The organism is Devosia sp., assembly GCF_036563435.1.
In the GTDB taxonomy this organism is placed as follows: Bacteria; Pseudomonadota; Alphaproteobacteria; order Rhizobiales; family Devosiaceae; genus Devosia.
Genome location: NZ_DATCMJ010000020.1, coordinates 55,830 through 109,575, shown reverse-complemented (window position 1 = coordinate 109,575; position 53,746 = coordinate 55,830). Strand labels below are relative to the sequence as shown.

The window sequence follows — 53,746 nt, the reverse complement described above, 5'->3', positions numbered from 1 at the left end:
TGGAAGAATAGTCTGTATTGACCCTTTGCCGTAGGATCGCGTGCCCACTACCGTCGCTCGACCATGGTCCTGCAATGCGCCGGCGACTATTTCAGAGGCAGAGGCAGAGGCACCGTTAATAAGCACCACAAGCGGAATGCCCGCGAGCTTTGCATCCCTGGGATCAGGCCACGCGTCCAAGCGGGCATTTGCGTCAGGCACACGTCCACGCATCAGCACCACAGCCCCGCGCGACATAAAGGTGTCAGCCACCATCACCGCCTGCTCGACTAGGCCTCCAGGATTGTTGCGCAAGTCTAGAATGATGCCCTTTGGCGCTGCGCCAGCACGCTGAGAATACACGGCGTCAATGGCTTCCCCGACGTCGCTCCCTGCCTGAGCACTGAAACTCGTGACACGCAAAACCGCGACGTCTCCTTCCATCAACCACTGCACAGCTGAAGTTGCTATTGTCCGTCGCTCCAAAGTGAGTTCAAGCGTGTCAAGTGTACCCTTGCGCAGGATGGATACGGTAACGCTGCTTCCAATTGGGCCCCTTATTCGCTTCACGGCGTCTTCGTGACTCACTCCTTCAACGGTGATGCCATCAATGGCGATAATCTCGTCCCCGGCACGTATTCCCGACTCTACAGCTGGCGATCCCGCAAAAACCGCAGTGACGGAAAGTCTGCTACCAGTCATTTCCGTCTGGAGACCCACTCCGCCGTATTCGCCCGAGAGCCCTTGGCTCATAGTAATGTAGGCTTCTTGCGTTAGGTAAGTGGAATGGGGATCCAGCGAATTCATCATGCCTTGGATTGCCGCACGCACGAGGTCCCTCTCGTCCGGGGCATCCACATAGGATTGGCGTATCTGATCGAACACCTCGCCGAACAGCGTCAATCCGGCCTCAACCTGAAACTTCTCATCAACACGATCGTCGTTGCCCACGGTAAACGAGCTTGAAAGGGCGAACATACTTGCCAATGCAACTATTCTGAAGTCAAACATAGTAGAGGGCGCTCCAGCGAAGTAAACTCGATCTAGTTGAATACCTGCACTGGCCATGTTTCGCCAAAAAAAGCCATCATGTGCCGAGACACCGCATTGCCGCTAGGGCAGGCCCTCTTACTGCGAACTGCGGTTGAGAAGCTGTCTCTTCAACGCCGCCACCATTGAGGCTCAAGTGCTTACGGGGGGAGTTCAACCGGCAGTTCCCGCAGTCGTGCGATGTGCAACTCGGAAGGCAAGTGCGCAGGAACGCCCGGCGAAAGCCGAAGATCATCATCGTTCCCGATTTGCAGTGATGTGGCGGTCTAATCCGACCGCCACGGAGGTTAGAACTTGAGGGTAAGACTGGCCTTGACCGCCTGCTGCTGCACGTCGGCACCGAATTGTCCGTCATATCGAACGCCCAGGTCGAGGGCGTCGGTCAGTTGCAGATCGAGACCCGCCTCCAAGACGGCGGCGCCAGCGCGTGCGGATCCTCCAGTGACGGTGAAGGATGGGCCGCCGTCGAAGGCATGGCTTGCCGTAGTCGGAATAGACCCGATGGGCTGGCGCCAGCCGAGGCCACCGCTTGCCTTGGCCTCGACATTGCCTAGGGTGAAGCTGTGTTCGCCCCTCAATCCCAAAGTGAGGGTCGTAAGCGCCGCATAGGCACTTTCGCCGTTCAGGGCCGCCGCTCCACCTGCTTCGTCATAGCTGCCGGAGAATAGGCTGGTATGGGCCAGATTGACATAGGGCTCGACAATGAGGCCGCTGTCGAAAGTGAAGCGATGGCCGACCTCGCCGAAGGCCCTCAACGCCGCGCCTGAGCGACTGCCGCTCAGATGGTCCGCGAGGCCAGGGATGATGACATCACGCTCAACGGTCGTTTGATTGACCCCGACGCTGCTGCCGAACTTCATGCTTGTATTGCCAACTAGGCCACCGCCATAGAGGCCTGCTTCGAAGTTGTCGACACGGGCAGTGCTAGCACGATCGGGTGCCGAGACGTGACTCTGCCCTATTCCGCCCATGGCACCAAAGATCCAGTTGCCGTTAAAGACCCTGTCTGCCCCGACGAAGAAGTTGCCGGCGCTGAACCCTGCGTCCGCAGCGTTGCCATCACCCCGCACGATGCCGCTCCTGGCTTGGCCCGAGGTCCAGATGCTGGTTTCAGGTTCGTTGAGAGACGGGGCGTCGAGCCGTGAAAAACCGGACTGCAGTTGATCGGCGATTATCTCAGTCGTTGCCTGTTGCGCCTCCAGCACCGCATTCTGGCTGGTGGCATAGATTTCTCCGGATAACTGGTCGAATGCGTGCTGCGCATCGGCAAGATTATAGGTGAGTACCCGGTCATAAAGATCCGTACCCGCACCACCCGCCTCAATAGCCGCGGCAGTGGCTCGCTGATTGGGCGTGGCGCCGGCGCTGGCAAAACCATCTGCGTTGCGGGTCAGGACGAGCCGGGCATTGTTATCGTCGTAGTCAAGAGCGGCAGTGAGGAACGCCAGGTCTTCGACGACACCGTCAAACGAGCCCTCAATGCCTCCTTCTGCCCTCAAGAAGGTATAGACGGTACCATCGGCGTAGTCCCCACCGCTGGCGAGCACCTGCACATCGCCGTCGAGGAAAGCAGTCCCATCAACTTCGACGAGGCCGTTGTTGCCTTCCGCGTCCACAGCGAGTTTGAAGATGGCGCCATCGGCCATGGCCAAGTCGTTCCAGATGCGCAGGGTGTCAAATCCCCTCGCCCCGATTGTGCCGGCGACCTCCGCAGAAGCCACGGATCCCGAACCCGTCAATTCGCCTCCTGCGGCAACATCAACATCACGGACGATGCCGTTGACCTCCAGAACACCGTCACGCACCTCCGTGCCCCCGGTATAGTCATTCTCACCACTGTTCAGGACGAGACGACCGGCGTCAGTCTTGATCAAACGACCTTCGCCCGACAGCGCGTTGTTTATCGTGGCGACGTATCCTGCGCCCGCACTGGTGCCATCGCCGACGCGGAACAGCCTTTCTCCCTGACCGAGCTGGATGTAGCTTCCACCCAACACATAGCCATCGGTTGCAAACTGGATTCCGGTGACCCCGGTACCTTCCGCTTCGACTGTCACTTCCCCTGCCTCGCCGTCGAAGACAACAAAGCCTGGAGCAGGGTTCAAAGGGCCATTGCTGCTGCCGTCCGCAGTCGTAAAGGTTTCGGCGTCGCCCCAGGAGCCATCGCCGCCATCAATTCGGCCATTGTTCCACTTGGAAGAGTCCCCACCATCCCAGAAGGTCACGCCGCCTTGAGCATCGGCGCTGGAAATAATATTGACTTGGCCGTCTAGCAGTTGCAACTCGAGGTCATCGGCGCTTACGCCTTCGGGCAGGTCACCGAACTCTGCTTCCTGGTTGAACAGGGTGCCACCGTAAGTCATCAAGCGGTAGACGCCGGGGCCGAACCCGCCGGCATCAGTAATCTCGATAGTCCCATCGAGCTCGACGCTGCCCAGGACATGAAACAGCGGCGCGTTGTCGGCCAAGCCGAAACTGGCAGAAAGAACGCCACCGCTATTCATCACTAGACGGTCAAGGGTCAGCGTCTGGCCGGAAATGCCAATTAACTTGCCACCTCGGTTTAGGCTGACATAGCCGATATGACCGCTACCGCCCAACTCTCCGCCGGAGATGATAGCGGTGGCATTGGAGAAATCCCCGTCAATCTCGAAACGACCAGTGCTCGTGACAAGCGAGCCGTCGAAATCAGAATTGGCACCAGTCAGGTACAAGGTGCCTGCTCCGCCCAGGAGCAACCGAGAATTCTCACCGCCTAAGAATTTGCCGCCAAATGTAGTGCTGCTGTCCTGTAAGGAGGTCAACCGGCGCCCACTTAAGTCAAGCGTACCGGCGTTGTAGGACGATCCACCGTCTGTAAGGCCACCAATTTCCTGGTCAGCCAAGATTTTCAAGGTGCCGCCCTCCTCGACTGCATACAGAGAGGCGTTGGAAAATGCATTGAGGGCACCACCGGTGAGCGTTCCACCATGAACATAGGTCCGGGCAGAGTAGTCCGACTTTCCGGTAAGAATCAGCTCTCCAGCTTGATGAGAAAAGCGTCCGCCAGCTCCGGCCCCGGTTATGTCACCAGAGAGTGTTGCCACTCCCGTCGCATCGATCCCGTTTCCACCGCTACCAGCGGCCAAAACGATGTCGTTTGAGATTGTGACTCCATCGCCAAGTTCTAGGCTACCAGCACCGCCAAAATGGATTACGCCGCTACCGAAGGCGCCGCTGTTCAGCGCATAGATCTTAGCGGAGTACGAAGACCCACCAACAAGGTTGGCGCCGATGTAGGTGTCGCCCAGGTATGAATTGACAGCCAAAAGCCTCAAAGTGCCGGAGTCTAGTCGCAATGCGCCAGCTCCGCTGATCTCACCGGTGTAGTCAGTCGAACTAACTGAGGTCACACTGCCCGTTCCTTCGAGCACAAGATCATTGGTGACCGTGGTCGAGCGGCCATAGGACATCACAAGCCGGCTTGCGTTGCGCAGGGTGATAGAACCCGTTCCCAAGGCGGAGCCATGATGCATCGAGACAGTGCCCTCCTCGATGATCGTTCCCCCCGTGAAGGTGTTGTTGCCGCTGATACTGAGGACACCGGCGCCTTGTTTTACGATGCCACCGGAACCCGATATCAATCCCGATTGGAAGGCATTGCCGGCAGAGACCAGGGCATATTCCTCATCGAGAAAGATCGGCGTAGACCGGATCTCCCCATTGGCATAGGTGATCGTCCCCGCCTTCGCAGGCACCAGAATCAGAATGGTGGCGAGGGATGCTCCCAGCAACAGGGCAGCGCGATGGCGGTTGCGCTTTACGCGCGATGCCTGGCCAAAAAGGCGGGTCGTGGGCATATAGGAACTCCAGTCTCAGCCAGCAGGCAAAGCCGTGCCGACAACGGACGCACAGGCATCCGCAGTGGGGAATGTTGAAAACGGATTAGGGCTGCGCAGGTCCGTCGGACCCCAGCAGCAGTGTCGGCGCGCTCGTTGGAGCGGCCGTGAGGCTGATGCGCTTCAGCCTCGCCTCAGCGTATAGCCGCTGCCGTGCAGCAGCAGGAGGGACGATTAGTTACAGTTTTTCGCCTATTGGGGCGTCGCGCTACCGACACGAACCGTAGGGCGCGTTCTGGATCGTAAGCAAGACCTCTTGCTAATCAGAAGCACCGCAGTTCAGCAGCTTGCGGCCCAGGCCTAGACGTATACTTCGCCGCAGCCGGGATTCCCCATGGAGTCGCAGCACGTGCTCTTCGGAGCATGGACATCGATCTGCAAACTTTCTCTTGTCGAGTACCAGCTCGCGAATAGTTTGGCTTTGAAGTCCGAACGGCAGAAATGGGGTCGATCTCGCCGACCTCTTTGGGGAGCCTCCCTGCATAGCAGGCAAGTAGTGTTAGACTACCTTGGCAGATGCTTGCGCAACTTGCTCAACCAGCCATGAGCAGAAAGTTGCCTCGGCCTTGCTGAGCTTCTCGAACTTTCGGGCCAGTAGCCAGTATGCCCCGTCCGTTACTTCATGTTGGAACGGCGCGATCAAGGCTCCACTTTCGAGCAGCTCCCCGGCGACTATGCGGCTGCCAAGAGCCATGCCCTGACCACTGGTAGCTCCTTGTAGGGCAACAGCGCTATTCGAGAATGTCGGTCCTCTCCAGGTCGCAACCGATATACCGGCTGACACTATCCACTCCGACCAGCTGTCAGTGTTCTCATCGTGGAGCATTGGAACATTACCTGACCAGGCGCGAGGGTCGGTTGATTGCACCGCAGAATCGTCCTTGACCATTGGAGTTAATCGGACGTCCAGAAGATGACGTGCCTCTGATCGCGGCCAAACGCTTTGTGAGCGGCTATGCCGGATGGCAAGGTGGACGGTTTCTCCATCGAGCTCCGCTAGCGCAGAGCTGACATCCAGATTGACCACTATGCCAGGGTAAGCGGCAGAGACGCTGCGAGCCGCGGTACCAGGAACAATGTGGCGAATGTCGGCTCCACGCTGACCGTGAACTCCTGCGCCCGCTGCCCCAGCCGCGTCTCGTTCAACGCTGTATCAATGATGTCGAAGCTCTTGGTGACTTGCGCCAGGAGACGCGCGCCCGTTTTTGTTAGATGGACGGCGCGGTGTTGACGAAGGAACAGCGGCTCACCTAGCGTTGCCTCTAGGTCCCGCACCTGCCGGCTTATAGCCGCCTCTGACACCCCTAGCTCTCCCGCTGCCACGCGGAAACTCTCATGCCGTCCAGCAGCTTCGAAGGCTCTCAGAGCAGTTAAAGGAAGTCGGCTGCGGCGCAAAGGACAACCTCAAGTTGTACAAGCCAACTTTATAGTCGTTTGAAGCTGCTCCACAACGGCTCCTATTGTTGCTCATCGACAAAAAGGAGAGTGCTATGTCTAGGCTTCTTGACCTAGGGTGGGCCATTGTTTCCGAGTTGGAGCAGCGCTACGAAATGGCTTGCTTGCTCGACCGCCTCCGGAAAGATGAGCGTATCCTCGACGACATTGGCTTCACCTACGACTGGCTCGCCAAAGAAGTCAGGCAGGGACAGCACGATCGGAGCCCAATTCGCAAGGCTCTGCATAGGCGTCGCAAGGCTGAGCCAGCGCCGGTAGGGAGAGCAGCACATGACTTGCGGTGACATCTCGGCATCATTGACTGGCGGCTGCCAATGCGGCGGGGTTCAATTTTCATGTGGGCTGCCGCCCGACAATGTTCACGTCCGCCAGTGCCGTATGTGTCAAAAAGGCACGCGGAGGCCCTTTTGCTGTGATCTGCTCAGTCCTCAAGACTGCGTTTACGATCACACGTGGTGAGATCTCCTGGTTCCATAGCTCGGATCTGGCGCGACGGGGCTTTTGCCGGGATTGTGGCACGCCGATGATCTTCGACGATTCGGAGCATCTGGATTGCTTGTGGGCTGCTTTGATGACCCAGGTGCCGTTCCTCCGGTTGTTCAGTACGGCAGCGAAAGCAAAGTCAGGTGGATCGCAAGCCTCACGTCATTGTCCAGCGATGCTCCAACATACGCCGTTGATCCAAATGGATACCTTCCACGGATCGGGCCTCCAACCGTCAGCATCCTGATTATGACACCCATGTCTGGCCACCAAAGGAATGGCAGCGTTCAAGCGGTGGCTGACCACCTTCGAACGGCAGAAAAGGGGTCGAGTGCAGACCTTCTGCTTCTGGAGCAATGAGTTCAGAACCCGCCAATGACACCGCACAAGGACGGTTCGCGGGCGGGAACAGTGCTGGATTGGAGCGCCCACCATTGTAGTGGTCGAGCCGAAACCAGTGCCACAACCAAAACTTTGGCCCTGTCCAACCTTCCCTTCACCGCTTGACGTCAGGCAGTCTGCCTGCGGCCCTCAACGAACACGTGAAGATGGGACGGGTCGAAGCCCATCCGAACGAGATCGCCAGGAGCATGCACGCTCTCGCCTTCGACCTTGGCCGTGACCGGGCCAACGCCATCTAGTTCGGCATGGATCAAGGTTTCGGATCCCAGATGCTCCACGTGCCTGATGGTCCCGCCCCACCGACCATCGTGCTTGATGCGCAGGTGCTCCGGACGAATGCCGACCATTTCGCCCCCTAGGGAGGCAGCGGCGTCGCCGCTGATCAGGTTCATCTTCGGCGAGCCAAGGAAGGCTGCGACGAATGGCGTCGCTGGCTCACGATAGAGTTCCATGGGAGAGCCCGCCTGTTCGATGCGACCGGCGTTCAGAACGACGATCCTATCCGCCATTGTCATGGCCTCGACTTGATCGTGCGTCACGTAGATCATGGTGGCTCCAAGCCTCCGGTGCAGCTCGGCCAGTTCCACGCGCATCTGCGCTCGCAATGCCGCATCCAAGTTCGAGAGCGGTTCGTCGAAGAGGAACACCCGCGGCTTGCGGACGATAGCTCGGCCGATGGCGACGCGCTGGCGCTGACCGCCCGACAGCTGACGAGGTCTGCGCTCGATAAGTGGCGTGAGCTGCAAAGTAGCGGCGGCTTCGCCTACCCTTTCAACGATCTCCTCACGCGGCATGCCCGAGAGTCGCAGACCGAAGCCTATGTTCTCTTCCACGGTCATATGAGGATAGAGGGCATAGGACTGGAAGACCATCGCCACCCCGCGCTGGGAGGGATCCACATGAGTCACATCGTCTCCGCCGATGGCAACCACGCCGTGGGATACGTCCTCAAGGCCAGCGATCATCCGCAGCAGGGTAGACTTGCCGCAGCCGGAAGGTCCAACGAGAACCGTGAACGATCCATCTTGGATGGTCAGGTCCAAAGGAGGGATGACCTCTACCCCACCATAGCGCTTCCCAACCGATGCAAGGACGACATCAGCCATTTTGCCCCTCCCGAGCTAGATCGGAGCGGCGCTTGCTGACCACTCCCGAGACTTCTTTGAAACCGCTCTCGGCGAAGAGAGACATTTGGGTGCGTCCGACGCGGTAGTAGCGGAAGCTCAAAGCTCTGAAGTCGTTGATGTAGAGGATGCCCAATCCGGCTTCTGGGTCCACGACGATATCGATCGTAAAGCGGCCATCGGGATCGATGGGAAAGGAAACGCTCGGGCCGTCCGTTCCATCCTCGTTGTATCGAAAGGCAGCCCTTCCGGTCGAAGGGTCGATGATGATCGAGCTGGACCGCGCGGCACCCTCGTGCTGAAAGCGGATACCGAATGCACCACCCTCCGCCGGCGCCACTTCTGCCCATGCTCGAACGGCATGGCGGGCATCGCCAAGCGACAGGTCGCTCGGTGAGGGCGACGCAACGGCGGTATCGAACTGCGAAGCGATCTGAGCAGGCAGAGCTACGGCGAGTTCGCCATCGGCCGTCCGGCGCAAGGCATGGACGATCAGGTCTCCGCCCCACACGAAGTCCATTGCATCCTTTCGGTGGCTCTTGTGAGCGATCCGTCCGAAGAGAAGCCGGTCGTCGCCCTGCCCTGCCGACTTGCCTGCGTAATAGGCGGAGCCATCCAGCGCATCGTGGAGGCCATATTCGTACGGCCCTTGGCTGTCGGCCGCATGCAGATATCGCACCTGCCGAACCGACGCACGCTGGTCCGAATAGAGGAGGAACCAGTCGCCTCCTTCGGGAAATAGATCGGGGACTTCCAAGTTGAGGGGCGACTGCTCGGTGTACAGAGGTTGCGCTGGAGACCAGTGGGCGAGGTCCCGGGATGTGTACAATCCGATGGCAGCGGCTCCGAAATGCCGCGTGGTGAGCAGCATCCACCAGCGCTCCGCGTCGGCGTTCCAGAACACGAACGGATCCCGAAAATCCATCGTGTCGTAAATGGGAGCGCCTGAGAACGCTGCGCCTGGCGCCTTTGTCCACGGGCCAGTGAGCTCGGGAGCGATTGCTGTCATCGTCACTTCTTTGGGCTGTGCTTCGGGGCGATGGCCCGTATGGAACAGCCTATAACCACCTTCTGGATCCGAAACGACGCTTCCGCTGCCCGTCCAGTGATCGGCATCTTCGGGTTCACCGACCGGAATGGCTTCGACAGGAGGGGACCACGTCAGAAGATCGTTCGTCCGAGTGACGTACCAGGGGTGACGACCTTTGTTCTGCAGATAGAAGACGGAATAGGTGCCATACTCGAAGTACGGGTTCGGATCGCCTACTCCTAAGCGTTCGTGCGGGAAATAGATCGGGGCCGCTGCCACGGGCAGAGCTGCCGCTGCCGCCGCGATGATGCTGAACGCCCTAAGCATGCTGAAGCGCCCTCTGGCGCTTGTGGACCGGCGGGGCCTGCACATCTACGGGGAAGTGCAGGTTGGTCACCCAGATCAGACCATCGTTCAGGCACAGCTCCGCCAAGCCACGATCCAAGAACAGGCTCCCTCTGAGCGCTCCGCCTTGCGGCCATTCGAATTCCACCGAGTAGTCGTGCGCGAAGTGGTCCATGCCAGCGACGGATCCACGCCGGGTCCTTATTGTACCCTTCTCAGAGGAGTCTCGGCATACGACGAAGTGGGGTTCCTCCTCCCCGAAGAGGGTGATCGTCAGTTCCTCCCCTTCGTCCAAGCTCTCCACGAAGTCATGGATGCTGAGCCCTGGTCGCTCGTCCTTCGTCAGAGCCTCTCGCACGAAACGAGGCACCCGTGCCGCCACCCGCAACCCTTTTCGGGTCTCCACGAGAGACAGCTCCCTTGGAAGCGACATGGACCCGCGGAACTCATGCGTGGGCGTCTGCCTGGCATAGGCCCAGTTGCTGGCCCAAGCCAGGGCTACAGGGCTCTCGGTCCCGCCCCTCTCGAAGAAGGTCTGAGCCGCGTAGTAGTCCCGACCATAGTCGAGCCAGAGCTCCAGGGCTGCGTCGTTCCGGTTCGAGAACCTCGTGCCGTCGAAGTCGCCAACGAAGTACTGCGTGCCTGATCCGTGTGCGTATCCTCCGGGATTGAGCCCAGCGATCAAGATCCACATGGTTCGGCCGTCGGGTGCCTTCAGAGGGACGATGTCTGGGCACTCCCAGGGGCCATCGCTGTGCCGTCCATGTCCTTCCCCGAAACTGGAAACGTGCTTCCACGAGCGCAGATCCCTGGATACGTGGAAGGCTATCGACTGACCCTCCGTCACGAGCATCACCCACTGTGCACTATCGGAGTGCCAGATCACCTTGGGATCTCGGAAAGCGATGCGCCCAGGATTGGGCACCACCGGATTGCTCGGTTCGGAGGTGAACCATGCCAGGTTCCGATCAGCGTGCACGAGGCATTGCACCTGATGATCCTGACCCTCCGGGGTATGGTTGTGAGCGGTGTAGAACAGCTTGATCTCGCCATCTCCCGTCTCGACCGCGCTTCCCGAGAAGCAGGTGCCGAGCTCTGTGGGAGAGAGTGCGACGCGCTTCTCGCTCCAATGCACCAGATCTAGGCTGGTGGCGTGGCCCCAGTGCATGGGTCCGTTTGTGACGCTCTTGGGATCGTGCTGGAAGAACAGGTGCCAGACGCCGTCCACGCGGATCAGGCCGTTCGGATCGTTCATCCAGCCGGCCCTCGGGGCGAAGTGGGCATAGGGTCGGTAAATGTCGGTCATTTGGAACTCGAGTTAGCCTTTGATGCCCGAACTCATCACCGAGGCGATGAACTGGCGCTGCAGGATGAGGAAGAAGGCGATCACAGGCACTGCCATGCACACGGCAAAGGCCATGATGTTCCCCCAAGATGTTTGGTTGGTGCCGAAATAGGCCGACATGGCCACGGACAGCGGCCGGTATTCGGGGCCGCGGGTGACCATCACCGGCCACAGGTATGAGTTCCATATCTCGAGGAACTGCAGCACCGCGATCGCGGAAATGATCGGCTTGGACAACGGCATGGCTACGTGCCGGTATATCTGGAAGAACGAGAAGCCATCGATGCGGGCGGCCTCCATGAGTTCCTTCGGCAGTCGCGAGAAGAACTGGAAGAACAGGAAGATGGACATGGCGTTCGCTACGCCCGGCACGATCTGCACCTGATAGCTGTCGACCTGCCCCGCCCAGCTGGCCATCATCAGCTGCGGGAGCACGAGGCTCTCCGCTGGCACGGCCAGCGTGGCGAGAATGAGCACCATCACCGGGCGTCGGATCGGAAGCGATCCTTGTGCAAGCACGAAGGCAGCCATCGAGTTCACGACGATGGAAAGCACCAAGGTCGAGAAGGTGATCAAGGCCGTATTGGTCAGATAGCGGGGGAATGGATGAACAGGGTCGGTCCAGACCTGAACGTAGTTCTCGAATGAGATGACCTGAGGAATGAAGGAGCTGATCGACCCCATGGACACCATGATGCCCTGCTCATTGGGATTGAGACTGATCGTGACCATCATGAGGAGAGGCAGAAGCACGCTTGCGGCGATCACCAGCGCGAAGAGGGTCGGCAGGGCGGCGATTTTTGGACGCGGGTTCATTCTTCGCCCTCGTTCTTGAGTACTTTCCTCTGGAGAAGGGCGATGGCCGACACGCCCAAGAAGAACACCACGGCGATCGCCGACGCATAGCCGACCTTCTGCGTCGCATAGCCTTGGCTGAAAAGGTAATGGATGATCGTGTTCGTCGCGCCGTTGGGACCGCCATTGGTCAGGATGTCGACCTGCGTGAACAGTTTCAGGGCTCCGACGGTGGTGATGATCAACAAGAAGATGTTCACGTTGCGAAGCCCGGGCCAGGTGATGTGGCGAAACCGCTGCCAAGCGTTCGCCCCGTCCAATTTTGCTGCCTCGTAGAGGTCATGAGGGATCTCCTGAAGGCCAGCGAGGTAGATCAACATCTGGTAGGGGAAGGTGGCCCAGGCCGAGAGCGCGACAATGGAGAGCAGCGCGGTTGAAGGATTGCCGAGGAAGTTGATGTAGCTGTCCGCCCCTGCGAACCACTGGTAGACCGCATTGAACGGCCCGGCCGGGATGCGGAACAGCACCGCCCAAATCGCAACGATGACGGTCATCGGCAACAGGAGCGGCAGGATGGCCACGGCTCGGAAGAAGCTGCGCAACGGAATTGCCGAGTTGAGGACCAGAGCACCGCCCAAAGACATTCCTAATTGCACGGGTGTGACGATGACGGCGAAGAGGAATGTGTTCCACACCGCCTGCCAGAACAGGGGATCCGAGAACATCCGTTGATAGTTCAGCGCGCCGACGATCTTGGTTGGAACCGGTCTCGGCACCAGGCGCTGATCGGTGACCGAGAAATACATCGACAGGACGAACGGCGACACAACGAGGACGAGTATGAGGATCAGTGCGGGCAGAAGCATCGCCCATTGCTGAGCCAATCCTCTCGTTCGAATGTCCATTGTTTTTCCTCCCGCTGGTTCGTGGACTGCTTGTTCTTCGCCTCTCGCCCGTCCGTCGGCCATCGAGGTTAGCGTTCCTCCCGCCGTAGCGGGAGGAACTTCGGCTGGGAGGCCTTCAGTTGCCGCCGAACGGCGGATATCCATCGTTGTCGGCGATGTCCTGATCGATCAGCTGAGCGGCACGGTCGAGCTCCGCCTTGACGTCGACGTCGCCGGAGAGAACGTTGGTGACGGCGTTGCCCCAAGCGCTGCTGATCACCGGGTAAGCGGGGTGAACGGGCCGAACGATGGAGCAGCACTGCGCTACTTCCGCGAAGATCGCTCCGGCGCCGCCATCCTTGTACGTCTCGGAGAGGGAGAACGCCGACGTTCGAGACGGAACGTAGCCGGTGGTGTCCGCATACTTGGCCACCTGCTCGCTCGACATCGCGTAGTCGAGGAAGAGCTTGATGTCGGCCAGGTTCGTGGAGGATGCCGGCACGCCCCATCCCCAGCCGCCGTTGGCGGAGACGGAGCCCACCTCACCGAACTTCGGCGGGGGAATGAGCACGAGATCATCGCCCAGCCCCTCGCGATGTGCGGGCCACATCCAATTGCCCACCCAGGCCAAGGCCGCTGATTTCTCGCCGTAGAACTTGTTGTCGCCGCCGCTTGCGGGAACGATCCAGCCGTTCTTGTTCCAATTCTGCAGCTCTGTCAGAGTCGCGACGTTCGCCTCGGAGTTGGTCGTTCCTTCGGCCGTCCAGGTCGAACGGTCGATGATGTCGCCGCCGTTCGACTGCGCGAAGGGAGCGAAGCCGTAGGTCAGCCATTCTCCCGTATAATTCATCTTGAGGTCGAGGGGCCATTCGACCTCGTCCAGCTCGGCGAGCTTGCCCAGAGCTTCGGACATCTCCTCGCGCGTCCATGCATCGGCTGTGGAGGTGGGAATGCGAACCCCCGCCTTGTCGAGGAGAGCCTTGTTGCCCCATAGGATGGTGCCGGAATCGTATGGGCTCACCATGTAGAGCTCGCCGCTCGGACCGTAGGTTCCTTGTCCCAGAACCGCTGGAAGCAGGTCGGCCGTCAAGGAAGGATCTATCAAGCCGCTGATCGGCTGGATCGTGCCGGCCCACGCCGCTGAGGCCATGTTGGGACCATCGATCATGATGATGTCCGGAAGATCGCCGGACATCGCAGCAGCTTGTATGGCCTCGTTGTAGCCTGGAATGGGAACGACATCCAGCGTAACGCCTTCGCTACCGTACTTGGCGTTGAACGTTTCCTCGAGCTGGTTGAAGTACGGCTTCTCGCTCTCGCCATCTATGACCCAGGCCGTGAGTTCCCCGGCTAGGGCATTGGCGGTCAGCGAGCAGGCGAGCAGAGCTACGCCGAGGTACAAGGTTGGCTTCATCTTAGTCTCCTCCGAAATCTAAGCGTTGTTATGACAACGTGAGACAATGCCTAGGTGCATTGTCTCACGTTGTCAATCGGCAGTTCGCTTAATGAATTTAGAAGGATTGTCTATCCACGAAGGAACCCTGGAGGCGGTGGATATCTGTCTTGGCCGAACCCTCGATCGCCAGTTCCATCGCCCTGCGGCCCATCTCGTAGTAGGGCAGTGCCATAGTCGAGAGCCCTGGCCGAAGAAGCTCTGCGATCGGATCGAGGTTGTCGAAGCTTGCCACGGCAACATCCTCCTTGACCTTGAGTCCCATCTGACCAAGCACGAAGTAGACGTCCATGGCTAGGATGTCCTGCCCGCACAGGATGAGATCCGGTTGAGCTTCTTTGCCCATGAGGACGGTGAGTATCTGATCCGCCATAAAGACGGGAGGAGCCCCTGCTGGTGACGCCACCGCGGTATGCACGTCCTCGGCGAGGTCCAGGCCGTGAGCCGCGGCGCAGTCGAGGAAGCCCCGCGCCCGGAGGCCGCTGGCGAACACATCGCTCCCCAAGTTGAGGAATGCCGGTCGCCTGTAGCCGCGTTGGAAGATGATCTCAGTCAGGTCGTATGCCATTCGGTAGTCGTCCGGCACGATGGCCGGGTGCCGGGACTCGCTGTCGAAGCAGTTCAGCAGCACATGCGGCGTGGTCGAGGAGGCAAAATCGATCGCCTGGTGGAACACTGCAGCATAGATGACGGCCTCGGCGCGAAACGCCGCCAGCTGACTCTCCGCCAGCTCTGCGCTCGAAGCGCCTCTCTCTATGTTGAACAACATCATCTGCTTGCCGCGTTCCCAGGCTACGTCCTGAGCTCCCCGCACGAGGTCGATCGAAGATGTGGTCGTGGTCACGCCATCCGCCAGGAAGCCGATGATGTTGCTCTTCTGGGATCTCATCATTCGTGCCGCCTGCGAGGGTTCGTAGCCAAGCTCGGCGATGATGCTCTCGATCCGGGCCCTGGTGGCCTGGTTGACGAGGGGATCCCTGTTGATGACTCGCGATACCGTCTTGAGAGATGTCTTCGCGCGGCGCGCGATTTCGCGTTGGGTACTCATGCTTGGCTCGCGTAGGACAATCCAAGAGAGGTCGCACGCGAAGTCGCGCGTCGCAAGCCCTGCGGTGCATCCTAGCTGCCGAAGCAAACTCCATGGCCGTGACAGGTTGCGGTCAAATGGAGCGATCCATGCCTGATCAGGCGCTCGCCAATATCGCTTCGACCTGAGACAAAGTAGGAGGGCGACATCCATGGTGGGCGCAGTTGAGACCCGCCACGACCGCAGCGAACTCGAGCATGCTCTCGAGTTCCGTCGTCTCCAGTTCTGACATCGCGCGCGGGGTCAGGGCGTCGAACCTCCTCAAAGATGCGACTACCCCGGCCATCAAGCTGTCGCCGGCACCGACCGTATCGCCGAACACCTCTGGAGCATGAACTCCAGCAGCGGCCGAAGTTGTTCGGGTGAACGCCAACGACCCCCTATGCCCAAGGGTGACCACCACGAGTTTGCAGTTCTCGTTGCGAAGGAGTTTTCGTGCATACTCCTCCGGTGGCTGCTCAGGCTCCAACCAAGCCAGATCTTCCTCCGAGAGCTTGACGAGGTTTGCCAGGCCAATCATCCGCGACAGGCGACTTCTATACCCTGTTTCGTCCTCGATGAGGCTATCGCGCACATTGATGTCGATGGAGATGGGTGCGCCGAGCGCTGCAGCGTGCTCGATCACGGGCATCCAGCTATCCGCGTCCTGCTCCGTAAGGGGAGCAAAGCCCCCGACGTGGAGAAGATCCACCTGCGGCGGCAACGCCGGGATCAATATTTTTGCGGCAGGAGGCCGATCGGCACCCCGTCGGAAAGAGTAATGCGGTTGCAGGTTCGCGTCGAACGCCACCGTAGCGGTCGTCGTCGCATCGGACGAACGTTCGCTCAGCAAAGGCTGAAGCCCTGCTTCGCCCATTGTCCGGAGCAGGACGTCGCCATACGGGTCGTCGCTGATCCGACAAAGGAAGCCGACGGGGTTGCCCAACTTGGCCAGCGCGATCCCGCAGTTGAATGGCGACCCCCCCGGCATGGCCTTGATACCCCCCGTTGCGGCCGGAACCAGATCAACGAGGCTCTCGCCTGCCACTACGATCATCTACTGCTCCTTGCTTGGGCGCCCCGGTGAAACCGCACCGGAAATGGTCAGCTCGCCTTCTTCATCGTTAGCTTGGCCTGCTCGTCTTCATGCCAGCGAGCATGCGACACGGAGAAGATACCTACGATGCCGTCGAGCTGCCCGGCCTGGGCCTCGGTCTGTGCAATGGAGGCGTTCATCTGCTCCACCAGCGCGGCATTGTGCTGCGTCGCTTCGTCCATCTCGGCCACCGCCGAGTTCACTTCATCGATGGCTTTTGCCTGTTTGCCGTTGGCCTTGGCGATCTCGTCCATGAGTTCGCTCGAGGAGCGGGCGAGCGCGACTATCGCTTGAAGCTTCTGGGAGGCCTCGGCCACGAGCTTGGCACCACCTTGGACTTCGTTGGCGCTCTGCTGAACCAGGGCCTTGATCTCGGCGGAGGCACCGGCTGCATTCTGCGCAAGGCGGCGAACCTCCACGGCGACTACCGCGAAACCTTTTCCGGCCTCACCCGCCCGCGCAGCCTCCACAGAAGCGTTCAAGGCGAGCAGGCTTGTCTGGAAGGCGATGTCGTCGATCATGCCCACGATCGCCGAGATCTTGCCGGAGGACGTTGCGATGTGCCCCATCGCTTCCGTTGCGTTGACCATGACGGCGCCACCCTGCTCCGCGGTGCGAGTGACCGTCCCTGCCACATCGCTGGCCTCGGCGGCGCGTCGGGCATTCTGGTTGACGGTCGACGAGAGCAGGCTCATCGTTGCCGAAGTCTCCTCGATCGTCGCTGCCTGCCGGGCCGTTCGGCTGGACAGATCCTCCGCTCCCGAAAGGATCTCGCCGGTTGCTGTCTTGAGGGAGTAGGAAGACTGCTTCAGGCGGAAGACGATCTCCGCGAGCTTGTCAGCTACGGCATTGGTGTCCGACTTCAAACGGGCGAAATCGCCCTTGTAGCTTCCGGTCATCCGCTTGGTGAGGTCCGCTTCGGCGAGCGAGGAAAGCACCGAAGCAGTCTCGGACAGGCCTTGCTGGACGGTGCTCACGAGCTCGTTGACCGAATCTGCAAGGGAATTCAGTTCCTGATCGGGGAAGTCGGAGTGTATGCGGCGGCTAAAATCCCCCGCTGCAGCAGCCGAGACCACGTCTCCGAACGATCGCTGGAGAGTGCGCATCATGTGTGCACGCGCTTGCTCGTCCTGAAGGATGCGAGCCGCTTCAGCCTCGGTCATGTGCTCGATGCGCCTACCGTTCTCTCTGAACACTTCGAGCGCTCTCGCCAATTCCCCAAGCTCATCGGCTCGGCCTGCGCCCGAGACATGGACCTCGAAATCGCCTTTGGCCAGTGCTGCGGTCGCCTCGGCGATTTGCACCAACGGGCGAGTGATCGTCCTGGAGAACCCAAGAACCAACAGGCCTGCCAGAGCAAGGAGCACGCCGCCAACTGCGAGCATGGCCGTCCGCATGCCAACCATCGGGGCGGAGGCCTCCTCCTGAGAAACGGCCGCAACAACGGCCCAATCGACCGCAGGGAACGGCACCGGTTCCACGGTGATTGCCATAGGCATCTCCCGATACTCGGTCGAAGTACCAGCTGCAGCCGTTCCTCCTAGTGCCTGCTGGACCACCGCATTATCGAACGTGGTCACGAAGATGTCGTCCTCCAGCGTAAATGCTGAGTCTGTGCGCAGCCGGTAGTCGTCGCCGACCAGGAACGTCTCTCCTGTCTCCCCCAACCCAGCCGTCTCCTGCATCAGCGAGGCCAGTGCTTGAACGCCTATTCGAACCGCAAGAACTCCCACTTTGGTCCCGTCGGCATCGAAGACCGGAGCCGCGAAGTATCCGGCGATCCTGTTCTCCAGAAGCGGCGAACGAACCAGATCGGTGGAATGCACCGCTCCAGCTGCATCACCTGCCAGAGCGTTCCTGAACCCAGACGCTAGTCCTGCTTCCCCGGCAGGATCGAGCAGTGTGGCGAAATCCCCCTGCTTCGCTGTGGAGTAGAGAACCGCCCCATCCAGTCCTATCAGGTAGATGTCGTCGTAGCCGCGCGCCAGCATGAGTGCCCGCAGCTCAGGGTGGATGCGGCGGTGGACGAAGTTGTAGCGCAAGAACGTTTCAGGAGAATCCAACAGGTGACGCTGGTTGGCAGGATGCGGATTCTCCGCGATGTAGCTAGACTGCAGAACGCTCGTCTTGTCGCCTGGGACGTCCTGCCAGGATGTTGCGAAGTCCTCGATGGCGGTGGCGATGCTCGGGAATGAGGCCATTGCCGCTGTGTCTCGCTCCACGCCCTTCATGTACTCGGCGACTTTGACCGCTCTATCGTGAGCGACAGCCGAGAACTGTGTAGCGATCATGCCCGCCACCGAACTGGAGCCGACTATGTAGCTCGCGGTTCCCACGCCCAAGGTCACGCAGAGCGTAGCTGCCAGACTGACGATAGGAAATTTGAAACTGACGCTTCTTCGCACTCGCAACAGCATGATTGGCCTCCCGAACCTCATGACTCCCTGCTGCAAATATCTAATTCATATTTAGTTACTAATAGGTGTCTCATGTGAGACACAAAAAGGGCGGCCGAGCGAAGGCTCGACCGCAAGTGCCTCCAGATAGGAGGGGGAGGGAGGGGTGAAGGAGGTCAAGCCGCGACGGAACCAGTTCCTGGCGGGTTCTTCGCGCCGGTCATGAACGCAACGGCGTCCGACATCGTGAAATCCTTGGGGTCTATGATGCAGAGCCGTCGACCTAGACGATGCACGTGTATGCGATCGGCGACTTCGAAAACATGAGGCATGTTGTGGCTGATGAGGATGATCGGAATGCCCCGAGCCCGGACGTCCTGAATGAGGTTCAGCACTCGGAGCGACTCCTTCACCCCAAGGGCCGCTGTGGGCTCGTCCAGGATGATCACCTTGGAGCCGAAAGCGGCCGCACGTGCCACCGCGACGCCCTGTCGCTGCCCGCCTGACAACGTCTCAACGGCTTGATTGATGTTCTGGATGGTCATGAGGCCGAGCTCGGTGAGCTTGTCGCGCGCGATCCTCTCCATCCGTGGCCTGTCGAGCTGGCGGAATAGGCTGCCCATGATTCCAGGCTTGAGCAGCTCGCGCCCCATGAACATGTTGTCGGCTATCGAGAGCGCTGGCGACATCGCCAGCGTCTGGTAAACCGTTTCGATACCTGCCAGCCGAGCGTCGATGGGGGATGAGAAGTTCACTCGGCGCCCTTCTAGGAAGATCTCGCCGCTATCTGGTGTGAGCGCACCTGAGACCGCCTTGATCAGCGACGACTTGCCAGCGCCGTTGTCGCCGATCACAGCCAGGATTTCACCGGGCATCAAATCGAAGTCGCAGTTGTCGATTGCAGTGACGCGACCGTACTTCTTGGAGAGACCTCGGGCTTTGAGAATAGGTTCCATCACGCAGAGACCTTCCTGATCCACTGATCCACGGCCACTGCCGCGATGATGAGCGCGCCGATGAGCAGGTATGTCCATTGAGCGTCCGCGCCTAGAAGCCTGAGACCCAGGGAGAAGACCCCAACGATGAGCGCTCCGAAGAGCATGCCGAGGATCGACCCTCTCCCACCGAACAAGGAGATGCCTCCGATCACGACGGCAGTGATGCTCTCTATGTTCGCCGTTTGCCCTGATGTGGGAGAGACCGAGCCGATGCGCCCGATGAGAACCCAGCCGGCAAAGGCGCAGATCAGCCCCGACAGCATGTAGACGGAGAGCAGTACACGCCGCGTGCTGACGCCTGCGAGCTCAGCTGCATCGGGATCGTCGCCCACTGCATAGACGTGCCTTCCCCATGCCGTGTGCCGGAGCACGTATGCCAGAAGTACGACCAGCAGGACGAAGAAGAACACGCCATAGGTGAACACGGCCCCGCCGAACGATACCGTTCCCCCAAAGAACTGCAGCAGCGGCGCGTTAGTCTCGATCTCCTGGGCCCGGATTGTCTCGTTGCCCGAGTAGAGGAAGTTGGTCGCCAAGGCGATCTGCCAAGTCCCCAAGGTCACGATGAAGGGCGGCAGCTTGACCCGCGCTATCAGCCAGCCATTCACGAAGCCGACCAGAGTGCCCACAGCCAAGCCCAATGCGATGGCAGCGACTGGCGGAAGCCCGTAGCGGAACGTGAACTGGCCCATAATGACAGAGCTGAGCACCATGATGGCGCCTACCGACAGATCGATCCCGGCGGTGAGGATGACCAGAGTCTGTGCCGTTCCCACAATGCCGACAATCGCTACCTGCTGCAGGATCAGGGTCAAGGCGAAGGAGGAGAAGAATTTCGGACCCAGCAGAGCTCCGAAGACGGTCACTGAGACTACGAGCACAATCAGCGGCACCAGCGACGGTGTGCCATGCAGAGCATGCTGAAGACGGGTTGCGAGATCGAGGCGGGAGTGTTCGAACACAGCCACTGCCTCTTGAGGCGCCGTCGACGCCAACTTCAATTCGGTTTCGTTAGTCAAGGCACTCCTCCTGCCAACCTCAGTCAGGTGGTGGCGACGCATCGCCACCACCCATGTCAATCGACGCCCTAGCCCCAGCAGAGCTCGGCGCCCTCTTCACTGTCGATAGATTCGACGCCTTCGACAGGCGCATCGGTCACGAGCTTGACACCGGTGTCGAAGAAGTCCTTGCCTTCAGTCGGAGCCGGCTTCTCGCCGCTGTCGGCCCACGCCTTGATCGCTTCGATGCCCAATGCCGCCATCTGCAGTGGGTACTGCTGCGAGGTCGCTCCGATGACGCCGTCCTTGACGTTTGCCACACCTGGGCAGCCGCCATCGACGGAGACGATGATGACGTCGTTCTCACGGCCAATGGACTTCAGTGCTTCGTAGGCACCGGCAGCGGCGGGTTCGTTGATGGTGTAGACGACATTGACGGTGGGATCCTTCGCGAGCAGGTTCTCCATCGCTTCGCGTCCGCCCTCTTCGCTGCCGCCGGTGACGTCATGTCCGACGATGCGCGCGTCCGACTCGTCGCCCCATTTGTTCGGGTCGCCCAGTTCGATGCCGAAGCCCTGCAGGAAACCCTGGTCGCGAAGCACGTCCACGCTCGGCTGGCTGACGGCGAGGTCAAGCAATGCAATCCGCGCGCTGGCGGCCGCTTCTCCCAGCGTGCCTGCAGCCCACTTGCCGATGAGTTCGCCGGCCAGGAAGTTGTCCGTTGCGAAGGTCGCATCGGCAGCGTCGGCAGGGGTCAAAGGCGTATCGAGCGCGATCACCAGGAGGCCTGCGTCGCGAGCCTGCTGGACGGACTGAGCAATTGCCGAAGTGTCCGACGCCGTGAGCAGAATGCCTTTCGCACCGTCGGCGATGCAGGTCTCGATCGCGGCGACCTGAGTTTCGTGGTCGCCGTCGACCTTGCCGGCATAGGACTTCAGCGCAACTCCGAGCTCATCTGCACGAGCCTGCGCACCTTCCTTCATCTTGACGAAGAAGGGGTTGGTGTCGGTCTTGGTGATGAGGCACGCGCTCACCTCTTGGGATAAGGCCCCACTTGAGAGTGCAGCGAAGCAGAGCACGGTGCTCAAAAGCAGTTTATTCATGATGGATCTCCCTTGAAAGCGACTGGGGGCGGGCTCCTCCCTTCCACCAGCAGCTAGCATGACGCCACTATCGTGCTCATACCTGTCTGCGGCGTCAATATATAAATCGCATTTATTTATTTATCACGCGGCGGCACCTTTTCGCGTCCTCAGGTCCGCTTTAAGGTGCCCACATGGATGGCAAAATCAAAGTTTTAAGCAACGGCGTGAACCAGCGCGGAGTGCGCGACTTCAACGAAAGGTTGTTGCTCACCCTTCTGCAGCGACTGGGGCCAACCCCAGGCAGCGAGCTAGCTCGCATCACGAGTTTGTCGCCGCAGACCGTCTCGATCATCCTGCGGGAAATGCAGGCCGAAGGGCTCATCGAACGCGGTGTTCCGATCAAGGGAAAAGTGGGCAAGCCGTCTATTCCGATGCACCTCGCGGATGGAGGTGTCCTCTCCATTGGATGCAAGATCGGCAGACGCAGTACCGTGCTGCTCCTGGCCGACTTCAAGGGCCGGGTGCTGCACCAGCAGCAGTTGGCCTATAAGTACCCGCTGCCCGGGCAAATATTTGACTATATTCGTTCCGGTGTCGCCGCGATCTTAGAGAAATGCTCAGAGACTGAACGTAGACGCATTTGCGGCATAGGCATCGCAGTTCCGTTCGAGCTTTGGAAGTGGAATGAACTCGTAGGCGCCCCTGCCGAGGAATTCGCCGCATGGAAGGACGTGGATTTCTCGACTGAGATAGGGAAGTTTTCAAGCCTGCCGGTGGATGTGGTTAACGATGCTACCGCTGGCTGCCAAGCCGAGCACATCTATGGTCGTGGAAAAGAATTTAGCGACTACGCCTATTTCTTCGTCGGCGCATTCATCGGCGGGGGAATCGTTCTGAACCATTCGGTTTACCAAGGGCACCAAGGGAACGCCGGTGCCCTTGGATCTTTGCGCAGCTTCGGCCCCCAAGGTGAAGCACAGCAGTTGATAGACACGGCCTCGATTCACCTGCTCGAGAAGCGGTTGATGGAGAACGGACTAGATCCGCTCGAATTATGGAAGGAGCCGCAGGACTGGGGCCGCTTCGGTCGTTTCGTTGAGCCCTGGCTAGGGCGAACCGCGCAGGAGCTTGCCAGGGCCAGCTTGTCTGTCTGCGCGGTCGTGGACTTCGAAGCCATCCTAATTGATGGAGCCTTTCCGAAGGATGTGAAGCATTCGCTGGTGGAGCGAACTCGCCGCTACCTTGCGAACCAGGACATGCGCGGTCTGATCATGCCCAGAATAGAAGCTGGGAGTGTAGGCGGCAACGCGCGCGCATTGGGCGCGGCAACGAATCCGTTCTTTGGGGGATACTTCATGAACAGCAACATCAGGCTTCAACGCTTTGCAGCCGAAATTCCGCTCGGAACCTCATCACCAAGATTTCGTGTGCTTTGACCTTCTTTTGAAGCTCTGCGCACTCGTTAGACTTTCTACTTCTCTACAGTCGCTGAATGGCAACATTTTATGGCTCCATGGCTTGGGCCGCGAAGCTGCATTCGACGGCTGCTTTTCGGAAAATACAGACCCTCCGCCAATGACCGAAATGGGTCGGCAGCTGCCGTTCAGTTCGCCAATGGTCGCAGACATTCTTCGATTCGGCATCAGCGGGCGGCTCAGCATTCTAATTCCCTGAGGTTGCAGAAGGAGGGGAGTCCGGTCCCCTCCTCCATCGCCCTGCAAGCGGCATTGAAAATCAACAACAGTCCGGCTCTATTGGCTAACTCATTTGCAGGCTAGCCAACGCTACGTTCGCCCTATGCGCTGGAACTGAGTAGATAGGTATCGCTTGCTGGAATCTTGAGAGGAGATGACCTTGGCAGAGAACACTCGCTCAAGCCGCGTACCTGATACAGGTGCTCGAGACCTAGAACGTCTGACCGGCTCAAGTAGCGTCAGCGTCACTCCGAACGACGAGGATGCCGCACGAGAAGCGATTGACGCAATCTTCGGTAAGGTGGAGGCTCACTCCCTCCGCGACGAGCTGGCGAGGACCGGCAACGAGATTGATGCAGGAAAAGGTCACAAGCGCTGATGCCTTGGTATGAGATCAAGGTAACGCCTACAGAAAAGAGTGAATATGTCCGCGGCGGCCGGGCCATCAACATCTGGGACGATCGTACCCTGCAGGAGTTGAACGATGCTCGCCATGATTTTGAGTCGCTGGTGCTAAACCGGGCCGCTTTTTTGCGCGACCAAGGGCTCATGGAGGCTCGTGGTCAGATCGCTATTGTCTCGCAACACATCATCAGCATCGAAGAGCGCGTCGATTACAACATCAGGTTCCCCAAGGGTCCGCAGGAGCGCTTCTCCATCTAAGACGCCATACGCGTGGACCACCGATGACGATGAGGTTGCGCTAGACGCGATCACTGTTGGCATTGGTGATGACAGCCCCGCCCTTGCGGCCGCCGGAGTGACGCCGTCAGAACCCACGGCAAATGTCTACTGGCCCGACTGGGTGGGTGGCGGCGACAAGATCAAGGCTGCCATGGAGGGCCCCTACTCCGTTCCCGAGGCTCTGGATCGTGCCGAACTGCTTTGCGCCTTGTGGGCGTTCGATAGAGTGGTCATAGGCCTGCAGCGTCGTGAGACCTGGCGGAGCGAGTGGGGTGAGCTATCTAACTTGGAAGGCTTGGAATGACCGGAAGAACAGGTGAGCGGGTAGTTGGCTGCCTCATCTTCCTCGTTCCTCTGGTAGCAATCCTCGTGGCAATCTGCATCGCCATCTTGGCTTCATACGAGACGGCTAGTACGCGCGACGTTACCCAGTCGGAAAGTGTGTCTGCGCGACCGAGATCCGCAAAATGAATACTGAGCCTACAGAGCTTGAGGTTCAAACGTTCAACCGAGACATAGCCTTCGTCGTCATAAACTGCGCCATCGGTCCTCTGGTCGGTACGGCCAGCATTCTTATTTGGACAGTCTTTAGCGCTGCGACACAGCATGGCTTCAGCATCCAGCTTCCATGGCACTTGATCCCAGGAGCCGTTTTGCGAGCTACTGCATTTTTTGGTATTTGGGGATGGCTTGTCGGGGGAATGCCGGCGTTCTTCCATTCGATCACTTTGAACATCCTGGCCACGAAGCTGAACTCTCGAAGATGGTGGGTTTTGCTGTCTCCGGTGAGTGGCTGCGCTTGGGGGGCCATAATGATCATTGCACTGTCGGGCTCTCTTCCCAAGACGAGGGACGCACTCGTGGTATCGTTGCTACCAGGCTGCGTTGCGGCCATTGCGTGTGTATGGCTAGCAAGTGCCTTGCGCCAACTGCCTCCATTGCGCGACGAAAGAGCCTCCAATTCTAGAGGGCGTTAGCATGTGCGGCCGCTTCACTAACGAGCTGACCTGGGCGGAGATACACGCCCTCTACAGCATCCACGACGCGCCGCCGTCTAACCTGCAGCCGCGCTACAACATCGCGCCGACGCAGACCGTGGACTTCGTGCACCTAGACAAAGCTGGGAACATGGAGCTCAACAAGGGCCGGTGGTGGCTGATCCCGTTCTGGGCCAAGGAAGTGCCCAAAGCCACGCTGTTCAACGCTCGGATCGAGACTGCCGACAGCACGCCCGCGTTTCGAGAGGCATTCAAGTCGCGCCGGTGCCTAATCCCCGCCGACGGCTACTTCGAATGGACGACGAATGAAGAGGACGGCAAGAAGGACCCTTGGCTGCTGCATCTGCCGGAGCACCGCGGTTTCTCGTTTGCTGGCCTGTGGGCTCACAATGATAACTTGGGCGTCACCAGCTGCACTATCATAACCGCTCCGGCCGTTGATCACATCAGCCATATCCACAGCCGGATGCCGGTTATTCTAGAGCCTGAGCACTACGCAGCGTGGCTCGACGGCTCGGTGCAAGGAACCGACGCCAAGCGCATCCTGCTCGACAACCATCTGGACGATCAATTGGAGTTTCACCGCGTCGGCCGCGAGGTAAACAGCAGCCGCTATGAAGGCACAGACACCAAGAAGCCGCTGATCAACTCGCTCTGAGGCCGTTTCCGACCCCGTTTCAGCCAATCGCACTGGTTTTGGTTTTCCGTGGAGCGGACATACGAGTGATGACGCCGCGTGCTAAGTGAGAGCCATGGCTATAACCAGGATCATGATTATCGGCGGCCCCGGATCAGGCAAGACCTGGCTCGCTGAACGTCTTGGTCGCCGGTACGAGTTACCCATCCATGCAGTGGATGACGAGGTATGGGATCCGCTTGGAAACCAGCGAGCGCCAGACGATATCGATGCACGCGTGCGACGCCTGACGGCCCAAGAAAAGTGGATCATCGAGGGTGGCAATAGCCGGACCTATGCAAATCGGGTTCATCGGGCTGACGCTGTTATTCGAATGGTGCCGCCAGTATGGCAGCGGCTCTATCGCGTGCTTCGTCGGGATGGCATCCGTATCCAACTTCTCCGCTGGACGCTTCGATATGATGAGGTGTTCGGGCCAAGAGATAGGCTAGCGCTTGAGAGCGGGCTGGGTACAGCAACCTGCATAGAAATAGGTTCGAATGCGGAATTGCACCGCCTGCTTCGCGTTGGAATCGAGGGATTCTGAACCGTCGCGGAATTGGCTATCGATCGCTTTTCGGACTTTGTGCAGCCTCCGCTCAGTTGCTGGGAACAGTCATCCGTGCTCCATTCTTGAAATGGACGAGCGTGAATTCTTTGCCAGCGTGTTGCGCAACTCTTTCAACAGGGAGCTGCTTCCTCGACTTGCGGAGATTGGTCTAAGACAATGCCACCTGACCGCAGGCTGCTTGTTTCAAACAGTATGGAACGAGATGTCCGGCCGAGCGCCGGAATGGGGCATAAAGGACTACGACGTCTTCTACTTCGACGATGAGGATCTGTCTTGGGAGGCTGAGGATCGCGTTATCCGGCAGGTGTCAGAAGCGTCGGCCGACTTGCCTGTGAACGTAGAAGTTCGCAATCAAGCTCGGGTCCATCTTTGGTATGGCCAGCGCTTTGGGGGCGAGTGTCCGCAACTTCGCTCGACGCGGTCAGGAATCGACCTCTATCTGATCTCGGGCACCTGTGTCAGAATCGATGTTCAGACCTCAGAAGTATACGCGACCGATGGCTTGAACGACCTGACTTCTGGCTTGCTGCGGATGAACCCAAGAAATCCCAGGCCTGATCTCTTCCTTCAGAAGGCAAGGAGTTATCAGGAAAGATGGCCTTGGCTCGAAATCGTAGCATGACGGCTATGCCAGTCACCTAGCCCAACAGCAGACTGGCCGCAGATCACCCCAAGATGGCCGTCGTGCCGAGCGCTTCAATAGATTCTGCACACAGCTTCGCGAGCTTCCTTGTGGGTAGCGCACCTCAACCTATTTAGGGATCAGTCCGGTGCGCAATGCCCCCTGCTGCGCCGGAAAAGAGAAGGCCCTGGCGCTCATAAGCTGCCGGGGCCTTCGTCTATTGGCGCTCAACCTCAATTCCTTGCACCGTAGCATGGCGCAGCTTGTCGCCGCCCTTGAGGTAACGGACGCGGGCAGTCATTCCAGGCTGCAGCCACGCTGCGTCCTTATTCACGCCAATGATCGGCGCCTTGGCAACAGTCCTGCCTTCGACATAGCGCCAGAATGCTCGCCGGAGCTCGCCTGGCAAGCTGATGAAGGCGCTGCCCTTGTACCCTTCACCGTCGGCCAAAAGCGCGTATGGAACGCCAGTCTTGTCCCGCTTTACGCCGATCACTTGCAGTGTGGAGACCGTCCAGCACTTGGTCTTGTACCAGGCCTCAGATGGGCCGGACCAATACCGGCTACCCTTGCGCTTGCTGACCATGCCTTCAAGGCCATGGGCGTTCACCAGGTCGAAGAAGGCTTGCCCGTCGCCGTCGAACTCATCGCTTAGGACGATGCGGCTGCCGGGCACTTTTGAGATCAGCAGGCGCAGCTTTGCCCGTCGCTCCTCCAGCGGCGCCGGCCGCAGATCCTCACCGTCGAGGTGCAGCAGATCGAAGGCGAAGAAGATGAGGTCCTGCGGTCGCGCCTTGAGCGCTTGTCGCAGAGCGGAGAAGTCAGTGACGCCCGCTTCATCCTGAACGCAGACCTCGCCGTCGACAATCGCCCGGCGCGCCGGAATGCCCTTCGCGGCTTTCACGATGTTCGGGTACTTGTCGGTCCAGTCGTGGCCGTTCCTAGTGAACGCCCGAATCGCACCGCTATCGATGTGCAATTGCGTGCGGTAGCCGTCGTATTTGATCTCGTGCAGCCAGCCATCTCCGAGAGGCGGCTGCTCGACCAGCTTGGGCTGCATCGTAGGAATGAACTGAAGAGTGGAATCTTCGGTAGATTCTGAGTCCCTGCGGGGTGACCGCTTTGACCGAGTGGCGGGCTTTAGCCCAGCCATGGGGAACTCAGGAACATGGCCGACTCAATTCGGCCGGCGCGAATCAGTTCCTGCTACCGCCTGCGCCGACGCATCTTTTGAGGTGTGAATTCGACTGGTCGCTTAAGCTCACCGTCTTCATGCCTGCGCTCTATTTCGCGCTCCAACATCCCGTCCAAATCCGCAACTGCTGGTGGGGCATTCCCTTGGGCTAGTTCGTCTCGAAACACGTTTCGCAGATGCCACTGCACCTTCTGCAGGAAGGCTCCGTCTTCGGCGAAGAGGCTGTTCGGAATGGGTCTTACCACGATCTGAGCCACAATTCGGGTAGCGTCAAAGTCGACGTCGCGTGGCACCTCAGTCTGTACTAGGCGCCACCAAGCTTCTGTCGCGCGATCCGCAGCCTCCTGTTTGCCGCATGCCGTTCCGCTGTGAGTGAACCAGCCCTCCCAGCTCACCACCCACTTCCAAGACTGGTAGACCGGCGTGTATGGCGCGATCCAAGCGACCCGGTCAGGCAAATTGATACTAAGCGGGTAAGCGGCAAAGCGGTCGGATTCCTTGCGCCACTTGAGCCGAAGAGGCACGTCCATGCCTAGGCTTACCGGCGCAGTAGCGTATGGGCAGTCTTGTAAGCGATGGCCGCTTTGATCTGGCCGCTAGTGACACCTAGACGTTCGCGCAGCTGCTCATCGGTAGTGGAAGGTTCGGCCTCTTTGGCGCGGCGGATGCGCTCGGCGGGGCTAAGTTTGATGGCAATGTTCATGGTGTCCTCCGTTGCGGAAGACTCGACTCCTATACCGTGAACATAATAGGAACAAGCAGGAAGAAGATCACATCAACCAAGACCCATTAAGGCATGGATAGCGATAAAAAACGCGTCACGCCAACCAAGCTGATCGTCCTCCTCGCCTTCGTTCGGGATGAGGAGGGAGAATTGCGGTCGGCATTCGAGCCGCGAGAGATGCAGTCTGAGGACAAGGCAAAGATGGATGCCCGGCGCATGGTTGGGCTAGGCACCTATGAGGGTGTGATCGCCTGGTGCCGTTCAGCCGACATGGTCAACGGTGTGTTTGGTGATCCGGTGGTGCTGTTCCAGCATGGGAACATTCCTGATCTGGATTAGGCGATCTAGTTTAAGCTCTCGCACGCGATGCCGCCATTGTCACGGTCAAGGCCGTGCGGATCGCCTGGACCGCTCGCTTCGAAGAAGGCTTGAGCTTCCTCCCATGAACCGAAGTCTCCGCAATCCATGTCACCTTGAGCAGAAGCTGCCGCGATGGTCGCCATAAGCAACAACGCAACAGCAGCAACAGTTTTGATACTTGCCATGACATCCCCTCCCCAGCAATTGATGCTTGCAGCAAGAAGAATAAGAGTCAACAAACGTTGGAATACATGGAGGGTTAAATGAGAAGATAGATTGCCGCGGCTGTAGCTCTCGCCATGCTCTCCGTGCCAACTGTTGCACAACCGGTGCACCTCGACATGTGCGGCAATCGCCGCAATTCTCCGGACAAGACATGCCTTGTGGACGGTGACACTCTCTGGCTGAACGGTGAGAATATCAGACTGCAGGCCTTCGATACGCCGGAGCCTCAATCATCGATTTGCGGCGGTGACGCCGAGGTTCGGCTGGCAAATCAGGCCAGCGCTAGACTGCTTGATCTGTTGAACAACAATGAATGGACCATCGAGCGCTTTGGCTTTGACAGCACCAGCAGCAGGCGAAGGTTGGCCACGATCCGGATCGATGGGGTGGACGTTGGTTACATCCTGATCAGTGAGCGGCTGGCTCGACGGTGGCCGGATGGAGAGGAGTGGTGGTGCAAGTAGGCACTGCACCGACACCCCGCTCGACACTGGCCAGCGGCTCCGACACAACCTCAAGCTCCGACCCCGCCACCGTTTCGAATTGCGGCATTCCTCGTTCCGGCACATCGTTAGCAGGAACACTGTCGGGCGGCGCGCGTGCATGCTCCGCTGCACGTCCCAAGCAACCTCATAGCCGCAGAGACGGCAGTTTATCGCTTCTCCTTGAGCTGCCGGGCGACTTCCTCGGCGGTTTCACGATCGCGCCGCTCCTCCTCGAGGCGAGCTTCGAACACATGCGCCAGATGCGTCTGCGCCTTGGCCGTATCCTCGAGCGCGATATTGGTTCGGACCATCTGCTGCATGACCAGGCCGACGCTCTCGATGAGCTCCTTAACGGGCCCCATGTCGGCCAGCTGCCCGGCGGCATAGAACTCCTGGACCTTGGGTGCCGGTGGACCTTCCTTCTTGCTAAAGTGGGCGCCCAGACGGCGAAGATCGCCATGCTGACTACGAAGACGACGGCGGCCACGCCTGCCACTCGTCGGGGAGAAAACTAATGTCGATGGCATTGTCTGCCCTTCTGCCGTTCCTCTACTTCAAGCGAAAAGGCTGGCTTTGAGCGACGTAGAGCAAGGCTTACGGCATATCGCCTGGAGATCAATCGTCATCGACTTCGACTTCAGCGTCGTCCTTATCGGGAGCCATGTCACAGGCAGCAAGCGTTGAGCCAAGCGCAAGCGTTAGAAGAAATATCGCGGTCAGGCGTTTGAGCATTTGTGTCTCCTAGTTTTGAGGCACAACGAGCAGGTAGGCAGATCGTTTCGCCTACCGCCGGCTTAAGGAAAACGCTCACCTACAGCTTCACCGCAGCGTTGCCGCCATCTGCCCAAAGCGCCGATCCCGTGACAAAGCTCGACATGTCGCTCGCGAGGAATAGCGCTGCTTGCGCGATTTCGTCGGGTTGAGCGATCCGCTTCATGGCATGCAGGCCTGCAGCCCACTCTCGTTGGGCAGCGTTTCCAGCCATATCGGTCGCGGTGCCGCCAGGCAGGAGGGCATTCGCTCGAATGCCAGCTGCGGCGTAGTCTGCGGTGATGCCGCGCACCAGACCCATCAGACCTGCTTTGGCGACTCCGTATGGTGACATGCCTGGTAAACCCACGCTGTTGCCAACGAAGCTACTTGTGAAGATAAGTGCTCCGCCGCCGCCCTTCAGCATGGCGGGTATTTGAACCCTGGCACCTAGGAAAGCCGCAGTCAGATTCACCGCCATTACGTCAGCCCATTGCTCCGGCTCGATCTCGGCCAAAGGCTTCATTGCTCCAACCAGTCCAGCATTGTTGAACGCGATGTGCAATCCACCAAAGGTAACCTGCGCGGCAGCAACGGCCTCTTGATGTGTGCGCGCTTCGCTCACATCGCCTGCAACGGCGAGAGCCTCGCCGCCACCGTCTCTGATCTCTTCAACCGTTAAGTTCAGAGGCTGCTCTCGGCGGGCAACGAGCACCACAGATGCCCCATGTGAAGCAAACAACTTGGCAGACGCCTGTCCAATGCCTGAGCTTGCGCCCGTGATGATCGCCACTTTTCCGTCCAGCAGTCTCATGCCTCAGCTCCACTTGTGAAGTCGTGCATCTATGGCTTTTGGCCGGCGGGAACGACCCGGTTTTCACGCACCTGAGTGAGGTCCAAAGCACGGCTTCCGGGCTGCAGGTCGCTTATTGGGAGCGACTGAGATGGGCTCAACTGCCGATCATCAGCTGGGGGGTGGTTTTCAGCCTGTCGACTTTCGGGCATGGTGGTTGATAAGCCGACACTCTGAGGCCGAGTTGTCCTGAAAGGCCCTTCTGGTAAAGTTGACGCTTTCCCTTGCCAGCCTACTATCCGCAAGCAGCCGAGCATGATTGTCAATGTTTCTATCCGGCATTCCCGCGTGTCTGCCAAACTACCCTTGCTCTTGTTAGTGGCAGTCCTCCTTTCGGGGTGTGATTTAGCCAAGGAACAGCTTCAGGATTCCGTTCCCCATGGCGTCCTAACCAATGGGGTTCTTTATGCTAATGATGAGATGTTCGAGTGTGCTGTGGTCATCCACACCCTTGATGAAGATTTTGCATCTGCAGTGCGGGATGGGGGCCCTGTCTACTTGGAACGAACAACAGGCAAGGCTTGGCATCAAGGCACGCCATGGCACCTTGAGCCGAAAGGGCGTTGGATTGCTGATCTCATGTTGAGCGTACAATGCATCGATGAAGCCGATCTGCATGGCCTCTTCGAGAGCATTCTAAACCGGCAAGTGAAAGGCTACTTCCTTGTGCAGGACACAAACTCTACGTCGATAATTGCTCCAGACAGAGGTTTGTTGATGGTCGGCGGATATGAGTAGGCAACACACGCAGGCAGCTTTCAGGATTGTTGTAACTGACTCACACGACCAGAATGGAGTTGGGTGCTGATCGACGCCTTTGGGCGGTAGCGGAAGGCCACTCTCTAAAGCGATTTTGGACTGGTCTGTCCGCTTTGCCACACAGGCGCGATACGGGGGTCCAGGCGCCTTGAGGTGATTGCCCTTGTAGAGGGGAGATCAAATACCGGTGCGTTCAAAGTCGAAATTAGGCTCTTCCACAACCAGTGGGACAGCGAATGCCTGACAGAACCCCTCATCGTTCAGGTTGATAGCAAATGTCATGCGCTCCCAAACGCCTAGCCACTTACCTCTAACGAGCCAATGAGTAGTCCCTGGGGGAAATCCGGTGGCATTCTCCGACAATTCAACGTTCGGCTTCACATCGCCCGGACGCGTGTCGCTTAGTCGCTGAAGCTGTTGGGTCGTAACCACCGGGCAAATCAGAGCTGACACATCAGGAGCAAGACCGGCCCCTTGCTGGACATGCACAGTAGTCATTCGCTCAACCAATGCATCATAGAGATCTGCATCTGAGCCTAAGACGTCACCAATTACGGTTGCGTAGAAGAGAAGAACTGCCACTACGCGGGTCTCATTCGACTTACGTCGCGCCATCATCGCCTGCCTGAGCGTCTGCCTTTGGGTAAGATAGACACTTCCTAGAACGTCGGGAATGGGGTCGGGTGCTGACCGACCCTTAGAGGGTGGATTTGGGACTGGCGGCTTGCAATGCCAAACTCGGCAAAAGCGGACCTAATCTGAGGGTCGCGAACCGCGCCTCGCTATGCAGCTTTCTAAAAACTACTTTGGCCGCAATGTCCGCTATGCAGTCGCCTTTCTTTCGGCTTTCGGCTTCGCGGCCTTTAGCACACTTCCGATCATGGAGCAGGCTTAAGTAAGGTTCCGTAAGGGGCACTGCCGCTCCCTAGGGAGAAACACATTTCGCCGATGCGTCGGATCCCTTAATCCGCACCATAATTTCCGGCTCATAGGGCTGCCCCTGTAAGCACGGCGCGTTTGATCGCCGCCTCTCAATCGCCGCGCTCTCAACGAGGGCGAAGTTCTCTTTCGGACCCAGGGCGTTCTTAACGAAGATTTCGATCATCTCAGCAGTCTTTACATCATCGTCCTGGCGCCCCTCCCATATCGCAAGAAGACCGTTGGAAAGCTGGTAGCCAGCCCAGCAGTAGGAATAGCCGCCCTTGGCACCTGTGAAATATCCCGGCTCCGTGGGGTTCGAACAGGCTCGGCCGGGCCGATCCGAATCAAAGTCAATCATGCTGACGACATCGAACTTGGTCTGATTTGTGCCACCGAGGGAGTTGTTTCTTAGGCCGGACAACCCCGCCGGCGTCACTAGCTCCACCCTGTGAGGGAGGCTCTGGAGAAGAGGCGTATAGGAACTCCGGCAAATTGATCTAGACCATTGCCTCGTCAGGAGTGGGCATATTTCTAGGGATTTACCCATTTCTCCGGCGAAGCCGTATACGCTGAAGGATAGACTCACAATGTCCGCAGGAGATTGCTGGATCACAAGGTCCCCTTGCTCGGTCCACGACGATATGGCGACAACTGGGACAGTGATTGATGCATCACCCAATACCATCGTCGCATCAGAAGCGAGTAGAACAGGGTCGATTTCCGGCAAGGGTGGATGAGTGCAGCCGCCAAGCATCAATGCCGAAATTGACATGAGAAGCGCCAAACGGCTTCCTTGCTTCAGCTTTAGAACCACTCCCACCACTCCACCGCTTCAAGGCAGCTTTCAAGGCTATCCTAGTAAGGCTGGGATGTCAGCTTCGGGGTCGGGTGCAGTCGGTCAGCTGTTGTGATATACCTTCCGCTTAGGGGTCGCATGCTGCCGTGTCCCCGTTCCATGACACCGTATCCATTCCGCTGTCCCGTGCCCGTGTACGACCCTCCTGTTCGGTCGCTTGCCGGAGGTGACGTTGGGGTGACTTCTCCCGGGGGAATGGCGGCTGCCGGATATGCGTTGCGCGTGATGCCGTGCAGTGACGGCGTATGAGGAGGTAACGGGGGTGTCGCTAACGGATCGGCTTGACCACGGCACGCCACCTGGCCAGCAGGGAACGCACGAAACCGATCTCCGTGTCCTTCCAGGTCGACCCGACCGGTGGCTCGATGATCCGGGTGGTGGGGGTCAACCTGCGGCTCGGCAGGGTCGTCGTATCGTCGTGCATGGTCCTCGGCTTCATCCTCGCGCTGACCGCCTGCCTGGCATACGACCTCCTGGCGCCATCGCGGACGAGGATGATGACGGCGGTCCTGTGCACTTCGGCGATCGACAACGTGAGGTTGTCCGGCACGGCGACGGACGACAGGAAACTGACCGCCTCCGAAAGCGCGGCATCGACCGACTTGGCATCGGGCTTGCCTTCCTCGCGTTTCGCGGCACGGTACCGGCGTGCACGTTCCGCCGCTGCTTGTCGGGCTCTCTCGGCGATCGCTGCCGGGCTGTCGTGGATATCGGGTCTGGCCATGCCCCACCTTATCCCGTGTCGGCTGGCAAGGGACAAGTAGGGTTGGAGGCGCAAGAGAGGGCGACGCGGCTCTAGCTGCCCCGAAGAAAGATCTGGCCATCCAAGGGGAATAGGTCGTTCCCGTCGTCCCGCCTATTCAAGTCCTGTCGCCCGACCATGCCCGTGTGGCCGCCGGAACCGCCCTACCGGGCGAAGCCTGTCCTTGCTGCCCGATAGCCGTCGCTCCCGCTCCGGCCCGCCGGTGGCCATCCAGCGGGGTCGCAGCGGGTCGTCCGTCCCGGCCTTCCCCTGCCGCCTCGCCTACCGTTGACTGCCGCCGGTCACCACAAGCTGCCGCCATGCCTGCTGCCCTCTGCCCGCCGGATAGCACCTACACCCTTCCCTGCGGCTATCACGTGCCTACCACAGGGCAGCAAGAGTCACCCAGGCCAGGCGGACACCTGCAGACGGGATAGCCTTTACCTGCGGACTCAGGGGAAGATTCTGGATAGCCGGATCCCGCACGCGAGGGAGCACGAGCGCCTTCTTTCTTTCTATAGGGTCACGAGAGTTCTTACTTGGTCGTGTAACCCATTGATTATAAACAGCTAAAGGCTAACACCTACACGAAGGTTCGCTGCATGAGTTCTGACGAAACCTCTCCAAGCCATTGAAAGGGCTGACGAAAACAGGTTCTTCCTAACAGGTATTGCCGTTTACCGGGATCCGCCCCATTCTAGGAGGCCTGGAGAGACAGCATGACGACGACACCACCCTGCTTGCCCGAATACCTCGCCGTGCCGTTGCCGGCGGCGGCGACCTTCCACGTCGTGGGCGACTACCTGTCGGCAAGGGACGTATCGTTCGCGGTGGCCGCGTTGTGGCTGGCGGCGAATACGTCCTGCCGGCAGGAGAGCAGCCCGGCACATGCGTTCCGCATACCGGACAACGGCCTGCGTTCCGCGCTGGGGCAGATCAGGCGGGACGGCATCGACGCGGAGGACGCAAGGCAGGCAAGGCTGGCCAAGTCCACCTTCCGCACTACCGGCCATGAGGTCTACCCGGCACCGGTGGCACCCCTGCGGCACAACCTGGACGACAAGCGCACCTGGCATATCCATGACGACCTGGTGGAGACGTGGCGGGTCGAGCCGGGCCAACCGGTGGTCTATCTGCCCTTGGTGCTGCTGCAGAAAGCCAAGTCCCGTTTTTCCGTGGAGGCCTATCTGCATGCCATGTCCGCCGCGCTGGGCACCGTACCGTTCATGGTGTCCGTCACCGCCCGGGCAGAGGACCGGGTGACGCTCAAGCTCAACGAGGACGCGCTCAAGCGGCTCGTCGGGGCACCGGACAGGATGACGCTTCACCGGGTCCGCACCGAAGTGCTGCCGGAACTGGACAAGGACCTGCCCGCGTGGGGGGAAGTCGTGATCGAGCCGGCGATCCGCACGACCGCCACGCCCAAGCATCCCAGGGGCCGGTTCCTCGGCGCCAGCGTCACCGTGGTGCACCCGCCGCTTGCCGAACTCGCCGCCCTGGCGGAGCCGTCCACCCGCTGGATAGCACCGGTGCGGACGAGCGTGCCGGGATGGGAGAAGAAGCCGCCAAGGCCGCGCCACCTCCGCGCTGCCGCCCGTCGTCCGTTGCCGGCGCCGATCGCCGATGTCGTCTACATCCCCGAGCCCGAGCCGGTTCCGGTCCGCTACGATGGTCCGCGGATAAATTCAGACGAGGATGTCGCTTTCTGACGGAATAGGTAAAATGCCGTTTTCGGCGATCGCCCGATCTCAATAAGCTTGTGCCATAGCTGCCTGACACCGCCACGGAGAGAGCCCAGATGATCAGCGATGTCGAGTTCGTAGCCATCCGGTCCTTCGACCGCCAGCTCGCGGCCAACGCTGACTCGGCGCAGGCGATCATCAACCGCAAGAACTCTATCATTGTCGCCATGGAGCAGCGCCTGGCCGCCGCGCAGCGCGAGCTCGAGATCGAGCGCGGCAAGCGCAAGCTCGCCGAATTCAAGCTCATGAAGCGCGGCCATTGACCGGCGAGGAGCTTAAGGCGCAGCGCGAGGAACTGGGGCTGTCGCTGTCCCAGCTGGCTCGTGCCTGCGGGTATGCCAGCGTCGATAATGGGGTCACCCTGCTCCGCCGCTATGAGCGGGACGAGCGAGAGGTGCCGCCATGGCTGCCGCGCATGCTCGAGCTATTCCGCCGCTTCGGCGTTCCGCCCGATTTCATCGCCCCGGAATAATCTGCACTATTTTTCGTGCAAGCCTATTGACCCCCGCTCCTGCATGTACTATTTCTAGTGCATCGGGAGCGCTAGACACGGTGTCTGGCCCCGGTACCACCACCGAGACCCTCGGTCTCCAGGAGTTACCATGACCAAGTTCCAGATCACCAACACCGTTTCTTCCGTCGATCTCGGCATCTACAAGGCCGACGACGAAGCAGGTGCACTCGACCAGATGGCCGTCGCCGCCGGCTACAAGGACTATAAGGCCCTGACCGACACCTGCGGAAAACGCCGGGGCGAGATCCTCGTCACCGTCGTGAAGCCCTTCGCCGAAGACAAGGATGCCCAGGACGCCATCGAAAGCCTGGTCGTTGATCTGATCGACGTTGCCGAATCCGCCGGTCATACCCCTTCCGACTGGAACAGCATCAGCTGCGACGGTTCCCTCAACAGCACCCTGCGCGACCTCGGCGGCCAGTATGTCGCCGCCGCCGATGGTGATGACGACGAGCTTCTCGCAGAGATCATCGTCTACCTCGACAAGGAGACCGAGCGCCAGACTTCCAGCAAGTCGGACGAGCTGGCGTCGGACATCAAGAACGCCAAGTCGCTGGTATCGCTACGGGATGCCCTCGAGGCTGCCGATGCCTACGCCAAGGCCACTCGGACCGACGTTGCCTCGATCTACGATGCCACCGACCTTCCGACCTTCGGCGGTGCCGCTATCGATCAGGAACTGGTGTTCTCCTGGGATAGCCAGGACATGCTTGTCGGACATGGCAGCTGGAGCATCGTGGGTCGCGGCTTCGACCGCGAGACCACGCATCAGCAGCGCACCATCGTCATCGGCGACACGGAGTATCGCTACCAGGACCGCTACTACTTCGGCCAGAACCACATCGACACGATCCGCTTCGCCCGCTGGGTGGATGCCGAGGACGGCCACGCCCAGCACTTCCACGGATACATCGACATCCCGGCATTCGACCGTGACGTCGTGCTGGTCAGCGATCTTGTCGTAGCTATCAAGCAGCGCGAGGCCCAGCTCGAGGCAGCCGAGTAACACGATCCCCCGGGGGTGGCACCAAGCCAGCCACCCCTTTCTCTCGCTTGTGAGCCTGTGAGGCTCTGGAGAACCAGAATGACCATTCGTCGCAATCCGATCAAAGACACCATCTTCAAGACCACCGGCATCGGCCACCACGTGGACCGCGAGCCTGGCGTCCTGGCCCGCATCCGCGCTGACGACGGCTCCATCGCTGAAGTGCTGGCTACCGAGTTGCTCGCCGGCGAGCGCCTCGTTCTAAACGACCTGCACGGCTTCAAGATCAATTCGATGGTCAGTGCCTCGATCCTTAGCGGACACGATCCGATCGACGCCATCGACCGCGCCCGCGAGCGTGGTCACGCTCTTGTCTGGATATCCTCGCTGGGAGCCATGCTCACGTCCGAACCACGCGAGGCGAAGCCCTACATCCGCGTGCGCCACGGCATGCCGGTACTTTTCGAAGGCGTGATCTATCGCATCGATCCGGCTAGCAACGGGAACATTGTGCTGACCCGCTACGTCCCGCGCGCAGGGGAGCTGTCGTGATGGCCTTCCGGTTCCATGCCACCTGGACGCCGCGCCCGGGCAAGTCGGTCCCTCTCGTGTTCCCCACCGCCGCCAAGCGCGACGCCTTCCGCGCCGCCCATCCCGGAACCGCCGCCGCGGTCCGGGCCAAGGCCGCCCCCAAGCGGGCGGTCGTCAACGTCCGCACCCCTTCCGAAATCGAGGCCCGTCAATGCCCCCCCCTACCAAGCCCAAGCAGGAAGTACGCCGGCAGCGCGTCATAGATATCGGCAAGGCGCTGCACGGCGAGCGTTTCACCGCCGCCCTGGCGGCTGGCATGGGCGTCTCGCAGGTCCTGGTGTCCCACGTCGTGGTGGGGCGCCGGAACGTCACCGACGATTTTGAGCGTGCCCTCGCCGCCCATATCGACGCCGTGATGCCGTCACGGATGACCGCGCTGCGCAAGGCTGCGGCGGCACGCGGTGCGATCGGGTACGAGCATGGGGAGCAGCCGTCCATGACGGTGACCGGTGGCATCCCCGCCGGCCAGACCGTGGAGCCGGCGCCCGAGCCCGACGACGACGGCCCGTCATTCTCCCCCTGACAATACTACCCACAAGCACAGAGGCCCGCTGGATCGCTCCAACGGGCCTCTTATTTTCGGGCGGCTTATCCCTGCTCAGGCGGCGTATGCCATCTCCGGCGCCGGCTCCGCGTCCGTCACGTCGACGGACATCTCCTGCCGTTGCCGATACGCGCGCACGCTGTCAGCATCGGCGGCCAGGACGCCGCGGATAGACCGCTGGCCACGCAGGTGCGCCTGCAGGGTGGCATCGTCCGCGCACATGACCCGGGCCAGCATGCCCCTGTCCATGGCAGCTAGCCACTCGATCCTGCCATCGGGAACGTTGGCCAGGTCGGCTTCGGTCACCCTGTCGGCAGCCATCGCGCCGGCCAGGCGGCGGAGGTTTGCAAGGCCGTTGTCGGCAGCCTGGATGACAGCCGCCGGCTCGTCGACCGTGACGGCGTCACTCCCCGCGCCAGCACCGGTGACGGTACCCACGACCGTGCGCGCCACCAGCCTGCCGGTCTTGCCGCACCATTCCCAGACCGTCTTCATAGCGCTCAGCATGCGGCCCAGCGCCGCCAACAAATTCCGCATCTCGAATCCCTCCAACAAAGCCGTAGACCCGACTCATACCCGGCGGGCTGGCAACCCACAAACCGGCCCGGCAAGTCAGCGCAACGCACGAAAATCGCGTTAACCAGGAAAATTTTACCCCCAGCAAATCACTGGTCACCGTCGAACTTCACCACGGAACATAACCGGAAAGTGGGGAACTTCGGCTTACCCCTTTGCGTGACTCAGGCACCGGACGGCCGGATGATTTTTCCGAACGAGGAAAAGCCATGCCGTCCTTCCGTACACCCCGCCGCCCCGCCGTCCGCCCGCCGTCAGAGGTGATCGAGCGCGATGACGATTCCGTCGTCGATGCCGGCGCTGTGAAGGAAACGGCGTTCGTGACGCAGATGTTGGCCGACCTGCCCATCCACGTGCCGGCAAAGCGCACCGTCCGCCGGACCTTCGGTGCTCCGTCGCCCTTCGAGAAGCCGGCTCCCGCGAGGGCTGACGACGAGCGCGCTCGGATCAAGGCCATGACCGACGCCGAGTTCGAGGCTTTCGTGGCCGGCGAGGGTTTCGAGATGAGCCACTGGTTTGTCGACGGCTGGAAGGAGATGCGCAAGTGAGCGCCTTGGCCGAATCCTTCCAGCGCGTTGCATTCGCCCTCGAGCGCAGGGATTTCACCGGCGTGACCGAGTCCGATCTCGCCGCCGTCAGCCATGAGCATGCGAACAAGCTTTACCGCGCCTGGGTAGCGGGCGGGAAAGTGCCTCTTCCCCTGCACGATCCCGAGGACGGAGATGACTGCGTCAAGGAGGTCCTCGTCCGCGTCGCGACCCGCACGCTGAGCACGGATGGCAAGCGCTTCCGTATGAGCATCGAGCATGAAGGCCCACTCAAGCTGTTCGCCGGCGACATGATCTTCATCCGGCGCGCGAGCCCGCTGCCCGACCCCGAGCGCCTTCCGCCCGGGCCACCACCCGAGCGTCGCTAGCACCCTTGCCCCCGGCCATTGCGCCGATCCGGGGGCTGACAACAGGCGCAGGAGAGAAAACATGAAAACCGATACCGCCGCGACCGTGGTCTCGCAGGTCCTGGGCAACTGGGGCTTCCACCACGAGTCAGTAGGCAATGACATCGAAATCGAGATCGAGTTCGCCGTCGAGGGCGCCGCGACGACGCGTCAGCGCCTGATGGTGTTCCACTCCGTGGAACTCTACGGCGATGACGGCGAGCCCAACGGGCACACCTTCTCGACCGCCGCGACCGAGCTTGTCCACGCCCTCGAGGTGAAGGCCGCCAGTGCGATTGCCGCTGTTATCGAGACGGTCGGCGCAGTCCCTTCCGGGGCACCGGTTCCCCCGATCACCCTCAAGCCCAAGATCTAGCCGCCTAGCCCCCACCGGTTTGCCAACCGCCCCCTTCACCCCCGTGAGCCGCTACGGCTCGGAGACCAGAAAATGAACAAGACCACCTCTACCAAGAAGCCCCGCCCGTCCCGCAGCAAGGCCGCCATCGCCGCCCGGGCAGCAGCCAAGGGTGAAACCGTCGTACTGACCGCGGAGCAGTCCGCCGAGATCGAGGACGCCGCCGCCCGTATCGAAAAGCTCACCAACATTGCCGACGCCAAACAGGTCCGCATCGAAGTGCTGGAAGGCAGCGTCACGACGCTCGAAGACAAGGTGAAGGGCCTGGAAGCCGCCCTCGAGGAAAGCCGTGACGGCGTCACGCTCTATTCGGAAAAGGCAAAGCAGCTGCAGGCTGATCTCAACCACCAGGGACAGCTCTATAACGACCTGAAAGCCCGCTACGATGAGCTAATGCCGGCGCTCGAGATCGCTCAAGAGAAGGCAGCGCTGGCGGACGATGCGCTCGCCAAGATCGCCGAGCTGCAGTCCGACGCCGCCAAGATGCAGAGCAGGTTCGACGTCACCCTCGCCAACGCGAACCGGCTAGGTGCAGAGGTTCACTCGCTGGAGAAGAACCTCCGTCAGTCCAAGGCCAACGCCGAAAGCCTTGCCGCCGAGGACATGAAGACCCTCGAGGAGCTGACTGCCACCAAGCAGGAGCTCACCAAGGTGCGCGACGAACTGATCAAGACGAAGCTCTCCAACGACCGCCTGGTTTCCCAGAACACCCTTCTCACGACCCGCGGCTTCTGGGCCCGCCTGTTCAACCGCTAGTCGCCGCACCGGGTCCCTGCCAACCGACCCTTCCATCGGCACCCCGTGAGCCCCCAGGGCTCGGAGACCGACCCATGAAAACGACCGAAAAGCCTTTCCTCTACGCTGATATCGAGACCATCCCGTCCGCCGACCCGAGCGTGTTCGGCGAGATTGTCGAACGCTTCCCGGCACCCGTCCTGAACCTGGATAGCATCAAGGCCGATGGCCGGTTCAAGGACCTCGAGAAGATCGAAGCCGACGTCGCCGCCAAGCGTGCGAAGGCCATTGAAGACCACGCTGCCGCCGGCGACAATGTCTACGACAACATCCAGGAAGCCTACCGCAAGACGGCTCTCGATGGCGCACAGGGGCACCTCGCATCGATTGCGTGGGCGTTCGACGAGCACACCGTCGTCGCCCTGCACAACACGGCGCTGGAGGGATTCACGGCGCAGAAGAGCTACGCGATTCATGATGCCGTCCTCGCCGGCGAACGCGAGCTGCTGACCGAATTCTTCGCGGAGATCGAGGATCACCTGTTCAACCTTGCCCATGCTGCCTACGAGCAAGCTGTCGCCGAAGACAAGTACGAGCCCCCGGCATCCAACATCGTGGATATCGAGCCGTTCGCTGTCCCCCCCGTCCTCGTTGCCCATTTCGCCGACTTCGATATCCGCTTTATCTGGCAGCGCGCGATCGCCCTTGGTGTCACCGTGCCGGAATGGTGGCCCGTCAATGCGTCAAAGTACGCCACCGACAAGGTCCAGGACACCATGCAGATGTGGGCCGGCCCGTCCGGACGCATCGGCCTCGACCGCCTGTGCAGGGCGCTTGGTGTCGCCGGCAAGGGCGACATGGACGGCAGCGGTGTCTGGGATGCGGTCAAGGCTGGCCGCATCGCCGAGGTCGTCGAGTACAACTGCGGGGATGTCCGCCGGCTCAGGAGCGTGCACCGCAGGATGCGCGGGTTGGCGGTACTGGCGGGCGACGTGTCTGTGCAGCCGCCCGCACCGGCCCCGCCTCTGACGCAGGAGCAGATCGACAAGGGCTGGGACACCGTCAGGGAGCACGTGGAGAGCCTCAACGGCGATCCGGTCACTTACATCGATCCCGACTCCTTCGAGTTCGACGAGGCAACCAGCACGATCCGCCTCGTCCCCGGCAATGCCGAGCTCACCGTCACCGAGAAGACCGAGGATGGCTGGACGGCAGAGGGCGTCATCGTCGTCGATGCACCCGCCGGCGAGGGAGCACGTTGATGGACAACAACGTTTTCACCATCGCCAGCGCCATCACCACCCGTATGGCGGACAGCCTCACGGACACCAACGGCAGCCTCGTCATGTTCGGTGGCGAGGACTTCACCCTCCGTATCAACTCCCCCGGGGGCGACGCCATGGCCGGGCTGCGGATGCATGCGTACCTCAGCCGCTATCCGGGCAAGATCCGCGTCGAGATGGGCGCCATGGTTGCCGGGGTCGCTTCCCTGGTGGCGATGGTGGGCAGCGAGATTGTCTTGCACCCGAACTCGATCCTGCACCTGGTGATGCCGCGCCAAAGCGTCGTCGATGGCACCGCGGAGGAGCTCCTGCGCGTCGCCGATCAGCTGGACCTCATGTCCGACAGGATCGCGAACATCTACGCGGCGAGGACGGGAAAGGACCAGGACGAGATACTCGCGCTCATGCTGGACGAAACGTTCTTGGACGCCAGCCAAGCGCTGGAGATGGGGTTCTGCACGGAGATCTCGAGCGAGCTAGCACCCGTGGAAGGAGCACGCTGATGGAAACGCCACGTCCTGTCTGGAACCACAAGACCCCCGAAGACATCGCTCGCTGGCTCCTGTCTCACTCGGTGACGGCGATCACGCTCCACCGAGAGATGACCGGTAACGAGACCTCCGAGGAGTGGCTGGAGCTCCATGACGATCCGAGCACGATTTTCAGCTGGGGCAAGAAAGCCGAAAGGGTGTCGCTGCGCGTGCCCGTAGATTTCCTTGGCACACGTTGGGATCACACTACCGAGGTGATCTTCGCCCCCGACCATCGCCACCTGGTGGAGGTGAAGGACGCCCTTCGCAAGACTGCCGACGCTATCGACGCGTGGGAGGAGAAAAACCAACGTGACAGGGCCGAATTCGAGCGCCTCAAGCTCAAGTTCGGGGGTGCATCATGACCCGCTCCACCCACACCTCCGTCTACCTGGCGATCTCCCGCGCTGCCCATGACGAGATCCGCGGCAAGCTGGAGGCCGCCGGCTACCAGCACGCGATCGATGGCATCGAGCTCGACATGCACGGGTTGGCACTGATCACGACCGAGCCGGCGCCCGGGCAGCAGGTCATCAACATCCTCGACCTGCCTGATGGTCCGGCGGAGATCCCGCTCGGCCAGGACCAGATGATCCCCTGGGAAGGCGACCGGATGTATCGCGACGGCTCGCCCGCGCCCCACAGGGACCAGCCCAAGCCCGAGTTCGACGATTGGTGGGAACACCCGCTCGATAAGGGAGACAAGTGATGGACAAGGTAACCGACTTCGACCTCGTCAAGCTGCGCCGCTCCCTCGAGGACGAACGGAAGCGCTTCGCTCCCGTCGCCCATGTCAACGAGGAGAAGGTGGCTTACAACGCCATGCTGCTCTCCATCGTGGACGAACTGCAGGCCCTCCGCTTCGCCGCCATTCCCGGCACCGCTCCGGACTACCAGGAGTGGTGCTTTGTCCGCGAGAGCGACTGGGAGAATAACTCCAACATCAGGAGCCTTGCCGACAAGTTGCGCGCCGAGGGTGGCAACTGGTTCCGGGTCACCAAGGAGGGCAGCCGTTACTATGTGGACGCCTGGAGGACCCGTCCTGCTCGCGAGGCCGGCTTCGTGGTGTTCCCCTACGACATCACCGGTCCTGACGGGGAGGCATTCTGATGACCGACTTCACCTCCGAGATCGCCGTCGCCAAGCAGATGCGCGGAAACATCAGCACATGGCGCCATCAGGCAACGGTTGCCTGCGCCGTTAACCCGACACTCTGGATCGCGGTCCAGGGGGTGTCCCTCCATGCCTACCTCGCCCAGCTGGACGCACTCGACGCGGAGTGCGTGAAGGCGCTGGAGCGGATGCAGCCGAAGGAAGGAGCAGCGTGATGACCGAGTTCCCCAAGGTCCACCACTATGCCAATGGCCGCTGCCGGAATTGCGGCGAGTACCGTCCCGAGGGACTGACCGACCGTAAGATCTGCGCCAAGTGCGCGGAACATCCGGACGATGTGCTCGCTGCCATGGCCGCCCTGGAGATGGTGGACTATCACGGGTCGGAATGGGCAGCCGAAAGCCTGCTGGAAGGCTTCCGCAAGGTAGGCTTCCAATTGGTGCCGGTCGACCAGGACGCCGGCGCCGCGGACCGCGTAGACCCCGTCCGCTTGCTCTGGGACGCTTGTGCCGCCGCCGGTAGCCAGGCTGCCTGGGCGAAAGCCCATAGCTTCTCCGCTCCCTTCGTCGGCGACGTGTTGGCTGGGAATCGCGCTCCGTCCGACCGCCTTCTGACCGCGCTCGGCTGCCGCCGGGTCTTCTACTTCGTGAAGGGAGCGGCAGCATGACCGAGTTCACTGAAATCGATCCCTACCACTACGTCCTCGCCCGGGCAGAGATGCGCTACGTGCACATCCCCGAGCTACTGGCCCTTCTCGCTCAGAACGCCCACGTCGTCGAGGGTGTCGCCAACGGACCTTCGGGGCGGGGCAGGTCGTGACCCGGAACGCGGATGGCAGCTTCGAGGTGTTCGACGGCGCCATGTCCAGGGCGATCACCGAAGCAAAGGCAATAGCGGGGATCGTCCGCAGCGATCCCAAGCCCGCCGGTTTCGACTGGCGCGCCCAACAGCAGCGGCTGCCTCGTGTCCGCAAGGGACCGCCGGCGCAACGCTCCAGGAGGCGCGCATGAGCCGCAATGCCTCCCACATAGGTCATCGCGGTTCCGCGACCGCCCGTATGCCTGCCCCCGTCATTCCGGCACGCCGTCACGGTCACGGCGTCACGCCGGCGCCGGCGATGCGGGACTGCCTGCACTGCGGGAAGCCGTTTTTCTCGCGCTCGGCAGCCAATGTTGTCTGCGTCATCTGCAGGAGTGAGAGCACGGCGAAATTCGAGGGAGGACTGTGATGGACGATAACCTTACGCCACGCCAGCGCCGCGCGGGTCTCATCGTCGATGGTCTGCTTCTGGCGTTCTTCCTTGCCGTTGTCGGCAGCTTCTTCTGGCAGGTGGTCAGCTACTCCATTTGGAGGGCTGCATCATGATCATCGACGACACCTTCCTCCCGATCGACAGCGCGCCGCGCACCGGCGTCCTGATCATCGTCCGCCACGAGGACGTCGGCACGTTCCCCATGCGCTGGAGCAATACCGCCACCAACGACGTGTTCGTGCCCGGCGTGGTCGGCATGTGGGTCATGGACGATCAGATGACCTGGCGCGACGACCGGGACGGCCTGTCCCACTGGAAGCCGTGCCCAGGCGAACTCGGGAGTGTGCACTGATGACCGCCCCCAAGTACATCTCCCGGGCGGCCATGGAAGCCAGCCGCTGGTTCTCCCGGAGCCGCTGGAAGCAGCTCGGCGTCATCATCCCCGCCGATGCTGTTCCCAAGGACCACGGCTGGAAGCGGGACACCAGCATGCAGCGCGGCTTTGCCTTTCCCGTGTTCTCGGAGGACCAGGGCACGCGGAAGAAGCCCAAGCCGGTGCCGGAGGTCGATCAGCTGGCCATCGAGCAGGCGTTCCTGCCGGCTGACCAGGGGAGCCTGTTCTGATGCGCGGCCAGGAAATCCTCCCCTCCATAGCCTGGGCACCTGACACTGATCCGGCCACGATCCGCCAGATCGAGGACGCCATCCTCGCCCTGGACGCCCGCGCCCACGGAAACGGGCAGCGCGTGCTCCATCCCCTGGAAGCCGACCGGCGCCTGGCGGCCTTCATCGCGAAGCACGGGTCGGCAGCCGCTGCCGCCCGGGCGCTCGATATCAGCCGCGGCACGCTCTACGACATGCAGTGCGGGCGCCGGAAACTGTCGCCTCGCGTGCAGGCGGCGATCGGTCTCCGCCGCATTCCTCCGCAGCCCGAGCGGTACGAAGAAATCTAAGTTTGTGGCTTGCATGTCGGCGGGCAATTCTTGGCCACACATCGATGGAGAGACCGATGCAGTTCCTGACCCGTACAGCCACCGCCCGCTGGGACCTTGCCCGTACTGTAGCCGCCGTGCTGATCGAGAATGGGCACAGCATCGACCAGGCCAACGCCCACCTCGTTAGCGAGCGCGACTATTGCGTCTACATCGAACAGGCGCTGCTTGACGAGATGGCCAAGATCGCCGCCGAGGATCTGGCTGCCGCCGGCCAGGGCATCATCGGCGAGATCCTCCAGGACCTCGCCGCCTGATCATCCCAGTGCGCCGGGTGCATAGGCTGCCTATGCACCCGCTGCATCGTAATGACGGGTTCGTCCCGTCCTCTACCCAATCCCATTTTCGGGCAGACTACAGGACCCCCCATGCGTATCTGGACCATCTCCGACTTGCACACTGAGTTCGGCCCGTGGGAGCCGCCTAACATCCCCGATGCCGACGTGTGCCTCCTCGCCGGCGATATCGCCAAGGGCGCCGTCCGCTCGATCGACTGGATTAAGACCAACATCCTGCCGCACATGCCGGCGGTGATGGTGCTGGGCAACCACGAATTCTACGGCAGCTCTATCCAGCGCGAGCTCCGCCTGGCGCGCGAATATGCGCCTGTCGCCGGCGTGCACCTGCTCGAGAACAGCGGCGTCGAAATCGACGGCGTGCGCTTCCTTGGGGCGACGCTCTGGACCGATTACGATCTCTACGCGAAGGGCGACGAGAGGCTGCTTGATCGCTACATGGACATCGCGAACAAGGGCATGAACGACCACCAGACCATCAAGGCCAGGGACTTCTCGACGATTCCTTTCGAACCAGAGCACGCCCGGGCGATCCACCTGCAGTCCGTCGCTTGGCTGGACGAGGCGTTGTCGGAGGAGCACGACGGCCCCACCGTGGTGGTGACCCATCACCTGCCGTCGAACCTCTCGGTCGCCGACCGGTTCCGGGACGAGACGCTGTCGGCAGCCTATGCGTCCAACCTCGACTGGCTGATGGAGAAACACGGGCCTGCGCTCTGGGCGCACGGGCACACTCACGACAGCTGCGACTACGAAATCGGATCGACAAGGGTGCTGTGCAATCCGAAGGGCTATCCCCCGGAGAAGCGTGCCCGCGTGCAGCGGGACGAGAACCCCGATTTTGACCCGGGGCTGGTGGTCGAGATCGGCGAACCCAGGCCCAAACTGGGGATGTGATCACGGGTTGGCGAGCGTTCTTGCGACACGCCAACTGCCTCCTATCTATGCGTCAGGCTGATGCGCGATCCCTCCACGCAGCATCGGCAACAAGAAAGGCCCTGGCGCTTCATAGCGACGGGGCCTTTTCTTTGGCTACAGCGTCCGCGGCTGCAGGTACTGGCTGTAGTGTTCGTAAGGTCCCTCGAACCGCCAGTCGAGGCTATGAACTTGGTCGGGTAGCCTCATCGCTTCCCAGAGGTGGCGGGTCATGATCTTGACCACCTCCAGGTCCGCCTTCGCCCGCATCACGGCGCCATCCTCGTCCTTAGCGAACATGAACCACATCGTGCGGAGCATAGACCTGACCTCGCCCTTGGGCATCAGCTGCGCGTAGTCGAGATCCAGTTCGGCCACCGCGCCATGCCCTTCGGTGGCGTGCAGCAGGTGGGCGACGCCGATCACCAGGCGACCGCACTGGACCGCGTTATAGTAGATTTGGTAGTGCCTGCCGTAGTCCGGACCCTCGAACCCGAACTCGACCCTCGGCATCTCCTCGAACGAGAACGGGCCACCATGCATCATCGTGTTGATGATCTCGCCGAACCTCTCGAAATCCGACCACACGATCCGGTGCTGGGGTTCGAGCAGCGTGGTGCCGTCCGCCTCGACCGACGCCGGAGGGTTGTGCTGAGGCTCGCGCCGGCTCCCGGTGCGAATGCCCTGCAGGACGTCCTTGTATTCTCGCTCTATCTTGCTGCCGCCGAACATGCCTTGCCCCCTGTTTCGCCGGGGACGGTAGCAGCCTGGGCAGCGTCGCGGGAGGGTCAGTACGTGTTAACGTTCGCTTAACGCGTAGTGATTTCGGCATCCGTTTTATGGCGCACGAAAAGCGAAGCTAAGAGGACTTAGCTTCCAAAACGACGCGGAAACGCACGGATTATTTTCAGAATTCTTGTCGATCCACATTCAGACGTCTTAGCCTCTGCGGTATGGTGGGGCTGATATCGGAACAGAACCAATGGTTTAACGTCTTAATCAACTATGTCCAAATTGGAGACAGTTGGTCAGCGCTCGATCTCGACGCCCTGGACGACGGCATGCCGCATCTTGTCCGACCCCTTGAGATAGCGGACCTTGGCCGTCATGCCCGGACGGAGCCACGCGGCTTTCTTCTTCAGGCCGACCAGCGGCGCCTCGGTCACCGTCTGCCCCTCCACGTACCGCCAGAAGGCCGAGCGCAGGCGTCCCGGCAGTCCGATGAACGCGGTCCCCTGGTAGCCCGCCTCGTTGGCCAGCAGGGCATAGGGCACGCCGGCCTTGTCGCGCTCGCTACCGATGACCGCCATGGTCGACGTGGTCCAGCATTTCGTCTTCTTCCACGCGTCGCTGGCGCCCGACCAGTACCGGCTGCCTTTCTTCTTCGAGACCATCCCCTCCAGGTCGTGGCTGCTCACCAGGTCGAAGAACGCCTGCCCGTCGCCGTCGTATTCGTCGCTCATGACGATGCGGCTGCCGGGCACCTGGGAAACCAACAGGCGCAGCTTGGCTCGCCGTTCCTCGAGGGGCGCCGGGCGAAGGTCCTCGCCGTCGAGGTGCAGCAGGTCGAACGCGAAGAACACCAGGTCGCCCGGACGGGACTTGATCGCTGCCGGCAGCGCGGAGAAGTCGGTTACTCCACGCTCGTCCTGGACGCATATCTCGCCGTCGATGATGGTGCGGCGGGCGGGTATGCCGCGGGCGGCGGTAGCGATGGGCTGGAACTTGTCCGTCCAGTTGTGGCCGTTGCGGGTATAGGTGGTGACCGCTCTGCCGTCGACGTGCAGCTGACACCGATAGCCGTCGTACTTGATCTCATGCAGCCAGTCGCCGCCGGCGGGCGGCAGGTCGACCAGCTTGGGCTGCATCGTAGGGATGAACTTGAGTGTAGGGGTAGATTCTGAGTCCGGTGCGGCTGACCGCTTTTTGCGGGTGGCTGGGCTTACGCCCGCCATGGGCTACTTGTACTCATACGAGTCGAGAACTCGAATCATTTGAATCGGTTGCGCCCGGTCGTTGTGATAGTGAATCGGGCATGAGTGACGACCTGACCGACCTGATGGCCCGCCTTGCTGCAGGGCCGCCGGTTGACTACGAACCCCATCAGCCGGCGCGTATTCCGAAGCCGATCTATAACCTCTCCGTCGACGATCCGGACGAGCGCTCGATCATCCTGATCATCCGCACCGGTGGCGACGGGATCGTCCGCGGCATGATCTCCCTGCCGCAGTGGTATGAGCTGCCGGAAATGTGGGACGGCCCGCACCTGATGGCCGACGCGCTGCGCCTGGCGGACGACTACGCCTGGCACTATGGATACCATGGCATCGCGATCGATATCGAGAGCTCGCAAATGTGGGACCCGGCCTGGGGCCAGCTCGTCACGAGTCACGAGCTCGACTGATCATTCCGTCTTGGGCGCCGGTGCCGAGTACAACTCGTCCCGCCACAGCTGTGTCCGCTTCACCCCGGCGGGCCGTCGCACTGTCAGCATGCCGACATCGTCGGAGGTGGGATAGCGCTGCTTCACTGACCAGAAATCCGCTTTGCCGCAACGGGGGCAGCGTCCCCCGAACAGGTCGGCGATGAACGTGTCCGGGCTGTAGATGGTGACCAAATCGGTGGCTAGGTAAGCTCGAGCCTGCCGGCACAGGTGGCATTTGCAGACGAGCAGCAACCCTTCTTTTGCGACCTGCCCGATTCCTGGACGGTAGAATTAGGAGCTGGGCGGGCTGTTCGTCATGCGGACAACATGAACGGAACGAGAACAAACGGCAAGCCAACTCAGGGCTAATCCACGCTATCCACAGTGTGCACAGCCATCGGCGAAACTTTTGCACACATGGATTATCGTTTCACACCAGCGGGTTAGGTAGCCATGGGGTTAACAAAACGTTAATCGAACACGATTTCACGGGTAAAAGTCGCGCTGACTCGAGCGGGCCCAGAGCACATCAGCTATAAGTAGGTTGTTGGCAGCGGGACGGGCAGCCTGGAAGCATCACCCGTCCCCCCGCTATGCCGGAACGCCGACTGGTCGGAGTAGGGATGTCTGGGCCGCATAGGGCCTGGGCATCCCCCCAGCGACCGGGATCATCGCGCAGCCGAGCCCCGATGTGAAGTAAAATCCCTGGAACATACATAGACCCGTCCGCCGGCGCCGGAGGTCTGTGGAAAACCATTAACGCTATCGCGTGATTGCCGTGGTTTGTCCCGGATTTGTCCCAGCCGGCGATTTGTCCCCGTGGCCCGGATAAGGAAAACGCCGGAAACCCTCGGGTCTCCGGCGTTTTTATTGGTAGCGAAGCCCAGATTTGAACTGGGGACACACGGATTATGATTCCGCTGCTCTAACCAACTGAGCTACTCCGCCACAAGGGCAGCCGGGTTTGGCCGGCGACGCGACTTACTAAGTTTAGCACACTTCGCTGTCAAGCCGCTAGCATCGGCTTTAATGCCGTGTACCGATGCTGGCGATGGCCTGCCGCACGAGGATCAGGTCGTCCTCGAATTTCTGCTGCTCGCGGGCCTTCCCTTCAACGTCCGGAATGCGCAGGAGATAGGAGGGATGGTTGGTGACGAAAAGCACCGTGCCGTCTTCGAGCTCGATGGGTGCACCGCGCAGCTTGCTGATGGTGGCGGTCTTGCCCAGGAGGCTGGTTGCCGCGGTGGCGCCCAGGGCAACGATGACCTTGGGCTTGACGAAGCCGATCTCGAGATTGAGCCAGAACTTGCAGGCGGAGACCTCGCCCGCATCGGGCCGCTGGTGGATGCGCCGCTTGCCGCGCGGCTCGAACTTGAAATGCTTGACCGCATTGGTGACATAGACGCGGGCGCGGTCGATGCCGACCTTTTCGACGGCCGCATCGAGCACCTTGCCGGCCGGACCGATGAACGGCTTGCCCGCCAAGTCCTCCTGGTCCCCCGGCTGCTCGCCCACAAACATCACATCGGCATGGGCCGGGCCTTCGCCAAACACTGCCTGCGTCGCGTGTTCATAGAGCGGGCAGCGCCGGCAGCCCTGGACGGCGGCGCGCGCATCGGCAAGGCTCTGGATCTCACCCTCGGGCTCGGCCACCTCCGGTTCCCGCGCCTGCTGGCGCAGATGCCGCGACGGCGGCTGCGTTGCGGTCCTTTCGATCATCTCGGCCTCCATCTGCCGCGCGTTGCGGATCAAAGGAGCAATGAGTTCCGCCTCGGGCAGGTTGCGCCAATACTTGACCGGCATCTCCGATTTCATCATCGAAACCTTGAGGCGCGCTGGATTGAAGATGGAGGAAAAATAGGTCTTCCAGTCCGCTTCCACGGCATCGTCGCTGGGCACGTCGCCCTTCTGGCCGCCCGGGCCTAAGGCGAGGCTTTCCCCGTCCCAATAAGCGCTGCGATAGGGCGTGATGATGGCCCACATCATGCCGTCGAAGCGGCGCACGAAGAATGGCGCCGTCCGCTCCAGCGTAAAGTGCTCCGGTTCGAACCAGGCGGCATAGCGCTCGAGGCCGCTGTCATCGACGATGGATTTGAAGCGCACGAAAGCCTTCATCTTGTGGCTGTCGCGGCGCACGGCGCTCGCCATGCGCGTCAACCAGTTGAGGTCCGGGTCGGAGGCCGATTGCATCAGCCCCCGGTCCTCCAGCAGCCGCCAGAGAAAGCGGTACAGGACCGCGAAGCGCTCCGGATCGCTGTGGTTGATCGCTTCCCTGGCCAGCTCGACAAAGGCGGCCGGCACATTGCCGACGGGGACGTCGCCCGAAGGCAGCATGTCGTCGCCCGCCTCGAACAGCCCGCTGTCGTCGCCAGGCAGGCGCCAGACCACGTCGCCGGGCCGCATTCCGGCCGCCAGCAGTTGGCGGGCCTTTGCGCGCCATTCCTCGAAATCGTTGAGCCCGTTGATGCGCGCCGACAGCATCAGAACAGGCTCAACTGTTCCGGCTCTGGCGTCAGCCGCGCCCGCAGCCTCGCATCATCGGTGAGGCTGCCCGGCGTCCAGTCGGCGGCCTCGATAAAGGGCCGCACCTTGTCCACCGTGCCGGCAATCGCCGCCACGTCGGCAAGTCGCAGTCGGTGGTGCCGCCGCGTGGAAAGGATGCGCTCGACGCTCCTGGTGCCAAGCCCGGGCACGCGCAGCAGCATTTCCTTGTCGGCCCGGTTGACGTCCACCGGGAAACGCTGCCGCGCCTTGAGCGCCCAGGCAAGCTTGGGGTCGATGGCAAGGTCGAGGTGGCCATTCTCGCCGCCCGAGACGATCTCGGGCACGTCGAAGCCATAGAAGCGGATCAGCCAGTCGGCCTGGTAGAGTCGGTGCTCGCGCATCAGCGGTGGCGGCCTGAGCGGCAGGCGCGACGAGGAATCCGG

At 60.9% G+C, this 53,746-nt stretch carries 64 protein-coding genes and 1 tRNA gene (2 of these 65 only partly in view); 34 read left to right on the top strand and 31 right to left on the bottom strand.

Translation table 11 applies throughout. From position 1 onward, the window contains the following. The 5 genes from VIL88_RS18020 to VIL88_RS18005 all read right to left on the bottom strand — a co-directional run. Positions 1-990, bottom strand: the 5' portion of a protein-coding gene (locus tag VIL88_RS18020; RefSeq protein WP_331991003.1) for a S41 family peptidase. 324 nt of this gene lie to the left of the window's left edge; the window shows 990 of its 1,314 coding nt (coding positions 1-990); its start codon is at positions 988-990; its stop codon lies beyond the left edge, outside the window. Positions 991-1,316: 326 nt separating this feature from the next. Continuing rightward, complete coding sequence (locus VIL88_RS18015; protein ID WP_331991002.1) at positions 1,317-4,868, bottom strand: autotransporter outer membrane beta-barrel domain-containing protein; 3,552 nt, start codon at positions 4,866-4,868, stop codon at positions 1,317-1,319. A 538-nt stretch (positions 4,869-5,406) separates the two neighbouring features. Then, positions 5,407-5,934: a LysR substrate-binding domain-containing protein gene (locus VIL88_RS18145; RefSeq protein WP_414650169.1), complete on the bottom strand. Its 528-nt coding sequence runs from the start codon at positions 5,932-5,934 to the stop codon at positions 5,407-5,409. Beyond that, a complete protein-coding gene (locus VIL88_RS18010) occupies positions 5,934-6,302 on the bottom strand; it encodes a LysR family transcriptional regulator (protein WP_331991001.1) in 369 nt (122 codons plus the stop codon). The genes VIL88_RS18145 and VIL88_RS18010 overlap by 1 nt, the downstream gene beginning before the upstream one ends. Before the next feature lie 113 nt (positions 6,303-6,415). Further along, complete coding sequence (locus VIL88_RS18005; RefSeq protein ID WP_331991000.1) at positions 6,416-6,559, bottom strand: hypothetical protein; 144 nt, start codon at positions 6,557-6,559, stop codon at positions 6,416-6,418. A 158-nt stretch (positions 6,560-6,717) separates the two neighbouring features. Here VIL88_RS18005 and VIL88_RS18000 point away from each other — a divergent pair, with 158 nt between their 5' ends. Then, complete coding sequence (locus tag VIL88_RS18000; RefSeq protein WP_331990999.1) at positions 6,718-7,092, top strand: GFA family protein; 375 nt, start codon at positions 6,718-6,720, stop codon at positions 7,090-7,092. Between the two features lie 262 nt (positions 7,093-7,354). Here the strand turns inward: VIL88_RS18000 and VIL88_RS17995 are convergent, their stop codons facing one another. From VIL88_RS17995 to VIL88_RS17940, 12 genes are all read right to left on the bottom strand, one after another. Further along, positions 7,355-8,353: an ABC transporter ATP-binding protein gene (locus VIL88_RS17995; protein WP_331990998.1), complete on the bottom strand. Its 999-nt coding sequence runs from the start codon at positions 8,351-8,353 to the stop codon at positions 7,355-7,357. Next, the gene (locus VIL88_RS17990; protein WP_331990997.1) at positions 8,346-9,728 is read right to left on the bottom strand and encodes a hypothetical protein; all 1,383 of its coding nucleotides are present in this window, start codon (positions 9,726-9,728) and stop codon (positions 8,346-8,348) included. Before VIL88_RS17990 ends, VIL88_RS17995 begins: the two co-directional genes overlap by 8 nt. Then, on the bottom strand, positions 9,721-11,052 hold the full coding sequence (locus VIL88_RS17985; protein ID WP_331990996.1) for a glycoside hydrolase family 32 protein: 1,332 nt from the start codon (positions 11,050-11,052) through the stop codon (positions 9,721-9,723). The genes VIL88_RS17990 and VIL88_RS17985 overlap by 8 nt, the downstream gene beginning before the upstream one ends. Before the next feature lie 12 nt (positions 11,053-11,064). Further along, positions 11,065-11,907: a carbohydrate ABC transporter permease gene (locus VIL88_RS17980; RefSeq protein WP_331990995.1), complete on the bottom strand. Its 843-nt coding sequence runs from the start codon at positions 11,905-11,907 to the stop codon at positions 11,065-11,067. After that, positions 11,904-12,791 (bottom strand): sugar ABC transporter permease, encoded by an 888-nt coding sequence (locus tag VIL88_RS17975; protein WP_331990994.1) that lies wholly within the window; start codon positions 12,789-12,791, stop codon positions 11,904-11,906. Before VIL88_RS17975 ends, VIL88_RS17980 begins: the two co-directional genes overlap by 4 nt. A gap of 115 nt (positions 12,792-12,906) precedes the next feature. Further along, positions 12,907-14,184: a sugar ABC transporter substrate-binding protein gene (locus VIL88_RS17970; RefSeq protein ID WP_331990993.1), complete on the bottom strand. Its 1,278-nt coding sequence runs from the start codon at positions 14,182-14,184 to the stop codon at positions 12,907-12,909. 97 nt (positions 14,185-14,281) lie between these two features. Beyond that, on the bottom strand, positions 14,282-15,271 hold the full coding sequence (locus tag VIL88_RS17965; protein WP_331990992.1) for a LacI family DNA-binding transcriptional regulator: 990 nt from the start codon (positions 15,269-15,271) through the stop codon (positions 14,282-14,284). A 136-nt stretch (positions 15,272-15,407) separates the two neighbouring features. After that, on the bottom strand, positions 15,408-16,346 hold the full coding sequence (locus tag VIL88_RS17960; protein WP_331990991.1) for a carbohydrate kinase: 939 nt from the start codon (positions 16,344-16,346) through the stop codon (positions 15,408-15,410). Between the two features lie 47 nt (positions 16,347-16,393). After that, positions 16,394-18,802, bottom strand: coding sequence for a methyl-accepting chemotaxis protein (locus tag VIL88_RS17955; protein WP_331990990.1), 2,409 nt, complete (start codon positions 18,800-18,802; stop codon positions 16,394-16,396). A 155-nt stretch (positions 18,803-18,957) separates the two neighbouring features. Beyond that, positions 18,958-19,737 (bottom strand): ATP-binding cassette domain-containing protein, encoded by a 780-nt coding sequence (locus VIL88_RS17950; RefSeq protein WP_331990989.1) that lies wholly within the window; start codon positions 19,735-19,737, stop codon positions 18,958-18,960. Next, positions 19,737-20,840, bottom strand: a complete 1,104-nt coding sequence (locus VIL88_RS17945; protein WP_414650168.1) for an ABC transporter permease — start codon at positions 20,838-20,840, stop codon at positions 19,737-19,739. The genes VIL88_RS17950 and VIL88_RS17945 overlap by 1 nt, the downstream gene beginning before the upstream one ends. Positions 20,841-20,866: 26 nt before the next feature. Next, complete coding sequence (locus tag VIL88_RS17940) at positions 20,867-21,880, bottom strand: sugar ABC transporter substrate-binding protein (RefSeq protein ID WP_331990988.1); 1,014 nt, start codon at positions 21,878-21,880, stop codon at positions 20,867-20,869. Between the two features lie 173 nt (positions 21,881-22,053). On the opposite strand from VIL88_RS17940, the gene VIL88_RS17935 reads away from it, so the two are divergent. The 5 genes from VIL88_RS17935 (at position 22,054) to VIL88_RS17915 (ending at position 27,107) form a co-directional block, all read left to right on the top strand. Further along, positions 22,054-23,298: an ROK family transcriptional regulator gene (locus tag VIL88_RS17935; RefSeq protein WP_331990987.1), complete on the top strand. Its 1,245-nt coding sequence runs from the start codon at positions 22,054-22,056 to the stop codon at positions 23,296-23,298. A gap of 418 nt (positions 23,299-23,716) precedes the next feature. Next, on the top strand, positions 23,717-23,935 hold the full coding sequence (locus tag VIL88_RS17930) for a hypothetical protein (protein ID WP_331990986.1): 219 nt from the start codon (positions 23,717-23,719) through the stop codon (positions 23,933-23,935). Then, the gene (locus VIL88_RS17925; protein WP_331990985.1) at positions 23,935-24,219 is read left to right on the top strand and encodes a hypothetical protein; all 285 of its coding nucleotides are present in this window, start codon (positions 23,935-23,937) and stop codon (positions 24,217-24,219) included. Before VIL88_RS17930 ends, VIL88_RS17925 begins: the two co-directional genes overlap by 1 nt. 999 nt (positions 24,220-25,218) lie before the next feature. After that, complete coding sequence (locus tag VIL88_RS17920; protein ID WP_331990984.1) at positions 25,219-25,896, top strand: SOS response-associated peptidase; 678 nt, start codon at positions 25,219-25,221, stop codon at positions 25,894-25,896. 656 nt (positions 25,897-26,552) lie between these two features. Further along, positions 26,553-27,107 carry a nucleotidyltransferase family protein gene (locus VIL88_RS17915; protein WP_331990983.1) on the top strand — a complete coding sequence of 185 codons (555 nt, stop codon included), beginning with the start codon at positions 26,553-26,555 and terminating at the stop codon, positions 27,105-27,107. Positions 27,108-27,324: 217 nt separating this feature from the next. Here the strand turns inward: VIL88_RS17915 and VIL88_RS17910 are convergent, their stop codons facing one another. Then, positions 27,325-28,167: an RNA ligase family protein gene (locus VIL88_RS17910; protein WP_331990982.1), complete on the bottom strand. Its 843-nt coding sequence runs from the start codon at positions 28,165-28,167 to the stop codon at positions 27,325-27,327. Positions 28,168-28,840: 673 nt separating this feature from the next. Then, the gene (locus VIL88_RS17905; protein WP_331990981.1) at positions 28,841-29,005 is read right to left on the bottom strand and encodes a hypothetical protein; all 165 of its coding nucleotides are present in this window, start codon (positions 29,003-29,005) and stop codon (positions 28,841-28,843) included. Positions 29,006-29,098: 93 nt separating this feature from the next. Between VIL88_RS17905 and VIL88_RS17900 the strand changes: the two genes are divergently transcribed. Next, on the top strand, positions 29,099-29,365 hold the full coding sequence (locus VIL88_RS17900) for a hypothetical protein (protein WP_331990980.1): 267 nt from the start codon (positions 29,099-29,101) through the stop codon (positions 29,363-29,365). 5 nt (positions 29,366-29,370) lie between these two features. Here VIL88_RS17900 and VIL88_RS17895 read toward each other — a convergent pair whose 3' ends face one another. Beyond that, complete coding sequence (locus VIL88_RS17895) at positions 29,371-29,571, bottom strand: excalibur calcium-binding domain-containing protein (protein WP_331990979.1); 201 nt, start codon at positions 29,569-29,571, stop codon at positions 29,371-29,373. 114 nt (positions 29,572-29,685) lie between these two features. Between VIL88_RS17895 and VIL88_RS17890 the strand changes: the two genes are divergently transcribed. Continuing rightward, on the top strand, positions 29,686-30,075 hold the full coding sequence (locus tag VIL88_RS17890; protein WP_331990978.1) for a thermonuclease family protein: 390 nt from the start codon (positions 29,686-29,688) through the stop codon (positions 30,073-30,075). A gap of 188 nt (positions 30,076-30,263) precedes the next feature. Here the strand turns inward: VIL88_RS17890 and VIL88_RS17885 are convergent, their stop codons facing one another. Then, positions 30,264-30,623 (bottom strand): hypothetical protein, encoded by a 360-nt coding sequence (locus VIL88_RS17885; protein ID WP_331990977.1) that lies wholly within the window; start codon positions 30,621-30,623, stop codon positions 30,264-30,266. A 284-nt stretch (positions 30,624-30,907) separates the two neighbouring features. Then, positions 30,908-31,660, bottom strand: coding sequence for an SDR family oxidoreductase (locus tag VIL88_RS17880; protein ID WP_331990976.1), 753 nt, complete (start codon positions 31,658-31,660; stop codon positions 30,908-30,910). 294 nt (positions 31,661-31,954) lie between these two features. On the opposite strand from VIL88_RS17880, the gene VIL88_RS17875 reads away from it, so the two are divergent. Beyond that, on the top strand, positions 31,955-32,437 hold the full coding sequence (locus tag VIL88_RS17875) for a hypothetical protein (protein ID WP_331990975.1): 483 nt from the start codon (positions 31,955-31,957) through the stop codon (positions 32,435-32,437). A gap of 198 nt (positions 32,438-32,635) precedes the next feature. Here VIL88_RS17875 and VIL88_RS17870 read toward each other — a convergent pair whose 3' ends face one another. The 3 genes from VIL88_RS17870 to VIL88_RS17860 all read right to left on the bottom strand — a co-directional run bounded on the left by VIL88_RS17870 (position 32,636) and on the right by VIL88_RS17860 (position 34,959). Then, a complete protein-coding gene (locus VIL88_RS17870) occupies positions 32,636-33,040 on the bottom strand; it encodes a hypothetical protein (protein WP_331990974.1) in 405 nt (134 codons plus the stop codon). Positions 33,041-33,383: 343 nt separating this feature from the next. Then, the gene (locus tag VIL88_RS17865; RefSeq protein WP_331990973.1) at positions 33,384-34,163 is read right to left on the bottom strand and encodes a hypothetical protein; all 780 of its coding nucleotides are present in this window, start codon (positions 34,161-34,163) and stop codon (positions 33,384-33,386) included. A 340-nt stretch (positions 34,164-34,503) separates the two neighbouring features. Continuing rightward, the gene (locus tag VIL88_RS17860) at positions 34,504-34,959 is read right to left on the bottom strand and encodes a hypothetical protein (protein WP_331990972.1); all 456 of its coding nucleotides are present in this window, start codon (positions 34,957-34,959) and stop codon (positions 34,504-34,506) included. Positions 34,960-35,696: 737 nt separating this feature from the next. Here VIL88_RS17860 and VIL88_RS17855 point away from each other — a divergent pair. From VIL88_RS17855 to VIL88_RS17830, 6 genes are all read left to right on the top strand, one after another. Further along, complete coding sequence (locus VIL88_RS17855) at positions 35,697-36,686, top strand: hypothetical protein (protein ID WP_331990971.1); 990 nt, start codon at positions 35,697-35,699, stop codon at positions 36,684-36,686. An 89-nt stretch (positions 36,687-36,775) separates the two neighbouring features. Beyond that, on the top strand, positions 36,776-36,982 hold the full coding sequence (locus VIL88_RS17850) for a hypothetical protein (protein WP_331990970.1): 207 nt from the start codon (positions 36,776-36,778) through the stop codon (positions 36,980-36,982). Continuing rightward, the gene (locus VIL88_RS17845) at positions 36,979-37,191 is read left to right on the top strand and encodes a helix-turn-helix transcriptional regulator (protein WP_331990969.1); all 213 of its coding nucleotides are present in this window, start codon (positions 36,979-36,981) and stop codon (positions 37,189-37,191) included. The genes VIL88_RS17850 and VIL88_RS17845 overlap by 4 nt, the downstream gene beginning before the upstream one ends. A gap of 130 nt (positions 37,192-37,321) precedes the next feature. After that, positions 37,322-38,239, top strand: a complete 918-nt coding sequence (locus VIL88_RS17840; protein ID WP_331990968.1) for a hypothetical protein — start codon at positions 37,322-37,324, stop codon at positions 38,237-38,239. A 78-nt stretch (positions 38,240-38,317) separates the two neighbouring features. Beyond that, positions 38,318-38,770, top strand: coding sequence for a hypothetical protein (locus VIL88_RS17835; RefSeq protein WP_331990967.1), 453 nt, complete (start codon positions 38,318-38,320; stop codon positions 38,768-38,770). A gap of 190 nt (positions 38,771-38,960) precedes the next feature. Continuing rightward, positions 38,961-39,332, top strand: a complete 372-nt coding sequence (locus tag VIL88_RS17830; protein ID WP_331990966.1) for a hypothetical protein — start codon at positions 38,961-38,963, stop codon at positions 39,330-39,332. A 75-nt stretch (positions 39,333-39,407) separates the two neighbouring features. On the opposite strand, the gene VIL88_RS17825 is transcribed toward VIL88_RS17830, so the two are convergent. Next, positions 39,408-39,890 carry a hypothetical protein gene (locus VIL88_RS17825; protein ID WP_331990965.1) on the bottom strand — a complete coding sequence of 161 codons (483 nt, stop codon included), beginning with the start codon at positions 39,888-39,890 and terminating at the stop codon, positions 39,408-39,410. A gap of 248 nt (positions 39,891-40,138) precedes the next feature. Between VIL88_RS17825 and VIL88_RS17820 the strand changes: the two genes are divergently transcribed. The 18 genes from VIL88_RS17820 (at position 40,139) to VIL88_RS17735 (ending at position 48,376) form a co-directional block, all read left to right on the top strand. Then, positions 40,139-40,477, top strand: coding sequence for a hypothetical protein (locus VIL88_RS17820; RefSeq protein ID WP_331990964.1), 339 nt, complete (start codon positions 40,139-40,141; stop codon positions 40,475-40,477). Next, on the top strand, positions 40,474-40,845 hold the full coding sequence (locus tag VIL88_RS17815; protein WP_331990963.1) for a hypothetical protein: 372 nt from the start codon (positions 40,474-40,476) through the stop codon (positions 40,843-40,845). Before VIL88_RS17820 ends, VIL88_RS17815 begins: the two co-directional genes overlap by 4 nt. 61 nt (positions 40,846-40,906) lie before the next feature. Continuing rightward, complete coding sequence (locus VIL88_RS17810) at positions 40,907-41,239, top strand: hypothetical protein (RefSeq protein ID WP_331990962.1); 333 nt, start codon at positions 40,907-40,909, stop codon at positions 41,237-41,239. 72 nt (positions 41,240-41,311) lie between these two features. Next, on the top strand, positions 41,312-42,034 hold the full coding sequence (locus VIL88_RS17805; RefSeq protein WP_331990961.1) for a hypothetical protein: 723 nt from the start codon (positions 41,312-41,314) through the stop codon (positions 42,032-42,034). Between the two features lie 74 nt (positions 42,035-42,108). After that, entirely contained in the window at positions 42,109-43,275 is a 1,167-nt protein-coding gene (locus VIL88_RS17800) for a hypothetical protein (protein ID WP_331990960.1), read from the top strand. Next, positions 43,275-43,799, top strand: coding sequence for a Clp protease ClpP (locus VIL88_RS17795; protein WP_331990959.1), 525 nt, complete (start codon positions 43,275-43,277; stop codon positions 43,797-43,799). Before VIL88_RS17800 ends, VIL88_RS17795 begins: the two co-directional genes overlap by 1 nt. After that, positions 43,799-44,191, top strand: a complete 393-nt coding sequence (locus VIL88_RS17790; protein ID WP_331990958.1) for a hypothetical protein — start codon at positions 43,799-43,801, stop codon at positions 44,189-44,191. Before VIL88_RS17795 ends, VIL88_RS17790 begins: the two co-directional genes overlap by 1 nt. Further along, positions 44,188-44,535: a hypothetical protein gene (locus VIL88_RS17785; RefSeq protein WP_331990957.1), complete on the top strand. Its 348-nt coding sequence runs from the start codon at positions 44,188-44,190 to the stop codon at positions 44,533-44,535. The genes VIL88_RS17790 and VIL88_RS17785 overlap by 4 nt, the downstream gene beginning before the upstream one ends. Then, positions 44,535-44,936, top strand: a complete 402-nt coding sequence (locus VIL88_RS17780) for a hypothetical protein (protein ID WP_331990956.1) — start codon at positions 44,535-44,537, stop codon at positions 44,934-44,936. Before VIL88_RS17785 ends, VIL88_RS17780 begins: the two co-directional genes overlap by 1 nt. After that, entirely contained in the window at positions 44,936-45,154 is a 219-nt protein-coding gene (locus VIL88_RS17775; protein WP_331990955.1) for a hypothetical protein, read from the top strand. The genes VIL88_RS17780 and VIL88_RS17775 overlap by 1 nt, the downstream gene beginning before the upstream one ends. Continuing rightward, positions 45,154-45,606 (top strand): hypothetical protein, encoded by a 453-nt coding sequence (locus VIL88_RS17770; RefSeq protein ID WP_331990954.1) that lies wholly within the window; start codon positions 45,154-45,156, stop codon positions 45,604-45,606. The genes VIL88_RS17775 and VIL88_RS17770 overlap by 1 nt, the downstream gene beginning before the upstream one ends. Beyond that, positions 45,603-45,758 (top strand): hypothetical protein, encoded by a 156-nt coding sequence (locus VIL88_RS17765; RefSeq protein WP_331990953.1) that lies wholly within the window; start codon positions 45,603-45,605, stop codon positions 45,756-45,758. The genes VIL88_RS17770 and VIL88_RS17765 overlap by 4 nt, the downstream gene beginning before the upstream one ends. Before the next feature lie 408 nt (positions 45,759-46,166). After that, the gene (locus VIL88_RS17760) at positions 46,167-46,304 is read left to right on the top strand and encodes a hypothetical protein (protein WP_331990952.1); all 138 of its coding nucleotides are present in this window, start codon (positions 46,167-46,169) and stop codon (positions 46,302-46,304) included. Further along, positions 46,301-46,543: a hypothetical protein gene (locus tag VIL88_RS17755; RefSeq protein WP_331990951.1), complete on the top strand. Its 243-nt coding sequence runs from the start codon at positions 46,301-46,303 to the stop codon at positions 46,541-46,543. Before VIL88_RS17760 ends, VIL88_RS17755 begins: the two co-directional genes overlap by 4 nt. Next, positions 46,543-46,815, top strand: coding sequence for a hypothetical protein (locus VIL88_RS17750; protein WP_331990950.1), 273 nt, complete (start codon positions 46,543-46,545; stop codon positions 46,813-46,815). The genes VIL88_RS17755 and VIL88_RS17750 overlap by 1 nt, the downstream gene beginning before the upstream one ends. Then, positions 46,815-47,144, top strand: coding sequence for a hypothetical protein (locus VIL88_RS17745; RefSeq protein ID WP_331990949.1), 330 nt, complete (start codon positions 46,815-46,817; stop codon positions 47,142-47,144). The genes VIL88_RS17750 and VIL88_RS17745 overlap by 1 nt, the downstream gene beginning before the upstream one ends. 56 nt (positions 47,145-47,200) lie before the next feature. Then, a complete protein-coding gene (locus tag VIL88_RS17740) occupies positions 47,201-47,440 on the top strand; it encodes a hypothetical protein (protein ID WP_331990948.1) in 240 nt (79 codons plus the stop codon). 111 nt (positions 47,441-47,551) lie between these two features. Next, positions 47,552-48,376 carry a metallophosphoesterase gene (locus VIL88_RS17735; RefSeq protein ID WP_331990947.1) on the top strand — a complete coding sequence of 275 codons (825 nt, stop codon included), beginning with the start codon at positions 47,552-47,554 and terminating at the stop codon, positions 48,374-48,376. Positions 48,377-48,511: 135 nt separating this feature from the next. Here VIL88_RS17735 and VIL88_RS17730 read toward each other — a convergent pair whose 3' ends face one another. Both VIL88_RS17730 and VIL88_RS17725 read right to left on the bottom strand, forming a co-directional pair. Further along, a complete protein-coding gene (locus VIL88_RS17730; protein ID WP_331990946.1) occupies positions 48,512-49,126 on the bottom strand; it encodes a hypothetical protein in 615 nt (204 codons plus the stop codon). Positions 49,127-49,422: 296 nt separating this feature from the next. After that, positions 49,423-50,262 carry an ATP-dependent DNA ligase gene (locus VIL88_RS17725; RefSeq protein ID WP_331990945.1) on the bottom strand — a complete coding sequence of 280 codons (840 nt, stop codon included), beginning with the start codon at positions 50,260-50,262 and terminating at the stop codon, positions 49,423-49,425. A gap of 167 nt (positions 50,263-50,429) precedes the next feature. Between VIL88_RS17725 and VIL88_RS17720 the strand changes: the two genes are divergently transcribed. Beyond that, entirely contained in the window at positions 50,430-50,798 is a 369-nt protein-coding gene (locus VIL88_RS17720) for a hypothetical protein (RefSeq protein WP_331990944.1), read from the top strand. An 892-nt stretch (positions 50,799-51,690) separates the two neighbouring features. Here VIL88_RS17720 and VIL88_RS17715 read toward each other — a convergent pair. From VIL88_RS17715 to VIL88_RS17705, 3 genes are all read right to left on the bottom strand, one after another. Then, positions 51,691-51,767 (bottom strand) — tRNA-Met (locus VIL88_RS17715). A gap of 78 nt (positions 51,768-51,845) precedes the next feature. Continuing rightward, positions 51,846-53,300, bottom strand: a complete 1,455-nt coding sequence (locus VIL88_RS17710; protein ID WP_331990943.1) for a UdgX family uracil-DNA binding protein — start codon at positions 53,298-53,300, stop codon at positions 51,846-51,848. Then, on the bottom strand, positions 53,300-53,746 hold the 3' portion of the coding sequence (locus tag VIL88_RS17705; protein ID WP_331990942.1) for a putative DNA modification/repair radical SAM protein. 789 nt of this gene lie beyond the right edge of the window; 447 of the gene's 1,236 nt are visible here — the last part of the coding sequence; the start codon falls outside the window, past its right edge; the stop codon is at positions 53,300-53,302. The genes VIL88_RS17710 and VIL88_RS17705 overlap by 1 nt, the downstream gene beginning before the upstream one ends.

Excerpts from the sequence above, each read along its gene's own strand:
- VIL88_RS17850 (WP_331990970.1), top strand. The coding sequence starts at position 36,776 with ATGATCAGCGATGTCGAGTTCGTAGCCATCCGGTCCTTCGACCGCCAG.
- VIL88_RS17975 (WP_331990994.1), bottom strand. The coding sequence starts at position 12,791 with ATGGACATTCGAACGAGAGGATTGGCTCAGCAATGGGCGATGCTTCTG.
- VIL88_RS17795 (WP_331990959.1), top strand. The coding sequence starts at position 43,275 with ATGGACAACAACGTTTTCACCATCGCCAGCGCCATCACCACCCGTATG.
- VIL88_RS17950 (WP_331990989.1), bottom strand. The coding sequence starts at position 19,737 with ATGGAACCTATTCTCAAAGCCCGAGGTCTCTCCAAGAAGTACGGTCGC.
- VIL88_RS17885 (WP_331990977.1), bottom strand. The coding sequence starts at position 30,623 with ATGCCATCGACATTAGTTTTCTCCCCGACGAGTGGCAGGCGTGGCCGC.
- VIL88_RS17935 (WP_331990987.1), top strand. The coding sequence starts at position 22,054 with ATGGATGGCAAAATCAAAGTTTTAAGCAACGGCGTGAACCAGCGCGGA.
- VIL88_RS17875 (WP_331990975.1), top strand. The coding sequence starts at position 31,955 with ATGATTGTCAATGTTTCTATCCGGCATTCCCGCGTGTCTGCCAAACTA.
- VIL88_RS17840 (WP_331990968.1), top strand. The coding sequence starts at position 37,322 with ATGACCAAGTTCCAGATCACCAACACCGTTTCTTCCGTCGATCTCGGC.
- VIL88_RS17910 (WP_331990982.1), bottom strand. The coding sequence starts at position 28,167 with ATGCAGCCCAAGCTGGTCGAGCAGCCGCCTCTCGGAGATGGCTGGCTG.
- VIL88_RS18015 (WP_331991002.1), bottom strand. The coding sequence starts at position 4,868 with ATGCCCACGACCCGCCTTTTTGGCCAGGCATCGCGCGTAAAGCGCAAC.
- VIL88_RS17810 (WP_331990962.1), top strand. The coding sequence starts at position 40,907 with ATGAAAACCGATACCGCCGCGACCGTGGTCTCGCAGGTCCTGGGCAAC.
- VIL88_RS17745 (WP_331990949.1), top strand. The coding sequence starts at position 46,815 with ATGCGCGGCCAGGAAATCCTCCCCTCCATAGCCTGGGCACCTGACACT.
- VIL88_RS17820 (WP_331990964.1), top strand. The coding sequence starts at position 40,139 with ATGCCGTCCTTCCGTACACCCCGCCGCCCCGCCGTCCGCCCGCCGTCA.
- VIL88_RS18000 (WP_331990999.1), top strand. The coding sequence starts at position 6,718 with ATGTTCACGTCCGCCAGTGCCGTATGTGTCAAAAAGGCACGCGGAGGC.
- VIL88_RS17785 (WP_331990957.1), top strand. The coding sequence starts at position 44,188 with ATGACCCGCTCCACCCACACCTCCGTCTACCTGGCGATCTCCCGCGCT.
- VIL88_RS17730 (WP_331990946.1), bottom strand. The coding sequence starts at position 49,126 with ATGTTCGGCGGCAGCAAGATAGAGCGAGAATACAAGGACGTCCTGCAG.
- VIL88_RS17970 (WP_331990993.1), bottom strand. The coding sequence starts at position 14,184 with ATGAAGCCAACCTTGTACCTCGGCGTAGCTCTGCTCGCCTGCTCGCTG.
- VIL88_RS17750 (WP_331990950.1), top strand. The coding sequence starts at position 46,543 with ATGACCGCCCCCAAGTACATCTCCCGGGCGGCCATGGAAGCCAGCCGC.
- VIL88_RS17720 (WP_331990944.1), top strand. The coding sequence starts at position 50,430 with ATGAGTGACGACCTGACCGACCTGATGGCCCGCCTTGCTGCAGGGCCG.
- VIL88_RS17945 (WP_414650168.1), bottom strand. The coding sequence starts at position 20,840 with ATGCGTCGCCACCACCTGACTGAGGTTGGCAGGAGGAGTGCCTTGACT.
- VIL88_RS17900 (WP_331990980.1), top strand. The coding sequence starts at position 29,099 with ATGGATAGCGATAAAAAACGCGTCACGCCAACCAAGCTGATCGTCCTC.
- VIL88_RS17825 (WP_331990965.1), bottom strand. The coding sequence starts at position 39,890 with ATGCGGAATTTGTTGGCGGCGCTGGGCCGCATGCTGAGCGCTATGAAG.
- VIL88_RS17855 (WP_331990971.1), top strand. The coding sequence starts at position 35,697 with ATGACGACGACACCACCCTGCTTGCCCGAATACCTCGCCGTGCCGTTG.
- VIL88_RS17790 (WP_331990958.1), top strand. The coding sequence starts at position 43,799 with ATGGAAACGCCACGTCCTGTCTGGAACCACAAGACCCCCGAAGACATC.
- VIL88_RS17960 (WP_331990991.1), bottom strand. The coding sequence starts at position 16,346 with ATGATCGTAGTGGCAGGCGAGAGCCTCGTTGATCTGGTTCCGGCCGCA.
- VIL88_RS17880 (WP_331990976.1), bottom strand. The coding sequence starts at position 31,660 with ATGAGACTGCTGGACGGAAAAGTGGCGATCATCACGGGCGCAAGCTCA.
- VIL88_RS17860 (WP_331990972.1), bottom strand. The coding sequence starts at position 34,959 with ATGGCCAGACCCGATATCCACGACAGCCCGGCAGCGATCGCCGAGAGA.
- VIL88_RS17765 (WP_331990953.1), top strand. The coding sequence starts at position 45,603 with ATGACCGAGTTCACTGAAATCGATCCCTACCACTACGTCCTCGCCCGG.
- VIL88_RS17955 (WP_331990990.1), bottom strand. The coding sequence starts at position 18,802 with ATGCTGTTGCGAGTGCGAAGAAGCGTCAGTTTCAAATTTCCTATCGTC.
- VIL88_RS17965 (WP_331990992.1), bottom strand. The coding sequence starts at position 15,271 with ATGAGTACCCAACGCGAAATCGCGCGCCGCGCGAAGACATCTCTCAAG.
- VIL88_RS17775 (WP_331990955.1), top strand. The coding sequence starts at position 44,936 with ATGACCGACTTCACCTCCGAGATCGCCGTCGCCAAGCAGATGCGCGGA.
- VIL88_RS17940 (WP_331990988.1), bottom strand. The coding sequence starts at position 21,880 with ATGAATAAACTGCTTTTGAGCACCGTGCTCTGCTTCGCTGCACTCTCA.
- VIL88_RS17710 (WP_331990943.1), bottom strand. The coding sequence starts at position 53,300 with ATGCTGTCGGCGCGCATCAACGGGCTCAACGATTTCGAGGAATGGCGC.
- VIL88_RS17985 (WP_331990996.1), bottom strand. The coding sequence starts at position 11,052 with ATGACCGACATTTACCGACCCTATGCCCACTTCGCCCCGAGGGCCGGC.
- VIL88_RS17725 (WP_331990945.1), bottom strand. The coding sequence starts at position 50,262 with ATGCAGCCCAAGCTGGTCGACCTGCCGCCCGCCGGCGGCGACTGGCTG.
- VIL88_RS17990 (WP_331990997.1), bottom strand. The coding sequence starts at position 9,728 with ATGCTTAGGGCGTTCAGCATCATCGCGGCGGCAGCGGCAGCTCTGCCC.
- VIL88_RS17770 (WP_331990954.1), top strand. The coding sequence starts at position 45,154 with ATGACCGAGTTCCCCAAGGTCCACCACTATGCCAATGGCCGCTGCCGG.
- VIL88_RS17980 (WP_331990995.1), bottom strand. The coding sequence starts at position 11,907 with ATGAACCCGCGTCCAAAAATCGCCGCCCTGCCGACCCTCTTCGCGCTG.
- VIL88_RS17835 (WP_331990967.1), top strand. The coding sequence starts at position 38,318 with ATGACCATTCGTCGCAATCCGATCAAAGACACCATCTTCAAGACCACC.
- VIL88_RS17830 (WP_331990966.1), top strand. The coding sequence starts at position 38,961 with ATGCCCCCCCCTACCAAGCCCAAGCAGGAAGTACGCCGGCAGCGCGTC.
- VIL88_RS17755 (WP_331990951.1), top strand. The coding sequence starts at position 46,301 with ATGATCATCGACGACACCTTCCTCCCGATCGACAGCGCGCCGCGCACC.
- VIL88_RS17780 (WP_331990956.1), top strand. The coding sequence starts at position 44,535 with ATGGACAAGGTAACCGACTTCGACCTCGTCAAGCTGCGCCGCTCCCTC.
- VIL88_RS17905 (WP_331990981.1), bottom strand. The coding sequence starts at position 29,005 with ATGAACATTGCCATCAAACTTAGCCCCGCCGAGCGCATCCGCCGCGCC.
- VIL88_RS17740 (WP_331990948.1), top strand. The coding sequence starts at position 47,201 with ATGCAGTTCCTGACCCGTACAGCCACCGCCCGCTGGGACCTTGCCCGT.
- VIL88_RS17735 (WP_331990947.1), top strand. The coding sequence starts at position 47,552 with ATGCGTATCTGGACCATCTCCGACTTGCACACTGAGTTCGGCCCGTGG.
- VIL88_RS17925 (WP_331990985.1), top strand. The coding sequence starts at position 23,935 with ATGCCTTGGTATGAGATCAAGGTAACGCCTACAGAAAAGAGTGAATAT.
- VIL88_RS17890 (WP_331990978.1), top strand. The coding sequence starts at position 29,686 with ATGCTCTCCGTGCCAACTGTTGCACAACCGGTGCACCTCGACATGTGC.
- VIL88_RS17895 (WP_331990979.1), bottom strand. The coding sequence starts at position 29,571 with ATGGCAAGTATCAAAACTGTTGCTGCTGTTGCGTTGTTGCTTATGGCG.
- VIL88_RS17805 (WP_331990961.1), top strand. The coding sequence starts at position 41,312 with ATGAACAAGACCACCTCTACCAAGAAGCCCCGCCCGTCCCGCAGCAAG.
- VIL88_RS17995 (WP_331990998.1), bottom strand. The coding sequence starts at position 8,353 with ATGGCTGATGTCGTCCTTGCATCGGTTGGGAAGCGCTATGGTGGGGTA.
- VIL88_RS17920 (WP_331990984.1), top strand. The coding sequence starts at position 25,219 with ATGTGCGGCCGCTTCACTAACGAGCTGACCTGGGCGGAGATACACGCC.
- VIL88_RS17915 (WP_331990983.1), top strand. The coding sequence starts at position 26,553 with ATGGACGAGCGTGAATTCTTTGCCAGCGTGTTGCGCAACTCTTTCAAC.
- VIL88_RS17760 (WP_331990952.1), top strand. The coding sequence starts at position 46,167 with ATGGACGATAACCTTACGCCACGCCAGCGCCGCGCGGGTCTCATCGTC.
- VIL88_RS17800 (WP_331990960.1), top strand. The coding sequence starts at position 42,109 with ATGAAAACGACCGAAAAGCCTTTCCTCTACGCTGATATCGAGACCATC.